The 43,285-nt window shown below is 69.9% G+C and carries 34 protein-coding genes; 12 read left to right on the top strand and 22 right to left on the bottom strand.

Annotation, left to right across the window (positions count from 1 at the left end; all coding sequences use genetic code 11):
• Positions 1–189: 189 nt before the first annotated feature.
• Positions 190–975, bottom strand: coding sequence for a c-type cytochrome (locus Q0C12_RS06565; protein ID WP_290887889.1), 786 nt, complete (start codon positions 973–975; stop codon positions 190–192).
• 183 nt (positions 976–1,158) lie between these two features.
• On the opposite strand from Q0C12_RS06565, the gene yihA reads away from it, so the two are divergent.
• On the top strand, positions 1,159–1,746 hold the full coding sequence (gene yihA, locus Q0C12_RS06560) for a ribosome biogenesis GTP-binding protein YihA/YsxC (protein ID WP_290887886.1): 588 nt from the start codon (positions 1,159–1,161) through the stop codon (positions 1,744–1,746).
• Positions 1,747–1,854: 108 nt separating this feature from the next.
• Here the strand turns inward: yihA and Q0C12_RS06555 are convergent, their stop codons facing one another.
• Positions 1,855–2,772 carry an ABC transporter permease subunit gene (locus Q0C12_RS06555; RefSeq protein WP_290887883.1) on the bottom strand — a complete coding sequence of 306 codons (918 nt, stop codon included), beginning with the start codon at positions 2,770–2,772 and terminating at the stop codon, positions 1,855–1,857.
• Positions 2,769–4,331 carry a peptide ABC transporter substrate-binding protein gene (locus tag Q0C12_RS06550; protein WP_290887880.1) on the bottom strand — a complete coding sequence of 521 codons (1,563 nt, stop codon included), beginning with the start codon at positions 4,329–4,331 and terminating at the stop codon, positions 2,769–2,771. Before Q0C12_RS06550 ends, Q0C12_RS06555 begins: the two co-directional genes overlap by 4 nt.
• A gap of 80 nt (positions 4,332–4,411) precedes the next feature.
• Here Q0C12_RS06550 and Q0C12_RS06545 point away from each other — a divergent pair, with 80 nt between their 5' ends.
• Both Q0C12_RS06545 and Q0C12_RS06540 read left to right on the top strand, forming a co-directional pair.
• Positions 4,412–5,776 carry a glutamate--cysteine ligase gene (locus tag Q0C12_RS06545; protein WP_290887877.1) on the top strand — a complete coding sequence of 455 codons (1,365 nt, stop codon included), beginning with the start codon at positions 4,412–4,414 and terminating at the stop codon, positions 5,774–5,776.
• 1 nt (position 5,777) lies between these two features.
• The gene (locus tag Q0C12_RS06540; protein ID WP_290887875.1) at positions 5,778–6,503 is read left to right on the top strand and encodes a UPF0149 family protein; all 726 of its coding nucleotides are present in this window, start codon (positions 5,778–5,780) and stop codon (positions 6,501–6,503) included.
• Between the two features lie 63 nt (positions 6,504–6,566).
• Here Q0C12_RS06540 and Q0C12_RS06535 read toward each other — a convergent pair whose 3' ends face one another.
• Positions 6,567–8,687, bottom strand: coding sequence for a TonB-dependent siderophore receptor (locus Q0C12_RS06535; protein WP_290887872.1), 2,121 nt, complete (start codon positions 8,685–8,687; stop codon positions 6,567–6,569).
• A 203-nt stretch (positions 8,688–8,890) separates the two neighbouring features.
• Between Q0C12_RS06535 and ppc the strand changes: the two genes are divergently transcribed.
• Positions 8,891–11,683, top strand: a complete 2,793-nt coding sequence (gene ppc, locus Q0C12_RS06530) for a phosphoenolpyruvate carboxylase (RefSeq protein ID WP_290887869.1) — start codon at positions 8,891–8,893, stop codon at positions 11,681–11,683.
• 3 nt (positions 11,684–11,686) lie between these two features.
• Here ppc and Q0C12_RS06525 read toward each other — a convergent pair whose 3' ends face one another.
• Together Q0C12_RS06525 and Q0C12_RS06520 are read right to left on the bottom strand one after the other, a co-directional pair.
• Positions 11,687–12,031, bottom strand: a complete 345-nt coding sequence (locus Q0C12_RS06525) for a hypothetical protein (RefSeq protein WP_290887866.1) — start codon at positions 12,029–12,031, stop codon at positions 11,687–11,689.
• Positions 12,032–12,061: 30 nt separating this feature from the next.
• Positions 12,062–15,304 (bottom strand): amidohydrolase family protein, encoded by a 3,243-nt coding sequence (locus Q0C12_RS06520; protein ID WP_290887862.1) that lies wholly within the window; start codon positions 15,302–15,304, stop codon positions 12,062–12,064.
• 162 nt (positions 15,305–15,466) lie between these two features.
• Between Q0C12_RS06520 and Q0C12_RS06515 the strand changes: the two genes are divergently transcribed.
• Positions 15,467–16,387, top strand: a complete 921-nt coding sequence (locus tag Q0C12_RS06515) for a GGDEF domain-containing protein (protein WP_290887860.1) — start codon at positions 15,467–15,469, stop codon at positions 16,385–16,387.
• Between the two features lie 53 nt (positions 16,388–16,440).
• Here the strand turns inward: Q0C12_RS06515 and Q0C12_RS06510 are convergent, their stop codons facing one another.
• From Q0C12_RS06510 to Q0C12_RS06500, 3 genes are all read right to left on the bottom strand, one after another.
• Positions 16,441–16,857 carry a DUF1761 domain-containing protein gene (locus Q0C12_RS06510; RefSeq protein ID WP_290887857.1) on the bottom strand — a complete coding sequence of 139 codons (417 nt, stop codon included), beginning with the start codon at positions 16,855–16,857 and terminating at the stop codon, positions 16,441–16,443.
• A gap of 108 nt (positions 16,858–16,965) precedes the next feature.
• Positions 16,966–18,234 carry an amidohydrolase family protein gene (locus Q0C12_RS06505; RefSeq protein ID WP_290887854.1) on the bottom strand — a complete coding sequence of 423 codons (1,269 nt, stop codon included), beginning with the start codon at positions 18,232–18,234 and terminating at the stop codon, positions 16,966–16,968.
• Positions 18,231–19,565, bottom strand: coding sequence for an amidohydrolase (locus Q0C12_RS06500; RefSeq protein ID WP_290887894.1), 1,335 nt, complete (start codon positions 19,563–19,565; stop codon positions 18,231–18,233). Before Q0C12_RS06500 ends, Q0C12_RS06505 begins: the two co-directional genes overlap by 4 nt.
• 189 nt (positions 19,566–19,754) lie before the next feature.
• On the opposite strand from Q0C12_RS06500, the gene Q0C12_RS06495 reads away from it, so the two are divergent.
• Positions 19,755–20,531: an AMP nucleosidase gene (locus Q0C12_RS06495; RefSeq protein ID WP_290887852.1), complete on the top strand. Its 777-nt coding sequence runs from the start codon at positions 19,755–19,757 to the stop codon at positions 20,529–20,531.
• Between the two features lie 3 nt (positions 20,532–20,534).
• Here Q0C12_RS06495 and Q0C12_RS06490 read toward each other — a convergent pair whose 3' ends face one another.
• The 5 genes from Q0C12_RS06490 to Q0C12_RS06470 all read right to left on the bottom strand — a co-directional run bounded on the left by Q0C12_RS06490 (position 20,535) and on the right by Q0C12_RS06470 (position 24,632).
• Positions 20,535–20,864 carry a hypothetical protein gene (locus Q0C12_RS06490; protein WP_290887849.1) on the bottom strand — a complete coding sequence of 110 codons (330 nt, stop codon included), beginning with the start codon at positions 20,862–20,864 and terminating at the stop codon, positions 20,535–20,537.
• A gap of 129 nt (positions 20,865–20,993) precedes the next feature.
• On the bottom strand, positions 20,994–21,923 hold the full coding sequence (gene grxD / locus Q0C12_RS06485; RefSeq protein ID WP_290887846.1) for a Grx4 family monothiol glutaredoxin: 930 nt from the start codon (positions 21,921–21,923) through the stop codon (positions 20,994–20,996).
• 390 nt (positions 21,924–22,313) lie between these two features.
• Complete coding sequence (locus Q0C12_RS06480; protein ID WP_290887843.1) at positions 22,314–22,928, bottom strand: SGNH/GDSL hydrolase family protein; 615 nt, start codon at positions 22,926–22,928, stop codon at positions 22,314–22,316.
• Between the two features lie 6 nt (positions 22,929–22,934).
• Positions 22,935–24,179, bottom strand: coding sequence for an aminotransferase class I/II-fold pyridoxal phosphate-dependent enzyme (locus Q0C12_RS06475; RefSeq protein WP_290887841.1), 1,245 nt, complete (start codon positions 24,177–24,179; stop codon positions 22,935–22,937).
• Positions 24,180–24,251: 72 nt separating this feature from the next.
• On the bottom strand, positions 24,252–24,632 hold the full coding sequence (locus Q0C12_RS06470; protein ID WP_290887838.1) for a DUF4345 family protein: 381 nt from the start codon (positions 24,630–24,632) through the stop codon (positions 24,252–24,254).
• Positions 24,633–24,696: 64 nt separating this feature from the next.
• Here Q0C12_RS06470 and rsgA point away from each other — a divergent pair, with 64 nt between their 5' ends.
• Together rsgA and Q0C12_RS06460 are read left to right on the top strand one after the other, a co-directional pair.
• Positions 24,697–25,773, top strand: a complete 1,077-nt coding sequence (gene rsgA / locus Q0C12_RS06465; RefSeq protein ID WP_290887835.1) for a ribosome small subunit-dependent GTPase A — start codon at positions 24,697–24,699, stop codon at positions 25,771–25,773.
• Positions 25,770–27,032 (top strand): flavohemoglobin expression-modulating QEGLA motif protein, encoded by a 1,263-nt coding sequence (locus Q0C12_RS06460; protein ID WP_290887832.1) that lies wholly within the window; start codon positions 25,770–25,772, stop codon positions 27,030–27,032. Before rsgA ends, Q0C12_RS06460 begins: the two co-directional genes overlap by 4 nt.
• 67 nt (positions 27,033–27,099) lie before the next feature.
• Here Q0C12_RS06460 and Q0C12_RS06455 read toward each other — a convergent pair whose 3' ends face one another.
• Entirely contained in the window at positions 27,100–28,434 is a 1,335-nt protein-coding gene (locus tag Q0C12_RS06455) for a hypothetical protein (RefSeq protein WP_290887829.1), read from the bottom strand.
• A gap of 154 nt (positions 28,435–28,588) precedes the next feature.
• Here Q0C12_RS06455 and Q0C12_RS06450 point away from each other — a divergent pair, with 154 nt between their 5' ends.
• From Q0C12_RS06450 to Q0C12_RS06440, 3 genes are all read left to right on the top strand, one after another.
• Positions 28,589–30,883: an NADP-dependent malic enzyme gene (locus Q0C12_RS06450; RefSeq protein WP_290887825.1), complete on the top strand. Its 2,295-nt coding sequence runs from the start codon at positions 28,589–28,591 to the stop codon at positions 30,881–30,883.
• 1 nt (position 30,884) lies between these two features.
• Positions 30,885–31,901 carry a glycosyltransferase gene (locus Q0C12_RS06445; protein WP_290887822.1) on the top strand — a complete coding sequence of 339 codons (1,017 nt, stop codon included), beginning with the start codon at positions 30,885–30,887 and terminating at the stop codon, positions 31,899–31,901.
• Positions 31,902–32,048: 147 nt separating this feature from the next.
• Positions 32,049–32,558: a hypothetical protein gene (locus Q0C12_RS06440; protein WP_290887819.1), complete on the top strand. Its 510-nt coding sequence runs from the start codon at positions 32,049–32,051 to the stop codon at positions 32,556–32,558.
• 3 nt (positions 32,559–32,561) lie between these two features.
• Here Q0C12_RS06440 and Q0C12_RS06435 read toward each other — a convergent pair whose 3' ends face one another.
• Positions 32,562–32,945 (bottom strand): STAS domain-containing protein, encoded by a 384-nt coding sequence (locus Q0C12_RS06435; protein WP_290887816.1) that lies wholly within the window; start codon positions 32,943–32,945, stop codon positions 32,562–32,564.
• A complete protein-coding gene (locus Q0C12_RS06430) occupies positions 32,942–35,374 on the bottom strand; it encodes a SpoIIE family protein phosphatase (RefSeq protein ID WP_290887813.1) in 2,433 nt (810 codons plus the stop codon). Before Q0C12_RS06430 ends, Q0C12_RS06435 begins: the two co-directional genes overlap by 4 nt.
• Positions 35,375–35,527: 153 nt before the next feature.
• On the opposite strand from Q0C12_RS06430, the gene aceE reads away from it, so the two are divergent.
• Entirely contained in the window at positions 35,528–38,212 is a 2,685-nt protein-coding gene (gene aceE, locus Q0C12_RS06425) for a pyruvate dehydrogenase (acetyl-transferring), homodimeric type (RefSeq protein WP_290887810.1), read from the top strand.
• Between the two features lie 36 nt (positions 38,213–38,248).
• On the opposite strand, the gene Q0C12_RS06420 is transcribed toward aceE, so the two are convergent.
• The 5 genes from Q0C12_RS06420 to Q0C12_RS06400 all read right to left on the bottom strand — a co-directional run bounded on the left by Q0C12_RS06420 (position 38,249) and on the right by Q0C12_RS06400 (position 43,066).
• Positions 38,249–38,437 carry a CsbD family protein gene (locus tag Q0C12_RS06420; RefSeq protein WP_290887807.1) on the bottom strand — a complete coding sequence of 63 codons (189 nt, stop codon included), beginning with the start codon at positions 38,435–38,437 and terminating at the stop codon, positions 38,249–38,251.
• 365 nt (positions 38,438–38,802) lie between these two features.
• Positions 38,803–39,201 (bottom strand): hypothetical protein, encoded by a 399-nt coding sequence (locus Q0C12_RS06415; protein WP_290887805.1) that lies wholly within the window; start codon positions 39,199–39,201, stop codon positions 38,803–38,805.
• The gene (locus tag Q0C12_RS06410) at positions 39,194–39,532 is read right to left on the bottom strand and encodes a heavy-metal-associated domain-containing protein (protein ID WP_290887802.1); all 339 of its coding nucleotides are present in this window, start codon (positions 39,530–39,532) and stop codon (positions 39,194–39,196) included. The genes Q0C12_RS06415 and Q0C12_RS06410 overlap by 8 nt, the downstream gene beginning before the upstream one ends.
• A gap of 14 nt (positions 39,533–39,546) precedes the next feature.
• On the bottom strand, positions 39,547–40,200 hold the full coding sequence (locus Q0C12_RS06405; protein WP_290887800.1) for a hypothetical protein: 654 nt from the start codon (positions 40,198–40,200) through the stop codon (positions 39,547–39,549).
• Between the two features lie 682 nt (positions 40,201–40,882).
• Positions 40,883–43,066, bottom strand: a complete 2,184-nt coding sequence (locus Q0C12_RS06400) for a prolyl oligopeptidase family serine peptidase (protein WP_290887892.1) — start codon at positions 43,064–43,066, stop codon at positions 40,883–40,885.
• Between the last annotated feature and the right edge of the window lie 219 nt (positions 43,067–43,285).

Below are 43,285 nucleotides of genomic sequence, written 5' to 3'. Positions count from 1 at the left end.
GGACGGCGCGGCGGGCTCGGCCGGGGCGGCTGGCTCGGACGGCGCCTGGCTGCAGGCGGCGAGGGCGAGGACGAGCAGGAGGGTCAGCAGGCGCTTCATCGGGTCGTGCTCCTAGAGGGGACAGCCAACCAGACCACGCCTGGCCGGCAAAGGTTCACCGGGGCGGCGACGCGCCGCCGGCCGCGGGGTTCAGCCCTGCGGCGGCGCGGCGTCGGCCAGGGCCTCGGCGTCGGGCGCGTCGGCGACGTTGTGCAGGCCTTCGATGTAGGTGGCCAGGGCCTGGATCTCTTCATCGGTGAGGTTGCCGGCCACGCCGGCCATCAGGGCGTTGGCGTTGCCGTCCTTGCCCCAGACCATGCCGTCGCGGAACGCGATGAGGGTGTTGGCGGTGTAGCCGGCGTGCTGGCCGCCCAGCTGCGGCCAGGCCGCGCCCGGGTTGCCCCGGCCGGCCGGGCCGTGGCAAGCCTGGCAGGCCGGCACGCCAAGGTCGGGGTTGCCGTAGCGGTACAGGCGCTCGCCCACTTCGAAGAACTTGCGGTCGGCATTCGGGCCCGAGGCGATCACGGTGTCGTCGGCGACGCCCGGCACCACCTTCTGGCTGGCGAAGTAGGCGCCGATGTCGCGCATGTCCTGCGCGCTGAGGGTGGCGGAGAAGCCGAGCATGATCGCGTTGTTGCGCTCGCCGCTCTTGTACAGGGCGAGCTGGCGGGCGATGTAGCGCTCGTGCTGGCCGGCCAGCTTCGGGTACTGCGGGTCGGAGGAGTTGCCGTCGAGGCCGTGGCAGGCGGCGCAGGCGGCGGCCTTGCCGGCGCCGGCCTGGGCATCGCCCCAGGTGGCCGGGGTGTTGTCGGCTTCAAGGGTGGCGACCGGGGCGGCTTCGGCCTCCGGGGCCGGCGTCACGGTGGCGGCTTCCTGGGCCAGGGTCGAGCCGGCGGCCAGGAGGGCGGCGACACCGAGGATGCGCGAGAACTTCATGGACTGCTCCGGAACGCTGGAATTCGGGTGGAGGGGGCTCGGCGCGAAGGACGCGCGGGAAGGCGCGGATTATCCCAGCCCGCGCCGTGAGGGGTCAATCAAGCCGGCGCGAACGCGCCCCGGCGCTGGTCAGGGCGGCCCGGGCAGGCCAAGCTAGTGGCCTTTCCCGCACCGGCCGACCCGATGGCAAACCCCCTGGCCCGCGCCAAATACACCTTTTCCGCCCACGCCCTGAAGCAGCTGCCCCCGGACGACTGCAAGGAAGTGGCCTTCGCCGGCCGCTCCAACGCGGGCAAGTCCACCTCGCTTAATGCGCTCACCAACCAGCACGGCCTGGCCCGCGTGTCCAAGACCCCGGGCCGCACCCAGGCCCTGAACTACTTCGAGGTCGCGCCCAACAAGCACCTGGTCGACCTGCCGGGCTACGGCTACGCCAAGGTGCCCGAGGAGATGCGCGAGCGCTGGAAGGAGTTCATCAACGTCTACTTCCAGACCCGCCAGTCCCTGGTTGGCCTGGTGGTGGTGATGGACATCCGCCACCCGCTGCGCGAGTACGACCTGCAGATGCTCGATTACGCCTTCGGACGCGGCTTGCCCGCGCACTGCCTGCTGACCAAGGCCGACAAGCTGGGCCGCGGCGAGCAGGGCAATACGCTGCTGAAAGTCCGCAAGGAACTGGGCGAGCGCGCTTCGGTGCAGGTGTTCTCGGGCGACTCGAAGATCGGCGTTGATGAAGCCCGCGCCGTTGTCGCGCGTTGGCTGGAGCTTTGAGAGCAGGAACTAGTCAAGAGGAACTAGGAACTAGTAAAAGCCGCCGCGTGGCTTCGGCATGCAGCTTTTACTAGTTCCTATTTCCTATTCACTATTTCCTGCTTCTTCCTAGTCGTCCCTCAACCGCGGATCCATCCACCCCCGCACCGCGTCAACGGCGGCGTTGATCAGGATGATGGCGGCGCCAATCACAAGCACGACGCCCAGCACCAACGTGTAGTCGCGGTTCAATGCGCCCTGCACGAAGTAGCGGCCGATGCCGGGAATGCCGAACACCTGTTCGACCACCGCCGAGCCACTCACGACATTGATCAGCGCCGGGCTCAGCCACGCCACCACCGGCAGCAGCCCCGGGCGCAGGGCGTGCGCGAACAGCAGGCGGGCTTCCGAGAGGCCGCGGGCGCGGGCGGCGCGCAGGTAGTCGGCGCCCAGCACCTCCAGCATCGCCGCGCGCGTGAGGCGGGCGCAGTAGGCCAGGTTGGGCAGCGCCAGCGCGATGATCGGCAGCACCGCGCTGCGCCAGCCGCCGTCCCAGCCGCCGGCGGGCAGCCACTGCAACGTCACCGCGAACAGCAGGATCAACAGCGGCGCCGCCACGAACTTCGGCACCGCCAGGCCCAGCCCGGCGCCGAACATCAGCACGCGGTCGGTCCACCGCCCGGCGCGCAGCGCTGCCCAGATGCCCAGCGGCAGGCCCAGGCCCAGCGCCAGCAGCAGGGCCAGCCCGCCGTTCACCAGCGAGATCGGCAGGCCGGCGGCGATCAGTTGGTTCACCGTGTAATCGGGGTACTGGAACGAGGGGCCGAGGTCGCCGCGCAGCACGTCGCCCAACCAGTGGCCGTATTGCGACAGCAGCGGCTGGTCGAGTCGGTACTGAGCGGCCAGCGCGGCTTCGACTTCCGGCGGCGCGGTCTTCTCGGCGTCGAAGGGGCCGCCCGGCGCCGCGCGCAGCAGCACGAAGCACAGCGTTGCCAGCAGCCACAGGGTGAGCGCCGCCTCCAGCGTGCGCGCGGCGAATCGCTTCATTCGCGGGGCGCCAGGGTGAGGAAGCGGGTGGGGTGGCGGTCCAGTGGATTCGCCTCGAAGCCGCCAACCTCGGGGCGCACCAGGTGCTTCGAGGTGTAGAAGTAGACCGGCAGGATCGCGTGCGCGCGCAGCAGGTGCGCTTCGGCTTCGCGCAGCCGCGCGGCGCGGGCCTCGAGCGTCGGCGCGGCGTCGGCGGCGTCGAGCAGGGCGGTGAACGCGGGATCGTCGTAGCCGGTCCAGTTGGCGTTGCTGTCGCCGCGGAAGTTGTCGAGGAAGTTGCGCGGGTCGTCCACGTCGGCGATCCAGCCGCCGCGGAACACCTGCGTGATCACCCGCTGCCGGCGGTTGCCCACGAACACCTTCCACTCCTCGTTGCGCAGGCGCACGCGCGCGCCCAGCACCTCGCGCCACATCGCGGCGACCGCCAGCGCGAGGCGGCGATGCGGCGTCGAGGTGTTGTAGCGCAGCTCCACTTCCAGCGGCTTGTCCGGTCCGTAGCCGGCCTCGGCGTAGCGGCGGCGGGCCAGCGCCTCGCGCTGCGCCTGGGTCGCGCGGCCCCAGCCCAGGCTCGCCGGCGTGTAGCCCGCGACGCCCGGAGGCACCAGTCCGTAGGCCGGGACTTCACCCAGGCCGGTGACGTGGCGGGTGAGGATGTCGCGGTCGATCGCGAGCGAGAGCGCCTCGCGCAGCGCCGGCGCGTCCTTGAACGGCGGCTGGTCGAGGTTGTAGCCCAGCCAGAAGCTGCCCAGGTAGGGACTGATGCGCAGCTGGTCGCCGAAGCGCGCGCGCAGCGCCGGCAGCGGCTGCGGCGGCACGGTCTCGGTGAGGTGCAGGCCGCCGGCCTCGAAGCGCTTGAGCTCGCTGCTGGCATCTTCGGTGACGTGGAAGCGCACGCGCGGGATCGGTGCGGGCTCCCGGAATTCCGGATTGCGCTCAAGCGTGATCATGGCCTGCGGCAGCCAGCCGGCCAGCCGGTAGGCGCCGTTGCTCACCAGCCGTCCGGGCCGCGTGTGCTGGGCGCCGTGCTCGGCCAGCGCCGGCAGGTAGACCGGGAAGGCGGTCGGCAGGGTCAGCAGGCGCGGCAGGTCGGCGCTGCGGACAAGGGTGAACACGACAGTCTGCGCATCCGGGGCCGCAATGCCGAGCCGGGTCGGCGGGAGTTCGCCGCGCTGCACCGCGCCGGCGTTCTCGATCGCCTCGAAATGGCCGGCGAACGGCGCCGCCGTGGCCGGCGCGAACGCGCGCCGGAAGCTGGCCACCACCTGCCCGGCGTCCAGCGGCTCGCCGTTGGACCAGCGCAGCCCCGGCCGGAGGTGGAAGGTCCAGGTGCGGCCGTCCGCCGACACTTCCCATCGCTCGGCCATGCCGGGCACCCGACGCCCGCCGCCGTCCTCGGCCACCAGGCCTTCGTACAGGTCGCGCAGCACGTTGGCGCAGGCCACTTCCGGGCAGCGATGCGCATCCAGCGTGGACGGCTCCGGGCCGTTGCCGCGCTCGAGCACCTGGCCCAGGGCCGGCCCGCAACACAGCAGCAGCAGGGGCAGGACGCCGGCTTTCACGGGTTGCGGGATAAGATCGCCATCCTTGCGATTGTAGGCCAGCGCCCGCACATCGCTTCCACCCCAGCAAGGCGCGCCCCGTGTCCGGACCCAGCAACGTCAAGGAAAGCCCCCTCACCGGTCGCGACCAGCTGGTCGAGTACCTGGCCACCGGTTCGCGGCCCGAGGCTGAGTGGACCATCGGCACCGAGCACGAGAAGTTCGGCTTCCGGCTCGACGACCTGCGCCCGCCCACCTGGGAGGGCCCGAACGGCATCGAGGCGATGCTGCGCGGCCTCACCCGCTTCGGCTGGGAGCCCTACGAAGAGAAGGGCAAGCTGATCGCCCTGTCGAAGGACGGCGCGTCGGTGACGCTGGAGCCGGCCGGCCAGCTCGAGCTCTCGGGCGCGATGCTGCAGGACATCCACCAGACCTGCCGCGAGACCAACCAGCACCTGCGCGAGGTCAAGGCGGTCAGCGAAGAGCTGGGCCTGGGCTTCCTCGGCATGGGTTTCCAGCCCAAGTGGCGCCGCGACGAGATGCCGTGGATGCCCAAGGGCCGCTACAAGATCATGCGCGAGTACATGCCCAAGCGCGGCAACCTGGGCCTGGACATGATGACGCGCACCTGCACGGTGCAGGTGAACCTGGACTTCTCCAGCGAAGCCGACATGGTGAAGAAGTTCCGCGTGTCGCTGGCGCTGCAGCCGATCGCGACCGCGCTGTTCGCTGATTCGCCGTTCACCGAGGGCAAGCCGAACGGTTACCTGAGCTACCGCTCCCACATCTGGACCGACACCGACCCCGACCGCACCGGCATGCTCGACTTCGTGTTCGAGGAGGGCTTCGGCTTCGAGCGCTACGTCGACTACCTGCTGCAGGTGCCGATGTACTTCAGCTACCGCGACGGCGAGTACCTCGACCTCAGCGGCCAGGACTTCCGGAAGTTCCTGCGCGGCGAGCTGCCGGCGCTGCCGGGCGTGCTGCCGACGATGAAGGACTGGGCCGACCACATGACCACCGCCTTCCCCGAAGTGCGGCTGAAGAAGTACCTGGAGATGCGCGGCGCCGACGGCGGTCCCTGGAACCGCCTGTGCGCGCTGCCGGCGTTCTGGGTCGGCCTGCTGTACGACCAGGAATCGCTGGACGCGGCCTGGGACCTGGTGAAGGATTTCTCGATGCAGGAGCGCCACGCACTGCGCGATGGCGTGCCCAAGCATGCGCTGAAGCTGCCTTTCCGCGGCGCCACCGTGCGCGAGCTGGCGCTCGAGGCGCTCAAGATCGCCGGCAACGGCCTCAAGCGCCGCAACCGCCTCAACGCCACCGGCGCCAGCGAAGCCGTGTTCCTCGAGCCGCTGCTGGAGTTCGCCCTGGCCAACGAAACCCCTGCCGAGCGCAAGCTGGCCCTGTTCCACGGGCCGTGGAAGGGTAGCGTGGACCCGGTGTTCAAGGAATTCGCGTACTGACATGGCCACCGTGAAAGCCGACTGGTTCCGCGCCAACGACCCGCGCATCGATGAACTCGACCGCCTGCTGGAGCAGCGGGCCGTGCCCTTCGGCGGCTACGGGCTCGAGCAGCTCGATGGCTACCTGAGCGCGCTGGTGGTGAGCCCGGGCGAGGTAATTCCCGTCGAGGAATGGCTGCCGCGCGTCTGGGGCAAGGCGCCGCCGCGCTGGGAGAATGCCGCCGACGAGGCCGCCGCCCGCGCGCTGCTGATGCTGGCCTGGAACACCGCCGCGCGCCGCGTGCGCTTCAACTCCGACGAGATGACCGTGGACGGCGCGCTGTTCTGGTGGCTGCCCGACGACGTCGAAGGCGAGCACGGCGACGACGTGGACATCGGCGCGGCCTGGGGCGCGGGCTTCCTGGACGGCATGGACCTGCGCTCGGAAGCCTGGGACGCCTGGATCGCCAAGGACGAGTGGATCGGCGAGGTCGAGGGCTACGTCGAAGCGCTGGCCGTCGGCAGTTATCCGGCCGAGCAGGAGGGCGGGGCGCCGACGCCGCTGCCCTACAGCGAGCGCCTGGAGATCCACGCCGGCCTGCCCGACATGCTGCACGACCTGCACGTGCACCGCATCGAGGACCTGACGCCGCGCGAGCCCGTGCGCCGCGCCGCCGCCCCCGAGCGCAACGACCCCTGCCCCTGCGGCAGCGGCAAGAAATACAAGAAGTGCTGCGGCGGCCACTGACCGCAGCCCTTTTGGCCGCTATCGAACGCGAAGCCCGGCAAGCCCCGCGCAGGGGCCGTCTCCTCAGAAGTCGAGGTTCACGCCGAACTGGATGCCGCGCGGGGAGCCGGGCATCAGGTTGTTGTCGTTGTGCGCCGAGGCGAAGTACTCGGTGTCCAAGAGGTTCTCGATGTTGACCTGCAGCTTCACGTTCTTGCTGGCGGCGTAGTAGACCGCGGCGTCCACGCGGGTATAGGCATCCAGCGTCACGTCGTTGCTGATCGTGCTGAACACTTCGCCCCGGTGAACGACGCCCAGCCCCAGTCCCCAGCGCGGCGTGACGTCGTAGCGGTTCCAGATCGCCGCACTGTGGCGCGGCAGCTGCGCCAGGCGGGTGCCGGCCGGCGTGACGGACGTGGCCGACGTGCGCAGGTCCGACAGTATCTCGCCGTCCTGATAGGCGTAGGAGGCGAGGATCTTCCAGGCATCGGTGATTTCGCCGGCCAGGCCCAGCTCCAGCCCGGTGCTGCGCTGCCCGTCCACCAGCAAGGCCTTGCTGTTGTCCAGCGGATCGACGGTGAACACGTTGGTGCGGTCGAGGCGATAGATGGCCGCCGTCAGCGCCAGGCCGGGGGAGACGTCCCACTTCGCGCCGATTTCGTAGTTGTGGAACTCCTCCGGGTCGAGCGATGCGCTGGTGCTCGACAACGAGGACAGCTGCTCGCCCGCCCGCGGCAGTGCCGCGGTGCTGTAGCTGGCGTACAGCGACAGCGGCGCCACGGGCGTCCAGATCAGGCCCAGGCGCGGCGACCACAGGCCGTCGCTCGAGGACAGCACCGCGCCGGTGCGATTGTCGCGCACGTCGACCTCGAAGCGGTCGTGGCGCAGCCCCAACACGGCCTGCCACTGCGGCGAGAATTCAATCTGGTCCTGCACGTACAGGCTGGCGACGTCGGCGTCGCTGCGGTTGTTGGCGTCCGAGGCCCGGTTGGCGAACGTGACGCCACCGGCGTAGCGTGGGTTCTCCAGCGGCACCAGGTTGGATTGTGTGAACGTGCCGCTCTGGCGCAGGTTGTCGGTCTGCTGGCGGCCGAACTCGGCGCCCACCAGCACGGTGTGGCGCACGCCGCCGTGGCTGAAGTTCCACACCAGGTCGGTCTGGTTGAACAGGTTCTCGCGCTTCATCGAGTTGTTGTAGGCGGCGATGATCGCGCTCAGGTTGCCGCCGCCATCGGCGACGACACCGTTGGGATAGACGTTCTGGTAGAAGCGGTCGTAGTCGCCGTAGCGCGTGCGGTTGCGCAGCGACACGCCGTTGTCGAACTCATGTTCGACCAGCGCGCTGAACGCCGACACCGACGCCCGGATCGGACTGAGCTCGGGCGAACCAAAGAACGTGTCGGACGGGACGTCGACCGGGCGGCCGATGCCGACGCCCAGCAGCGACGGCACGCCGCGATCGGCCACGCGATGGTCGCGGAAGTATTCGTAGCCGAGCGTCACCCGGGTGGCTTCCCCCGCGGCGAAATTGACCGTGGGGTTGATGCCGGAGCGTTCGAGCTCGAAGCCGTCACGGAAGCTTTCGGAATCCTCGTACAGGCCGGTCACGCGGACGCTGGCCTCGGCGCCCATGGGCTCGCCGATGTCGACGACGGCCCGGCGGCGGTTCCAGTCGCCGACCTGGAGCGACAGGCTGCGATGGGCATCGCCGTCGGCCTGCTTGCTGACCCGGTTGATGATGCCGCCGACCCCGCCCCGACCGAAGATCATCGCATTCGGGCCCTTGAGCACTTCGACGCGCTCGACGTTGTAGAGGTCGCGGATGTACTGGACGTCGTCGCGGATGCCGTCCACGAACATGTCCGAAGTCGAGGTGTTGCCCCGGAAGATCGGCGCGTCGCGGTGGCCTTCGCCCTGGGCGACACCCACGCCGGGCACCAGCCGCAGCACGTCGGTCAGCGAATTCATGGCCTGGTCCTGGATGGCCTCCTGGGTGACGACCGTGATGGCCTGGGGTACGTCGCGCAGCCCGGTTTCGGTCTTGGTCGCGGTCACCGTGGACTCCGCGCGGTAGCCATCGCGCTGGCCATACACGTTCAGGGTGTCGAGTTCGGTCACGTGGGGGGCGGTGACGGCCCAGGCGGGCGCGCTGAGGGCGAGGGCGAGTGCGGCGGCGAGCGGGGTGCAGCGGAGGGAGCGGGGCATGGAATCCGTCCTTGGCAGGGGAGGTGTGGTTCGAGGTGGGCGCAATGGTAATGCGAACGATTCGCATTAGCAAGCATCCGTGCAGCCGTGGCTTCCGGATTCGCCAGAGCGCACTGCGCAATGCGCAGGCAAGCCGGGCGGGGGCCGGACGCGAAGCGCACTCGCGGATGCACCGTGGCCGGCGGAGGCGTTAGGCTGGCCACATGAATGAACGCCCCGAAGACGACACCCCCATCGAGTCCCTGCGTGCCATCGACCTGCCGCCGACCGACGTGCTGCTGCGCGAGGACGTCAAGCGCCTCGGTGCGCTGGTCGGCGAGATCCTGGCCGAACAGGTGTCGTCGGACTTCCTGGCCGATGTCGAGGCCCTGCGCGTCGCCGCCATCCGTCGCCGCGAGGCCGGTGCCCCCATCGAGGCGCTGTCCGATCGCCTGCACGGCCTGCCGCTGGACCGCGCCGAGCTGCTGGTGCGCGCTTTCGCCGCGTACTTCCAGGCCGTCAACCTGGCCGAGCGCGTGCATCGCATCCGTCGCCGTCGCGACTACCAGCGGCTGGGCGAATCCCCGCAGCCCGGTGGCCTCGAGGCCTCGCTGCGCCAGCTCAAGGCCGAAGGCGTGGACGCCGCCACGCTGTCGGCACTGGTGGCCCGGATGCGCATCGAGCCGGTGTTCACCGCGCATCCCACCGAGGCCGTGCGCCGCGCGCTGCTGGAGAAGGAGAGCGAGGTCGTGCGCTGCCTGGTCGAGGACATCGACCGCAACCTCACGCCGCAGGAGCGCCGCGCCGACGTCGAACGCATGCGCCTGGCGCTGACCGCCAGCTGGCAGACCGACGAGACGCCGCCGGAGAAACCCAGCGTCGCCGACGAGTTCGAGCACGTGGCCTTCTATCTCTCGGACGTGCTGTACCGCGTTTTGCCGGTCTTCCACGAAGTATTCGAGGATGCGCTGCAGTCGGTGTACGGCGACGACGCCCCGCCGCTGCCGCCGCTGTTGGGCTTCGGCTCCTGGGTCGGCGGCGACATGGACGGCAACCCGAACGTGGGTGCCGCCACCATCGAGGCCACGCTGTCGGGCCAGCGCGCGCTGGTGCTGGCGAACTACCGGCGCGACCTGGCGCGCCTGGGCGAGGTGCTGAGCCAGTCCTCCGGCCGCGTCGGCGTGTCGGCCGGGCTGGTGCAACGCGCCGACGACTACGCGCGCCGCTTCCCCAAGGCCGCCGACAAGATCAAGGCCCGCCACGCCGACATGCCCTACCGCCGCTTCGCGGCGCTGGTGTCGGCGCGCCTGGCCGCCACGGCGCAGGACAAGCGCGAGGGCTACGAGGACGCCACCGGCTTGCTCGACGACCTCCGGCTGATGGAGGCCAGCCTGGCGGCGCATCGTGGCGAACACGCCGGCGGCTTCGCGGTGCGGCGGCTGCGGCGGCGTGCGGAGGCGTTCGGGTTCCATCTGGCCACGCTGGACCTTCGGCAGGAGTCGTCGCAGCACGACCTGGCGCTGGCGGAGCTGCTGGGCGATGGCGAGTGGCCTGAGCGCGGCTGGCAGGACAGGGCGGCACGGCTGCGCCAGCTGATCGACTCCGGACAGTCGGGCCTGAAGGCCCTCCTACAGGAGCCGCATGTAGGAGGGCCTTCAAGCCCGAACGCTCCCGAAGGGAGCGAAACCTCCGCCCGCGTGCTCGACGTCTTCCGCACCGTCGCCGAGTCGCTCCCGCGCTACGGCCCGCGCGCCTTCGGCCCCTACATCATCAGCATGAGCCGCAGCGCCGCCGATGCGCTGGCGGTGCTGGCGCTGGCGCGCATCGCCGGCTGCGTGGACGGGCAGGGGGCGGTGCCGCTCGACGTTGCGCCGCTGTTCGAAACCGTGGACGACCTGCAGGCCGCCGCCGAAACGCTGCGCTCGCTGTTCGCGGACCCCGTGTATCGCGAGCACCTGCGCGCGCGCGGCGACCGCCAGATCGTGATGCTGGGCTATTCCGACAGCGCCAAGGACGGCGGCCTGGTCGCTTCGCGCTGGGCGCTGCAGCAGACCCAGGTGCAGCTGACCGCGCTGGCGGCCGAGGCCGGCGTGCGCATCGCGTTCTTCCACGGTCGCGGCGGGTCGCTGTCGCGCGGTGGCGGCAAGACCGAACGCGCCGTCATCGCCGCGCCGCGCGGTTCGGTCGACGGCAGCCTGCGCCTGACCGAGCAAGGCGAGGTCATCCATCGCAAGTACGGCATCCGCGCCATTGCGCTGCGCAACCTCGAGCAGGTGAGCGGCGCCGTGCTGCGCGCCAGCCTGCGTCCGCGCGCGCCGGAGCCGCGCGAGGCGGCGTGGCGGGCAATGGCGGCGGGGATCGCCACGGCGGCGCGCGCGCACTACCGCGGGCTGGTTTACGAATCACCTGGCTTCGTCGATTACTTCCGCGCGGCCACGCCGATCGACGTCATCGAGCGCTTGCGCATCGGCTCGCGGCCGAGCAAGCGCGGGCAGGCGGGCGGGGTGTCGTCGCTGCGGGCGATTCCGTGGGTGTTCGCCTGGTCGCAGAACCGCTGCGGGCTGACCGCGTGGCTGGGCGTCGGCACCGGCCTGGCGAGTGCGGTGGAAACCCACGGCCGGGACGCCGTGGCCGAGATGGCGCGTGACTGGCCGTTCTTCGCCACGCTGGTGGACGATGTCGAGATGGTGCTGGCCAAGTCGGACCTCGGCATCTTCGAGCACTACTCGCGCCTGGCCGGCGACGCCCACGACGCGTTCTTCCCCGGCATCGCCGCCGAGTTCGCCCGCACCCGCGACACCATCCTCGCGCTCAAGGGCACCGACGAACTGCTGGCGAACGATTTCCGCCTGCGCGAGTCGATCCGCCTGCGCAATCCCTACGTGGATCCGATCAGCCTGCTGCAGGTGGACCTGCTGGCGCGCTGGCGCGCGGCCGGCCGCCCCGAAGACGCGCTGTTCCACGCGCTGGTGACCACCGTGAACGGCATCGCCGCCGGCGTGCAGAACACCGGTTGAAGTTCACCCGAAGCGCACGTCGGCCAGCTCCCAGTGGCTGCCCGCCAGCAGCCGCATGCGGTGCCGGAACACGCCGTGCGACAGCGCCGTGCGCGCCTCGAGCTCGATCTTGAGGTCGCGCTGCACGCCGGTGACGCGGGCCTCGGGGTCGACGGCGCCCAGCGACTGGTCGACCTCGTCGGGCTCGTCCTGCATCGCGCGCCAGCGCTCGAACAGCGCCGGCGTCCGCAGCGCCGCCTCCAGTTCCGCCGCGAGGCCCTCGGCCCCCGAGGACTGGAAAGAAAGTGTCGGCTCCTCCCCGCGCGCCAGCGCCGGATCGTTCAACCGCACGATGAATCGACTAGCCATAAATAATTGAACCAGGTTCATTTGCTGGGGTTAGTGGGGGTGTTGGGTGCCGGACTTGGGGCAGTGGCAGGGGGCGGTGGGGCCGTATTCGACGCCCACCTGGACGCCGTTGCCCTGGCGCTGCCAGAAGAAGGTCGGGGCCGGGCGCTGCTGGCCGCCGATCTCGGACATGTCGGCGGCGTTGAACAGGCGGCCGTTGACCATCACCAGCGCGGTGTCGTCGCTCCGGCGGATGTCGGCCAGCGGGTTGCCGTCCACCACCACCAGGTCGGCGCGCTTGCCGGCCTCGAGCGAGCCGATTTCCTTCGCCAGGCCCAGGTAGGCCGCGCCGTCGATGGTGGCCGCGCGCAGCGCTTCCCACGGCGAGAACCCGCCCTGGGCCAGCGACCAGATCTCCCAGTGCGGCGCCATGCCTTGCAGCTGGCCGTGGCCGCCGACCAGGATCAGCGTGCCGTTGTCGCGCAGCTGCTTGGCCGCCTTGGCCACTTCCACGTGGTAGTAGTCCCACTCCGGCGCGGTGTCGCGGCGGATGGTCTGGCCGTAGAGCGAGTTCTTCGGGAAGAAGCGCAGCAGGCGCTCGTTCTCCCAGACGTTGTCGCGGGCGTACCAGTAGCGCTCGGCGTTCAGGCCGCCGTAGTTCACCACCAGGGTCGGCGTGTTGCCGACCTGGGTGTTGCGCCACAGCTCGGTCACGTCCTTGTACAGCGGCGCGATCGGGATGTTGTGCTCCACGCCGGTGACGCCGTCCACGATCATGGTCATGTTGTGGTGGAACGTGGAGCCGCCTTCCTCCACCACCAGCATGCCCAGCTCGCGCGCGGCCTGGTTGATCTGCTGGCGCTGGTCGCGCCTGGGCTGGTTGTACGACTTGACCGAGAAGGCCCCGTTCGCCTGCATGCGGCGCAGGTGGCCGCGGGCGTCGTCGATCGAGTTCACCACCGCCTTGAAGTCGCCATCGGCGCCGTAAAGGATGGTGCCGGTCGAGAACACGCGCGGCCCGACCATGCGCCCGGCCTTCACCAGCTCGGACTGCGAGAACACGAACTCGGTGGTCGCCGACGGGTCGTGCATGGTGGTGATGCCGAAGGCGAGGTTGGCGTGGTAGGCCCAGTTCTGCTGCGGGACCACGCCCTGGCCGAAGTGCGCCGCGTGCGCGTGCGCGTCCACGATGCCCGGGAACACGGTCTTGCCCGACACGTCCACCTCGCGCGCGCCGGCCGGGATGGCCACGTCGCCGCGCTTGCCCACCGCCACGATGCGCTCGCCGCGCACCACCACCACGCCGTCCTCGATCACTTCCTCGGCGCTGTTGGCGTTGCGCATCGTCACCACGCGGCCGCCGACCAGCGCGAACGTATCGGCCGGGCGGTCGGTCGGCAGGCGCAGGCCCACCACCACGCCGCCGTCGGCCTTCGAAGCCCCCAGCGCGCGCGAGTGGTAGCGGTCGCCCACGATCCAGTGCACCGACTTCGAATCGGCGCCCCAGTGCAGGTAGCTGCCCATGTCGGTGCCCAGCGCGGTCACCGGGATGGCCTTGGTGTCCTTGTTGAGCTCGATCGAACCGCCGGTGAGCGGCAGCGGCGCCACGTAGCCGTTGAACAGCTCGGTGAAGGCGACGGACTTGCCGTCCGGGCTGATCGCCACGTGGTCCACGTACTTGAGGTTGAACACTTCGCGCGGCAGCTCGCCGTTGAGGCCGACGCTCATCAGCTTCTTCTCGAGGCCGCCGCCGGTGAGGAAGAACACGCGCTGGCCGTCGGCCGAGAACTGCGGGTCGGCGCCGTTCTTCGCGACCTGCACGGCGTCGCCGCCGGCCGCCGGCACCACGAACACGCCGCGGGTGCCGCTCCACAGGCTGCCGGTGAGGCCGCTGCCGCCCTGGCGCGAATACACGATGCGGGCGCCGTCGCGCGAGTATCGCGGGCCGTAGTAGAAGCCCGGCTGCGTCGTCAGCAGGCGCGACTGGCCGGTGGCCAGGTCGAGCTCGCGGATCGCGCCCATCTTTTCATCCGACCAGGTCGTGTACAGCAGCTTGCGTCCGTCCGGGCTGAAGGCCGGCTGGTACTCGAAGTTGGCGCCGTCCTGGGTCAGGCGCTTGGGGGCGCCGCCGGGCAGCGCCTTGGTCCACAGCTGGCCGACCGCGTGGAAGACCAGCGTGCGGCCATCGGGGCTGGTGGCCACGTCGCGAATCATGCGCGGCGAGAAGCTGTCGCCGTCGAAGGCCGCGGACTGGTCGGCGCGCAGCGCCGGCAGCACCGTCTGCGAGACCTCGGCGGTGAACGGCACGTTCTTCGCCGTGCCGCTGGCCATGTCCACGTGCCAGAACTTGCCCTGGCCCCAGACCACCACCGACTTCGAGTCCGGCAGCCAGTCGAAATTGGGGTAAGGCCCGAAGATCGCCCAGGCTTCCTGCTGGTCGTGCGAAAGGCCGTCCCAGACCGCGCGCACCTCGCCGGATTCCAGGTCGAGCAGGTGCAGCACCGACTTGTCGCGCACGCGCTTCACGAACGCCAGCGACTTGCCGTCGGGCGAGGGCTGCGGCCGCACCGCGCCGCCGGCGCTGGACACCACGTTCTCGATCTCGCCGGTCTCGCGGTCCAGGCGCCGGATCGCGTAGATCATGTCGTGCACGTTCCGGTTGTAGTCGAACGCACCGCCCGGGCTCATGTCCTCGGAGAAATACAGGTAGCGGCCGTCGGGCGAGAACGCCGGTTCGCCCTGGTCCTGCTGGTCGTTCTTGCGCTTGGTCAGCTGCAGGCCGGCGCCGCCGTCGCGGTGGTACATCCACAGTTCGCCCGCGCCCAGCGAGCGCTGCGAAGTGAAGTGCTTGCGGCCGACGATGAACTGGCCGTCCGGCGTCCAGGCCGGGTTGTTGAGCAGGCGGAAGTCTTCCTTGCTGACCGCCGTAGCGCCGCTGCCGTCGGCCTTCATGCGCCAGAGGTTGTTGCCGCCGCCGCGGTCGGAGGTGAAGGCGATCTCGCTGCCGTCGGGCGAAAAGCGCGGCTGGATGTCCCAGGCCGCGCCGCGGGTGATGCGCTGCGCCTGGCCGCCGGTGATCGGCAGGCTGTAGATGTCGCCAAGCATCGAGAACACGATGCGGCGCCCGTCCGGGCTGACGTCGAGGTCGAGCCAGGTGCCTTCGTCGGTGCTGAAGCTGACCACCTTGCCCTTGGCGTGGGCGGCGTTGACGTCCCATTTGGACTCGGCGGCGGTGGCGGGGGTGGACAGGCCGAGGCTGATCAGGACGGCAAGCGCGAGCGGACGGGACGGCATGGGCGACTCCGGGAAAGGGACCCGCCGATGCTAGGCCAAGCACCCCCGAACCCCCTAGGCCGAAGGTCATGGGCCGGTGAAAGCGTGAGCCGGTTGGCGATATCCAAATGCCAAGCGAAACAGTCGCTTGTTTCGGGGGGCGCGGTGGCCGACAGTAGCCCCATGAGGCCTTCCCACCGCCCTCGCCGCATTTCCGCCACCGCGCCGCTGTCCCTGTTGATGGCGGCGACGCCCGCGTTCGCGGCCGCTCCGTCCGGGCAGGTGACGGCGCTCTGGTTCGCGCTTGGCTTCGCCGCGGCCCTGGCCGCCGCCCTGGCCCTCGCCTCGCGCGTGCTGACGCAGCGCATGGTGCCGGGCGCAGCCTGGCTGCCTTACGCCGGTGCCAGTGTCGCCTTGCTGTTGGCGGGCGCCTGGCTGGCCGGGCGTTGGCCCCTGGTCGGGCTGGTGCTGGCCATCGCGGTGCTGGCCTGGGGCCTGCTGCTGGTGCGCGAACTGCTCGGCCGCATGCGCCGCCTGCTCGAAGAGCGCGACCACGCCCGGGCCGAAGCCTCGCGCGTGAAGCAGAGCTCCGAGCGTGACCCGCTCACCGGCGTGCTCAACCGCGGCGCCTGGCGCGGGCGGCTCGAGCAGCTCGCCTCGGATGCCCGCGAGGCGCAGCCGCCGCGCCCGCTGTCGGTGCTGTTCTTCGACATCGACCTGTTCAAGCTGATCAACGACAGCCTGGGCCACCACGTTGGCGACGAATGCCTGAAGGCCGTGGCCACGACGGTGGCGGCCGAGCTGCGCGGCGGCGACATCCTGGGCCGCATGGGGGGCGAGGAGTTCGCGGTCGCGCTGCCGGGCGCGCGCCGGGTGAACGCCATCGCGGTCGGCGAGCGCATCCGCATGGCGGTGCAGCAGCACTGCCAGGTGGTCGGCGAGGAAGTGGTCGAGCTCACGGTCAGCATCGGCGTCGCCGAATACCTGGGCGAGGCCGAACCGCTGGACGCCCTGGTCGACCGCGCCGATCGCGCGATGTACGTCGCCAAGGACTCCGGCCGCAACATGGTGGTCGCGGCCGAAGGCAGCTTCGGGCCGAACTGACCGGCGAACCGGCCCACGGCGCCGGCCTTGCCGGCGCGCCGCACGACCTTCCCCTACGTCAGGCTTGCGTCCACCGGCCAGAGCGCCAGCACCGCCCCGATCAGGGTGAACTGCAGCGTGTGGTATCCGCCGTTGATCAGGAACAACCGAAGCGACTTGCGCTCGAACAGGTAGTTGATGCCGAAGCTGGCCGTGACCCAGCACAGACCCGCCGCGAAGCCGGCGCCCACGCCGAGTTCCAGACTGGGCTTCGGCCCCAGGAACATCGCGAACACCGCGCTGGCCACCAGGCACAGCACGAAGGTGGTGCCGAAGATCAGCGCCATGTTGCCCTTGGCGAGCACCTCGTCACTCAGGCCGGTCTCGCGCTGCCAGGCCTTGCCGAACAGCACCGGCGAATACCACAGCCCGCCCAGCACGAACCCCGATAGCGCGGCCACCAGCACCGCCCAGACATTGAACTCCGGCATCGCACGTCTCCCCGTGTGGATGGATGCCGGCACGGCTCCCCGCGGCGCCGGCCCCAAAAGACTACGCCCTCCCCGGTCTCCCGGGGAGGGCGCAGGGTCACGCGGCCATCAGCGGCCGGAGTAGGCGCGGGGCAGGCTGCCCTTGGGCGCCAGGTAGCGGTCGCGCAGCTCGGTCTGGCGCGAGCGCATGCTGGCGGCGCGGCCGTCGAACCAGACCTGCTCGGCGACCGTGTTCACTTCCAGCGGATCGCCCGACCACAGCACCAGGTCGGCGACCTGGCCCGGCTCGATGCGGCCTCGCTGGGCCGACACGCCGAACACCTGCGCCGGAACCGCGGTCAGCCCGGCCAGGCCGGCTTCCCACGGCAGGCCGTTGGCGACGGCGACGCCGGCCAGCTGGCGCACCTTGCGGGCGTTGTGGGTGGCGTCGCCCGCCTGCGAGAACGCCACCGGCACGCCGGCGCGGTGCAGGCGCGCGGCGTTCTCGAGGGACGAGCCCAGCGCGTCGAAGCTCGATGGCAGGTTGACGAGCGCATCGAGCAGCACCGGTGCGTTCGCGGCCTTGAGTTCGGCCGCGACCATCCAGGCCTCGGCGCCGCCGGCGATCACCGGCTTGAGGCCGTGCTTCTTGCTGAATGCCAGGGCCTGGCGGATGTCCGCCGCGCGGTCGACCTGGAACACGACCCGGCCACCGGCCAGGTAGCGCTGCAGCGCGGCGCGGCCGGAGCGGGTCAGCAGGCCGTCATCGGCGCCGCTGCGGGCCTCGGCCACCGCCTGCTCGAGCAGCATCCACTGGCCGGCACGGCTGCCGCCGGACAGCGGCGAGGCGCCGCCGCCCAGGTTCACGAACAGGCTGCGGCTGTTGCCCAGCGCGGCGTCGAAGCGGCCGTCGAGCACCACCGCGCTGCCCTGGCCGGCGACGAAGCTGCCGCCCGCGGTGCTGCTGGGCGAGAGCACGGTGAAGGTGATGCCCTCGACCCGGTTCACGCCGATCGCGGCGGAGTTCGGGTTGAAGGCGACGTCCACGTCGAACTCGGGGCGCCAGGTGGGCTCGTGCGCATTCGGCGCCACGCCGAGCGCCAGCGTGTGGTCGACGGTGGCGGATTCGCCCGACACTTCCTCGATGCCCAGGCCCGTGAGGCCACCGAACAGGCCCGGCGTCAGCGGCCGGCCCTTGGCTTCGACCACGGTGACGCCGGCCGGCGCGGCCAGGCCGGGGCCGACCTGGCGCACCACGCCGCCCTGCACCAGCACGTCGTGGTTCTTGAGGGTGCCGCGGGCACCGGCGGTGTGCACGGTGGCGTCGCGGATCAGCAGGTCCTGGGCGGCCGCGGGCAGCGCGGCGGCGAGGACGAGGCAAACGAGCAGGCGCTTCACGGCGACACCTCCTGGCCCAGCATGAAGTCGGTGACCGGCTGCCTCGACGGGTCGGCGCGGTCGTAGAGCAGGGCGCCGTCGACGTAGACGCGCTCGGCCTTGGCATAAACGCTGAAGGGATTGCCGTTCCACACCACCACGTCGGCCATCTTGCCTTCGGCCAGCAGGCCGGTCTGGTCGGCGACGCCGATCGCACGCGCGGCGTTGGTGGTGATCCAGCGGATGGCGTGCTCGGGCGGCAGCTTCAGGCCGACGCGCTCGCCGCGCACCATCACCTTCGCGGCTTCCTGGTTCAGGCGCTGGATGCCTTCGGCGGAATCGGAGTGCACCACCGCGCAGCTGTTCTTCGGGCGATCCACCAGGGCGATGTTCTCCTGGATGCCGTCGTAGGCCTCCATCTTGAAGCCCCACCAGTCGGCCCACAGCGCGCCGCAGATGCCTTCCGCGGCGAGTTCGTCGGCCAGCTTGTAGGCCTCGACGCCGTGGTGGAAGGCGGCGATCTTGAAGTCGAACTCCTTGGCCAGGTCCATCATCAGCGCCATTTCATCGGCGCGGTAGCAGTGGATCTGCACGGTGATGTCGCCGCGCATCACCCCGGCCAGGGTTTCCAGGCGCAGGTCCTGGGCCGGCTTCTCGGCGCCGCCGTTGCCCTTGCCACGGCCGCGGCCGGACTCGGCGCTGGCGGCCTCGTACTTGTCCCAGGCGGCGCGGTACTTCTGCGCCTCGATGAAGGCGGCGCGGTAGCCGGCCATGTTGCCCATGCGGGTCATGGGCGACTGGCCGCGGCCACCGTAGTAGCGCTTGGGGTTCTCGCCGCAGGCCATCTTCACGCTGTGCGGGGCCCCGGGGAACTTCATCTGCTGCATGGTGGTGGCGGCCACGTTCTTAAGCACCACGCCGCGGCCGCCGATCAGGTTGCCCGAGCCGGGCAGGATCATCATCGAGGTCACGCCGCCGGCCAGCGCGGTGGCGAAGCCCGGGTCCTGCGGCCACACCGCGTGCTCGGCCCAGACTTGGGAGGTCACGGGCGTGGTCATCTCGTTGCCGTCGGAGTGCGCGGCCGCGCCGGGGCTGGGGTACACGCCCAGGTGCGAGTGCACGTCGATGATGCCGGGCGTGACCCACTTGCCGCTGGCGTCCACGACGGTGGCGCCGGCGGCCTCCAGGCCGGGGCCGACCGCGGCGATGCGGCCGTCGCGCATCAGCACGTCGGCGCCTTCGAGGCGCTGGCCGTCGCCGGTCAGGACAGTGGCATTGCGGATCAGCACCGGGCCCGAGGCCACGGGCTGGTAAGTGCTGGCGTAGGGCGTCTGCGCCGCGCCCGCCAGCATCGGCAGGGCGAGCAGGGCTGCGGCCAAAAGGCTGGCCTTGGTTCGGATGGACATCGTGGTCTCCCCAGTGATCGACGCACCCTAGCCGCAGGGCCGGGCGCTTGCCAAGTCCATCCGGTCACGGTTCAAGCACCGCGTGGCAGAATGGCCAGGCAAGGCGTAGAAAAACAACAACAAGGAAAACGACACGTGAAAGACAAGAACGAGATCGTCAGCAATTGGCTTCCCCGCTACACCGGCGTGCCCCTGGCCGACTTCGGCGAGCACGTGCTGCTGACCAACTTCGGCGGCTACCTCAACACCTTCTCCCGCCTCACCGGCGCCCCGATCCTGGGCACCGACCGGCCGATGCCCAGCGCCACCGCCGACGGCATCACCATGATCAACTTCGGCATGGGCAGCGCCAATGCGGCCACGGTGATGGACCTGCTCTCGGCGGTCAGCCCGAAGGCGGTGCTCTTCCTGGGCAAGTGCGGCGGCCTCAAGCGCAAGAACCAGCTGGGCGACCTGGTGCTGCCGATCGCCGCCATCCGCGGCGAGGGCACCAGCAACGACTACCTGCCGCCGGAAGTGCCGGCGCTACCGGCGTTCGCGCTGCAGCGCGCGGTGTCCACCATGATCCGCGACCTCGAGCACGACTACTGGACCGGCACGGTGTTCACCACCAACCGCCGCGTCTGGGAGCACGACGCCGCGTTCAAGGAATACCTGCGCAAGCTGCGCTGCATGGCCATCGACATGGAGACCGCCACGATCTTCTCGGCGGGCTTCGCCAACTCCATTCCGTCGGGCGCGCTCTTGCTGGTGTCGGACCAGCCGATGATCCCGGAAGGCGTGAAGACCGAGGCCTCGGACCGCGTGGTCACCGAGCACTTCGTCGAGCGCCACATCCAGATCGGCATCGAGGCGCTGCGCCTTATCCGCCGCCACGGCAAGTCCGTCAAGCACCTGCGCTTCGACGAATGACGCCTACCAGTTGAAGACGAAGCCGACGACGTCGGGCTGCGGCTTGGCGTCGCTGAAGCGTACCGTGCACTCGACGATCTGCTTCACTTCCGACGTCAGGCCGGGCTCGATGGTGATCGGCGCGGTCAGGAATTTCTCGCCGTTGGGCGCGTCGCGCATGCTGGCGGCCAGCGCGGCGGTGTCGAGTTCGTAAAGCTTGCCGCCCAGCCGCGATTCGGCGGCGTCCTTGCAGGCCTCGGCGGCCAGGCCGCCGGGCGTCCCGCCAGCGGCGCCGTCGCCACCGCCGCAGGCGGCGAGGGCCAGGGCCATCGGCACCACGATCCAATTACGCATCCATCCTCTCCTCGGTCGGGGCCGGACCCGGATGCGCGCACCTTTGGCCGGGCTGGCCTGCAGATGACCGTAAATTAGCGTAATTGCTCTACGGCCGCCACGGGCCGTACGTAAGCATTGCTAACCGGTTCAGTAGCGGGGGACGGAGGGGTCGATCTCCACCGACCAGGCGTCGATGCCGCCCTCGACGTTGTAGAGGTCATGGAAGCCCAGGCCGCGGAAGTACTCGGCCGCCTGCCGGCTGCTCTGGCCGTGGTGGCAAAGGAAGGCAATGGGCAGGTCCTTGGGCAGGGCCTCCAGGCGCTCGCGGCTGTCCTCGTCCAGCACCTCGTGCGGGTGCGGGAACGGCGCCAGGGCACGGGCGTGGGCCGGGCGCACGTCCACCACGTCGAGGGTGCCGGCGATGATGTGGTCGTGCAGCTGCTGCACCGACATCGACTTCACCGGCGGCGGCGCGTTCGGGTTGTGGATGGCCAGGCCGGCGCCGCGCGGGCCGTCGACCCAGTCGATGCGCAGGCCCTGTGCGCGCGGCGCGCTGGCCAGGTCCATGTGGAGACGCAGGCCGGCCGCTTCGGCCACGATTTCCTGGCCGCTGGCCGGCTTGAGCTCGAAGCGGGCGTTGAAGCGCGGGTCGACCGAAAGGTGCAGCACCGCGCCCTCGTCGGCGCCGTCCATCGCCCGCTGGATGGCTTCGGCGGCGGCGGGGGTGACCTCGATCCGGGGCGGAGTGCGGTCCGGCGCGGCCAGGCCCAGCGCCTCGTGCAGCTCGCCGCTGTTGAGCATCTGCTCGATGATGTCGCTGCCGCCCAGCAGCTCGCCGCCGACGTACAGCTGCGGGATGGTCGGCCACTGGCCGTAGACCTTGATGCCCTCGCGGATCTCAGGGTCGGCCAGCACGTCGACGTGGCCGAAGGACGGCAGCAGGCCGCCGAGGATGCCCACGGCCTTGGCCGAGAAGCCGCACTGCGGCGCGCGCGGCTCGCCCTTCATGAAGAGCACGACGTGGTTCGCCGCGAGGATCGATTCGATGCGCGCGCGCGTTTCAGGGGACAGGGACATGGCCGGCTCCGGTAGGTAAGGCCGCCATTTTACTCCCGGGGCATGAACCCCGGGGGTGCGGCGCTCGCGCGGGTCGGGTTCCAACGTTTGAACGCGGATCAGAGCGGATGGACGCGGATAAGAGCGGATGGAAAATGTCAGGGAAGCATCAGGCGTGCAGGTCCGGATCGGGCGCAAGCACGCGGTCTCGGCAGTCTCCCGTCGAGGGCGCGGAGGCTGTCCTGGAAGCGCCCGTCATCCGAAGCCACTGCCCGGCTACTCGCCGGTCAAAACTTAAAAAATCCGCTTTTATCCGCGTCCATCCGCTCTGATCCGCGTTCAAAAACAGACGCCCCACCGAAGCGAAAGAACCCAGGCAGGCGAGCGAGCGGTCCCTGTGCCGGGTGGAGGTCAGGCCAGGAGCACCCGGGCGACGGGAAGGGCGAGGCGGGTCCACTCGGTGTACATCGCGGCGGAGGGGTGCAGGCCGTCGTCGGCCACCATGCCGGGCTCGGCGCCGCGCTCGCGGCTGACCGGGGTGATGTCCACGAAGGCGACCTCGCGCGCCGCGCATTCGTCGGCGGCGGCGGCGTTGAAGGCGTCGAGCTGGCGGGCGATCTCGGCGGTGTCGCGGCCGCTGGCCTGGCCGAAGGGCGTCACGCCCCAATCCGGGATCGACAGCACCAGCACGCGGCCGGGGCGGTCGCCGGCCAGGGCGATGGCGCGGTCGAGCAGGTCGGCGAACTCGACCCGGTATTCGCCCAGGTTCCAGCCGCGGTACTGGTTGTTCACGCCCACCAGCAGCGACACGACGTCATGCCGTCCCAGCGGTTCGGCGGCATCCATCGCCGCCGAGAGCTCATCGGTGGTCCAGCCGGTGGTGGCGATGATGCGTGGGTCTTCCAGCGCGATGCCTTGCGCCCGCAGCGCCGCGGCCAGCTGCACGGGCCAGCGCCCGGCCTCGGGCACCGACTCGCCGATGGTGTAGGAGTCGCCGAGCGCCAGGTAGGAGAGCGGCGCGGACATCGGGTTTCAGGCCACGTGGCGCGCGCGGGCCCGCGCGGCGTGCTTGCCCAGCGCGCGGTCGATGCGCGCGAACACTTCGCGCACCAGCCCCGCCTCCGGCAGCAGCGTCACGCGGAAATGGCGCGAGCCCGGCACGTTGAAGCCGCTGCCCGGCACCACCAGCACGTCCTCGGTTTCCAGCAGCTCGAGCGCGAAGGCCTGGTCGTCGAAGTCCACCGCGGCGTCGCCGATGACCTCCGGGAAGGCATACAGCGCGCCGGCCGGCGCCACCAGCGACAGGTGCTCGCTGGCCTCGCAGCATTCCACCACCGCGCGCCGCGATTCATGCAGGCGGCCGCCGGGGCGGGTGAGTTCCAGGATGGTCTCCGGGCCCGACAGCGCCGCCGGCACCGCGAACTGCGCCGGCACGTTGGCGCACAGGCGCAGCGCGCTGAGCAGGTCCATGGCGTGGTGGTAGTCGCCCACCGTCACCGGGTCGCCGGAAAGCACCGCCCAGCCGACGCGCCAGCCGCAGGCGCGCCACACCTTCGACAGACCGCCGAAGCTCAGGCAGGGCACGTCGCCCGCCAGCGGCGCCAGCGGGGTGAACGTGGCCTCGTCGTACAGGATGCCGTCGTAGATCTCGTCGGCCATCAGCAGCAGCTTGTGCTTCGCCGCGATCGCCACGAGCCTTTGCAGCAGCTCGCGCGGGTAGCTGGCGCCGGTGGGGTTGTTCGGGTTGATCACCACCAGCACGCGGGTGCGCGGCGTCACCAGCTTCTCGATCTCGTCCGGGTCGGGCAGGAAGCCGTTCTGCGGGGCGCAGCGGTAGTACACCGGCCGGCCCTGGTTGAGGATGGTGGCGGCGCTCCACAGCGGGTAGTCGGGCGAGGGCAGCAGCACTTCCTCGCCGGGATTGAGCAGGGCGCGCAGCGAGATGTCGATCAGTTCGCTGACGCCGTTGCCAATGAACACGCGCTCGGCGCTGGCGTTGGGGGTGCCGCGCCGGCGGTGCAGTTCGGCCAGGGCCTCGCGGGCCACCGGCAGGCCCTGCTGGTGGGTGTAGGGATCCGATTCGCCGACGCAGGCGGAAAGCGCGTCCTGCAGGTGGGCGGGTGCGCGGAAGCCGAAGGCGCCGGGGTTGCCGATGTTCAGGCGGATCAGCTGGCGGCCCTGGCCCTCGAGTTCGCGGGCGCGGCGGGACAGTTCGCCGCGGATGTCATAACGGACCTCGCGCAGGCTTTCGCGGGTCGGCAGGGGCGTGTGGGGCATGTTGCAGGGGACTCGGACCAGGGTGCTGGGCCGAGGTTAACGGAATCTTGACGCGCTTTCAGCCGGTTTTGTTCAGCCGGTCCGGCCGCGCAGGGCCACCACCGCCGCCAGCGTGAAGCCGATCTCCCAGACCAGGGCCGCGGCGAAGAAGCCGGTGAACTCCCCGGTCAGGCCGATGCCCAGCAGCCGGGCCGCGGCGATGCCGCCATTGGCCAGGGCCACGGCCCAGAGGCCGGGGGCGCGCCAGGCGGGCTGGGCCGCGCAGGCGAACAGGAACGCGGCCAGGCCGAGTTCGAGCCCGCCGTAGAAGGCGCGCAGCTCGACCAGCCCGGCCGCGGTGCCGCTGATCCCGACCGGCGCCAACACCGCCTCCGGGGCGGCCACGATGGCGATGCCGAACCCCAGGAAACCCAGGGCGGCGAGGACGAGCACGACGGTACCGAAACGTTCCATGGCCACAGCCTGACCGCCGCCCGGTGAGCGGAGCGTGTTCGAAGGGGCGCTATCATCCCCGGCAATGCAGCCAACCCCCGAAGCCCTCGACCTCCTGCGCCCCATCGGCTGGCCCGATGACGACGCCCGCCGCGAGGCCCTCGCCGCCGCCCCCGGCGCCCGCCTGGCCCGCGTGGTCGGCCAGCACCGCAGCGCCTACGACGTGGCCACCCGCGCCGATGAAGTGCTGAAGGTGCAGCCGCCGTTGCCCTGGACCCGGCCGCGCTGCCCGCCCGAACAGCGCGCCGCGGTCGGCGATTGGGTCACGCTGGACGAGGCCGGCAAGAACATCCTCGCCCTGCTGCCGCGCCACGCCCTGCTCAAGCGCGGCGCCGCCGGCGAGCACCACCGCCAGCAGCTGATCGCCGCGAACGTGGACCACGTGCTGGTGGTGGTCGGCCTGGACCAGGACTTCAACCCGCGCCGCATCGAGCGCTACCTAGTCGTGATCCGCGCCAGCGGCGCCGACCCGGTGCTGGTGCTGACCAAGGCCGACGAGTGCGAGATCGTCGAGGACTGCATCGACCTGCTGATGGAGGTCGAGGAGTCCGGCGTGCCGATCCACGCCATCAACGCCAAGGACCCGGCCAGCGTCGCCGAGCTGCATCCCTACCTCGGGCCTGGCCAGACCGTGGTGCTGGTGGGCAGCTCGGGCGCCGGCAAGTCCACGCTCACCAACACGCTGCTGGGCCGCGAGAAGATGAAGACCAATGCCGTGCGCGGCAACGACTCGCGCGGCCGCCACACCACCACCTTCCGCGTGCTGACGCCGCTGCCGCAGGGCGGCTGCCTGATCGACACGCCGGGCATGCGCGAGGTCAAGCTCAGCGGCGACGAGGACATCGTCGATGCCTTCGAGGACATCGAGGCGCTGGGCGCCGGCTGCCGCTTCCGCGACTGCGTGCACGGCAACGAGCCCGGCTGCGCGGTGCGCGCGGCCATCGAGGACGGCACGCTCGACGAGGCCCGCTACCTGAACTACGTGAAGCTGCGCGACGAAGCCGAGGCCGCCGCCGTCACCCAGGCGGCCCGCCGCGCCGAGGAAGCACTGGCGCTGAAGAACAAGCACCGGCGCACCAAGGACAAGCTGGGTCGCCGGTGACCGCGGCCGCGCGCTCGCTGGAACACCACGCCGCGCTCGACGCGCGCCTGGTGGCGGCGGTGCGCGGCATCCGGCTGCTGGAGTCGGTGAGCTGGCCGGCGCGGCTGCAGGAAGAGTTCCTGGCGGCCTGGAAGATCGGCCGCATCCACATGCCCCGGCCCGAGTACCCGCGCGGCGACTACGCCGCCGTGCGCGACGAGCTGGACAAGGTGCACGCGCTGGCCGACCCCGACGATCCGCTCGGCCGCTACCTGCAGTTGACTTCGGAGAGCTGGCGCATCACCACGCGCCTGCTCGATGCCGTGGGCTCGCACCGCGTCACCGCGTACTCGACACGATTGTTCGGCCGCCCGGTGGAAATGCTGCCCGGCGACGGGCCGACCCACCTCGACGCCGCCACCCACTTCATCGGCCTGGCGGACGAAATGGACCAGGAGCTGCGCGCCGTCGAGCCCGACTACGTACTGCCGGCCGAAACCGTGCAGGCCGAACTCCAGGCCGCGGTGGATGCGTTCTTCACCGGCCACAAGGTGCGGGTCGAGCTCGACGACGGGCTGATCGCCAAGGCCGCCGCCAGCTCCACCCGCATCCGCCTGCGCACCAACACCGGCTTCAGCGAGTACGACCGCAACCAGCTGCTGGTGCACGAGGCCTTCGTGCACACCCTCACCGGCCTCAACGGCCGCGAGCAGCCGCACCTGAAGTCGCTGGCCCGCGGCTCGCCGCGCACCACCGCGACGCAGGAGGGCCTGGCCACCTTCGCCGAGCTGATCTCGGGCTCGATGGACATCGAGCGCATGAAGCGCATCAGCCTGCGCATCGTCGCGATCGACAAGGCCATCCACGGCGCCGATTTCGTCGAGGTGTTCCGCTTCTTCATCGAATCGGGGCAGTCGGCGCTCGACAGCTTCACCTCCAGCCAGCGCGTGTTCCGCGGCGTGCCGCTGGGCGGCGGCGCGGCCTTCACCAAGGACACGGTGTACCTGCGCGGGCTGCTGTCGGTGCACACGTATTTCCGCTGGTGCCTGCGCCACCACAAGCTGGGGCAGGCGCGGCAGCTGTTCGCGGGGAAGATGGCGCTCGAGGACGTGTTCGCGCTCGAAGGCGCGTTCGAGTCGGGTGCGCTGGCGGCGCCGCTGTACGTGCCGCCGTGGATGCAGCGCGCGAACGGGCTGGCGGGGATGCTGGCGTTTTCGCTGTTTGCCAACAAGATTCGCCTCGACCGCGTGGATGCCGACGACCTCGTGCTGGGGCTTTGAAAAGCTCCGGGACTGAAGTCCCTCCTACAGGACGCCACTGTAGGAGGGACTTCAGTCCCGAAGCTCTTCAAGGCGCCACCAGCGCCCCGTCTTCCGCCACCCGGTAATCCACCACCTCACCCGCGCCCACCCACCGCACCCGATCCCCGATCGGCGCGCCGCGCCAGGCCGGCACCTCGTGGCTCAGCCGCCGGTAGATCCAGTCATCGCGCTCAGGCGTGAGCAAACGCAGCTCGCCCGCGTGCGACGCCAGCGCCTGCACCAGCGCTGGCTGGAACACCGCCTGCTTCTCGCCCACGCGCTGCATCTCGCGCTGCACATTGACGCCATGCCAGGTCGTCACCAGCGCCATGAAAACGACCAGCCCGCGCCCCGCGCGCCCCAGCGCCGGCCACGCCAGCGCCACGCAGGCCACGACCCAGGCCCAGAACCCGTAGCCGTACTGGTTGGCGGGGAAGGCCAGCGGCAGCGCGGGCGCCAGCGCCAGGGTGCCGCCAAGGACCAGCGCCAGCGCCCGTCGCGGCGCCCGCCAGGCGATCCCGGCCACCAGCGCCAGCAGCAAGCCCGCCGCAATCACCAGGTGCTTGGCGGAGGCGAACCAGGTGCCGGTGGCCTCGAACGCCGCCGGCCGCAGCGGGAACAGCCAGTACGTCGCCCAGTTGCGCGGCGCCGACCCCGGCGAGAGCGCGTAGGTGCTGGCTTCGGCGGGCGCCATCAGCGTGTCGAGCCGCAGGGCGAGGTAAACCAGCGCCGCCACGCCGCTGCCGATCACCGCGGCCAGGCCCACCGGTCGTCCGCGCCGGAGCAGCCAGGCCAGTCCCAGCAATGCCGGGATCGCCAGCGCCGCTTCCTTGGCCAGCAGCCCCAGTGCGGTGAACGCGAACGCCACCGCCGCCGCCACCAACGGCGCCGCGCCGCGCGCGCGCAGCGACACCAGAGCATGCGCGAGACCCAGCGCGGCGCCGACCCACAGCAGGTCGGCCAGCGTGCCCACCCAGCCGTGCACGTAGGCCGCGTACGGCCCCAGCGCGAACAGCAGCGCCGCGCCGCGCGCCACCGCCACCGTCGTCCCGAGCCGCAGCAGCAGCACGCCCAGCGCCAGCGCGATGGCGCTGCCCATTGCCACCCAGGCCAGGTGCATGGCCTGCGGCCAGCCGAAGCTGGCGTGCGAGACCAGGAGCCAGAGGTTGAAGGTGAGCGGCCGCCACTGGAAGGTGCCGACGTCGGTCCAGGCCACCCAGGGCAGGTCGCGCCAGTTCGCCACGTCGGCGCGCGCGCCCCACTGCAGTTCGTCGTGACTGAAATAGCCCGGATTGGCCACCAGCAGCCACTGAAGCGCGACCAGGGCCAGCAGCAGGGGCAGGGCGCGCAGGCGCGGCGGGGCGTCGGGGCGGGTGGGCATCGTCGGGTCGCGCGGGAAAGCGCCATTCTGGCCGCCCGGGCGCGGCATCGCCAGCCACGCCCATACGGGCGCGTCGGCAGGGCGCCCGGCGGGCCGCTACAATCGAGGGCCCATTCGCCGGCGCCCTTGCGCACGGCCCGAGACCGCCCGACCCATGTCCGAACAAGAAGACTTCAAGCAAGCCGCCCTCGACTACCACCGGCAGGCGCCGGCGGGAAAGATCAAGGTCACGCCCACCAAGGCGATGATCACCCAGCGTGACCTGGCCCTGGCCTATTCGCCGGGCGTGGCCGCGGCCTGCGAAGCCATCGTCGCCGACCCGGGCGAGGCCAGCGCGCTCACCGCGCGCGGCAACCTGGTGGGCGTCATCACCAACGGCACCGCGGTGCTGGGCCTGGGCAACATCGGGCCGCTGGCGGGCAAGCCGGTGATGGAGGGCAAGGGCGTGCTGTTCCAGAAGTTCGCCGGCATCGACGTGTTCGACCTCGAGATTGCCGAGAACGACCCGGACAAGCTGGTCGACATCATCGCCTCGCTCGAGCCCACCTTCGGCGGCATCAACCTCGAGGACATCAAGGCGCCCGAGTGCTTCGTGGTCGAGAAGAAGCTGCGCGAGCGGCTCAAGATCCCCGTCTTCCACGACGACCAGCACGGCACCGCGATCATCGTCGGCGCGGCGGTGCTGAACGCGCTGCACGTGGTCGGCAAGGACATCGCGAACGTGAAGTTGGCGGTCAGCGGCGCCGGCGCCGCCGGCATTGCCTGCCTGGACATGCTGGTGGCGCTGGGCATGCAGCCGCAGAACATCCTGGTCAGCGACCGCGACGGCGTGCTGCACGCCGGCCGCGCCGACCTCGCCCCGGGCGGCGCCAACCACGGCATCGTCCGCTACGCGCGCGACACCGCGGCGCGCACGCTGGCCGACATCATCGTCGGTGCCGACGTCTTCATCGGCGTCTCGGCCGGCAACGTGCTCACCGAGGCCATGGTGAAGCAGATGGCCGAGCGGCCGGTGATCTTCGCGCTGGCCAACCCCACGCCCGAGATCGACCCGGCGCTGGCGCGCCAGGCGCGCCCCGACGCGATCATCGCCACCGGCCGCAGCGACCACCCGAACCAGGTCAACAACGCGCTCTGCTTCCCCTACATCTTCCGCGGTGCGCTCGACGTCGGCGCCACCACCATCAACGAAGAGATGAAGCTGGCCTGCGTGCGCGCGATCGCCGACCTGGCCCGCCGGGAAGCGACCGACCTGGGCGCGGCCTACGCCGGCGAGACGCCGCGCTTCGGCCCCGAGTACCTGATCCCGCGTCCGTTCGACCCGCGCCTGCTGGTGTCGCTGGCGCCGGCGGTGGCGAAGGCGGCCATGGACTCCGGCGTCGCCAGCCGCCCGATCGCCGACCTCGAGGCCTACCGCGACCGCCTCAGCAGCTGGGTGTTCCGCACCGGCCTGCTGATGAAGCCGGTGTTCGATCGCGCCCGCGCCGACCGCAAGCGCGTGGTCTACGCCGAGGGCGAGGAAGAAACCGTGCTGCGCGCCGTGCAGACCGTGGTGGACGAGGGCCTGGCCCGGCCGATCCTGGTCGGCCGCCCGGCGGTGATCGAGCGCCGCATCCAGCGCCTGGGCCTGCGACTGCGCGTCGGCGTGGACGTGGACGTGACCAACATCGACGACGACCCGCGCTTCAACGACTACTGGCAGCTCTACCACCAGATCATGCAGCGAAAGGGCATCACGCCCTCGGCGGCCAAGGCCATCGTGCGTTCGCGCGACGTGGTCATCGCCGCGCTGATGGTGCGCCGGGGCGAGGCCGACGCGCTGCTGTGCGGCCTGGTCGGCCGCTTCGTGCGCAAGCTCAAGTACGTGCGCGAGATCCTGGGCGTGGAAAGCGAGACCCGCGGCCTGTCCGCGCTCAGCGCCGTGCTCAACGAGAAGGGCGTGTTCTTCTTCACCGACACCCACGTCAACGTCGACCCGAGCGCGGCCGAGGTGGCCGAGTCGCTGGTGCAGGCGGCGTTCCGGCTCAAGCTCTTCGGCATCACGCCCAAGGCGGCGCTGGTGAGCCACAGCAACTTCGGCTCCAGCGAAAGCGCGTCGTCGCAGAAGATGCGCGACGCGCTGGCCATCCTGCGCGAGCGCGCGCCCAAGCTCGAGGTCGAGGGCGAGATGCACGCCGACATCGCCCTGAACGAGGAAGCGCGCCAGCGCATCTTCCCGCAGTCGCAGCTCTCGGGCCGGGCCAACCTGCTGGCCTTCTCCAACCTCGATGCCGCCAACGCCAGCTACAACCTGGTGCGCAGCGTCACCGACGGCGTCGGCATCGGCCCGATCCTGATGGGCCTGGCCAGCGCCGCGCACGTGCTCACGCCCTCGGCGACGGTGCGGCGCGTGGTGAACATGACCGCGATCGCGGCCGTGGACGCCCAGATCCGCATCGCCCGGGGCTGACATGGCGACCCGCACCGCGTCCTCGATCCAGCCGTCGCTGTTCGAGGCCGGTGTCGTGGCCGACGTGCCGCCGGTCGCCACGATCCTGCTGGTCTGCTACCGCATGCAGGACACGATCCTGGAGGCGCTGGACTCGGCGCTGGCGCAGACCGTGCCCTGCGAGATCATCGTCTCCGACGACAGCTCGGGCGATGAATCGCTGCAGCGCATCGCCGCGCGCGTGCGCGACTACCGCGGGCCGCACCGGCTGCGCGTGCGCAGCACCGAGCGCAACGTGGGCCTCTGCGCGCACCTGACCCAGCTGGCGCCGCTGGCCGGCACCGACATCCTGGTGTTCCTGGCCGGCGACGACGTGGCCTACCCGCACCGGGTCGAGCGGCTGGTGGCGCATATGCACAAGCACCCGCAGGCGATGATCGTCGGCTCCACCGTCAACGACATCAACCCGCGCGGCGAGATCATCAAGCCGCGCAACCGCGGCCAGCAGGCCGTGCTGACCCAGCGTGACCTGCGCCGCGCCGGGCACCTGATCACGGTGCTGGGCGCCTCGATGGCGGTGCGGCGCGAAGTGTTCACCACGCTGCCGCCGCTGCAGGGCCGGGTGGAGGACAACGCGCTGCAGCTGCGCGCGGTGCTGCTGGGCGAATGCCACTGCCTGCCCGAGCCGCTGCTGGGCTACCGCCGGCACGAAGGCAACCTGGGCAACTGGGTGTTCGACCGCAGCGCCGATGACGGCGCCACCTGGCGCCGCCGCCAGCAGCGCGTGGCGCAGATGTACCACGAGGTCGCCGACGACCAGGACCGCTGCATCGACGCCCGCCCCGACCTGCCCGCCGACCGCCGCGAGCAGGGCCGCGGCCTGGCCACGATGTACCGCCTGGAAGCCCGCATGCGCGAGGCCCTGCTCGAGCCCGACCGCCGCCGCTGGCTCCGCCCCCTCTGGGACGGCCTGCGCTACCCCGGCCTCCGCCGCAAAGCCTTCGAACGCAGCCTGAAACTCCTCCTCCCCCGCAAATGAACCAGGTTCATTTGCCAGGGAACGGGGTCAGGTTCCGTTCCTGACCCCGTTCGTCGCCGCTTGCACGCCCCCGATTTCCCGGCCATCGTTGGCGCCAGGGGTCAGCAAATGAACCTGCTTCATTTGCTGCGCGGGAGGGGGTGGGGGATGAAGGCCAATCGGGACATCATGGTCAACGGCAAGGTTGTCCGCCAGGGCATGCCGATGCCGATGTTGTTCATCTACCCGTTCTTCCTCCTGCACATGGGGATGTTCGGGCTGTCGGGCTTCCTGATGGCGTATGCGGCCGATGACGTCGAGCTGCTGTTCCTGTACCTGCACGGCGGCATCGCGATCTTCGTCTACCTCATGTTCTACCTGGTCATCTTCGGCCGGGACGAAGTGAAGTGGATGCTGATCAACGCCTCGCTCGGCTTGCTCGGCATCTGGATCGAGATCGAGACCATCCTGGGCTGGTTCGGCAAGGCGCTGTCGGACTTCCCGCCGTGGGTGCACGTCACGCCCTTCCTGTACTACATCCTCTACACCTTCCTGCTGCGGCAGATGCTGCTCGACCTCACCCGCTCGCGCGACAAGCCCGGGCGCAAGCGCCTGGTCGAGATCATGTACGTGCTCGGTTCGCTGGCCGTGTACGGCGCGCTCTGGCTCCGGCAGTAACCCTCACTCGTCGTCGTCGCCGCGCAATACCTTCTCCTGGATCGCATCGAGGTAGGCATCGGCCTCCTCCAGCGACGAGAAGATCTCGTCCAGCGGCACCGCCTTCACCACGTCGAACACCTTCTGGATCTGCGGCTTCGGGTTCACCACCACGACCTTGCCGCCGCGCGCCGCCAGCGCCTTGCGCGCCTTGAAGATCGAGCGCACGCCGGCCGAGCTGATGTAGTCGAGCCCGGCCAGGTCCAGCACCAGCGAGTGGATGGACGAGGCCAGCACCGGCGCCAGCTGCTGGTCGAGGTCGCAGTAGGTGTGGGTGTCCAGCCGGCCGGCCAGGGCCACGCGCTGGTTGCCGTTGCCGGCGGGGGTGATCTCGATGCTCAGGCTCATGCGGTGCGCTCCGGGGCGGGGATGTGCAGGACGATGCGAAGGATGTTGTGGCCGTCGTCGCGGGCGTAGGCCACTTCCTCGGCCAGCTCGCGGATCAGGTGCACGCCCAGGCCGCCGATCGGGCGGTCGGCGATGTCGGCGTACAGGTCGGGCGTGGGCTGCGACAGCGGGTCGAAGGGCCGCCCGTCGTCGCGGAATTCCATGGCCAGCTGGTTGCCTTCGACCGTGGCCAGCAGCTCCAGGGTCGGCTCGCGGCCGTCGTCGGCGCCGTGGTCGATGACGTTGCAGGCCACCTCCTCCACCACCAGGTGCACGTCGTGCATCAGGGTGGCGGGCAGGCCGTGGCTTTCGAGGCCGGCGTCCACCTGCGCCAGCAGCTGGCGCACGGCATCGCCCGGCAGCGGCGGCTGCAGCGAGGCCTTCACCGTGAAGCGCGCGCGCCCGCGGGCATCGCGCCGGTAGCGGATGGCCAGCACGGTGATGTCGTCGGACTGCGGCGCGCCGTTGGCGAAGGCGTGCACGGCGTCCACCAGGTGCGCGCACTGCGCGCGCGCGGACAGCGCGGGGTCGAGGGTCGCCAGCAGGCGCTCGGTGCCGAAGGGCTGGTCGTCACGATCAAACGCCTCGGTGATGCCGTCGGTATAGGTGAACAACGTGTCGCCCGGCATCAGTCGGCCACGCCAGGCGGGGTATTCGCGCGCGACGTCCACGCCCAGCGGGCCTTCGGTGGGCACGGGCACGAACTCGCGCCGGCCGTCGGCGCGCAGGATCACCGGCGCTTCGTGTCCGGCGCTGGCCAGCGCCAGCGCGCCGGTGCGCAGTTCGATCACGCCGCACAGCACGGTGGCGAACATGCAGGTCTCGTTGCCTTCAACGAGGTGCTTGGCGGCCTCGCGGAGCGCCTTGCCGGGCGAACCGCCCAGCTGCGCCGCCACTTCCAGCACCGTCATCGTGCGCGCCATGAACAGCGCCGCCGGCACGCCCTTGTCCGACACGTCGCCGATCACGAACCACAGCGAATCGCCGTCGCGCTCGAACAGGTTGTAGAAGTCGCCGCCCACCGCCTTAGCCGGCTCCAGCATGCCGTGGAATTCGAGGTGCGCCTCGCCGGCGTCGAACTCGCTGCCGGCCGGCAGCATGGCCTGCTGGATGTTGGCGGCGATGTTGAGCTCGCCCTCCAGCCGCGCCCGCGCTGCGCCCATGTCGGCGATCTCGGTCATCTGCCGCTTGATCGAACCGCGCGCCGTGTCGAAGGCCCGCGCCAGCACGCCCACCTCGTCCTCGCGGTCGGTGTGGCCCAGCGGGTAGTCGAACTCGCCCTTGGCGAAGTGCCGCGCCGTGTTGGTGATGTCCTCGATGGGCCGCGCGATCATGCCCGAGTAGCGCCGCACCGCCGCCACGCACAGCAGCACGCCCAGCAGGCCGCCCAGCACGCCCCAGAGCGTGATGCGGTTGAGTTGCGCCAGGATCACGCCTTCATCCACCGACAGGCTGAAGCTCCAGCCGGTGTCGCCCACCGGGCCGCCGAAGGTGTAGCGCATCCTTCCTTCGGCCGGACCGCTGGCGACGCGGTGCTTGACCTCGAAGTCCTGCCGGCGCCGGATGTGGTCGGCCATCGGCGCCAGGTCGCTGCGGCCGCCGGTGGTGGCCAGCTTGCCGATGTCGTACTGCATCGCGATCGCCGGGTCCGGGTGCAGCACCAGCCGGTGTTCGGGCGAATACAGCACCGGGATCAGGTTGCTGCTGTCGGGCAGCGCGCCCAGCTGCGCCCGCAGCCGCTGCAGCGGCACGTCCACGCTGACCATGCCGATCACCGCGCCCTCCGGCCCGTCGCCTGCGCGCCGCAGCGGCAGGTTGAAGGTGACGAAGTACTGCATCCCGGTGGCGGCGTTGGCATACGGCTCGCCCCACCAGGCCCGCCCCACGCCGGTGGTGCGGGTGTACCAGGGCATCACCCGGTAGTCGTAGCCCAGGTCCTGCACCGAACTTTCGGTGAAGCCGCGGCCCTCGCGGCGGATGTACCAATCGAAGCCCGGATCCTCGGGCGACAGCCGGCCCGGCTCGATGATCACCATGGCGCCGGCGATGGACGGGTCCGAACGGAGGGTGGACATCAACAGGGCGCGCTGGCGCATCGGCTCCAGTCCCACGGCGGTGGCGTTCCCGGCCAGGGCCTGGCCGCTGACCTGCACCGACTCGAGCGTGGCCGCCAGGCCGCGGGTTGTCTGGCTGGCCAGCCCGCGGATCTCGGTCTTGGCGTTCTCGATCAGCACCCCGCGCAGCGCCGCGTAGAACACGGCGGCCACGCCCAGCAGCAGCACCACGCTGGTCAGGCTGGACCAGAACATCAGCCGGGTGCGCAGGCTGCGCCGCCAGCCCAGGCGGCCGGCAGCCAGCAGTTCGGAGGCGCGGGGCAGGTTCGCTTCCATCGTTCCCCTCGGGGGCGGGCCCGGACAGCATAGCCTCCACGGATGGGCGCCGCGCGCATACGGAGGCGTCGGGCCGGGCCCCTGCGGTAAACTCCCGAGCCTTGACTCTAAAACGCAACGGCCGCGCCCGACGCCCGGCCACAGGAAGACGGAATGAACTGGCTGACCGACGTACTGGAAAACGACCTCGACCCCACCGAGACCCGCGAGTGGATCGAGTCCATGAAGGCCGTGCTGGACGCCGACGGCCCCGAGCGCGCCCACCACCTGCTCGAGCGCATGGTCGAGCTGACCCGCCGCGCCGGCGGCCAGCTGCCGTTCCAGCCCACCACCCAGTACATCAACACCATCCCGCCGCACCTGGAAGCCAAGCACGACGGCGATGCGACGCTGGAATGGCGCATCCGCAGCATCATCCGCTGGAACGCCATGGCCATGGTGGTGAAGGCCAACCGCAAGCCCGGCGACCTGGGCGGCCACATCGCTTCGTTCGCGTCCGGCGCCACGCTGTATGACGTGGGCTTCAACCACTTCTGGCGCGCGCCCTCGGCCGACCATCCGGGCGACATCCTCTACATCCAGGGCCACAGCTCGCCGGGCATCTATGCCCGCAGCTTCCTGGAAGGCCGCATCACCGAAGACCAGCTCAACCACTTCCGGATGGAAGTGGACGGCAAGGGCATCTCCAGCTACCCGCACCCGTGGCTGATGCCGGACTACTGGCAGACCCCGACCGTGAGCATGGGCCTGGGCCCGATCAGCGCCATCTACCAGGCGCGCTTCCTGAAGTACCTCGAGCACCGCGGCCTGATCGCCCCGAGCGACCGCAAGGTCTGGTGCTTCCTCGGCGACGGCGAGACGGACGAGCCCGAGAGCCTGGGCGCGATCGGCGTGGCCGGCCGCGAGGGCCTGGACAACCTCATCTTCGTCATCAACTGCAACCTGCAGCGCCTCGACGGCCCGGTGCGCGGCAACGGCAAGATCATCCAGGAGCTGGAGGGCAGCTTCCGCGGCGCCGGCTGGAACGTGCTCAAGCTGGTCTGGGGCAGCTACTGGGACCCGCTGCTGGCGCGCGACACCGACGGCTCGCTGAAGAAAGTGATGATGGACACCGTCGACGGCGAGTACCAGAACTGCAAGGCCTTCGGCGGCGCCTACACGCGCGAGAACTTCTTCGGCAAGACGCCGCAGACGCTGCAGCTGGTGAGCAACCTCAGCGACCAGGACATCACGCGCCTCAACCGCGGCGGCCACGACCCGCACAAGGTGTACGCGGCCTACCACAGCGCCGTGAAGCACAAGGGCCAGCCCACCGTGATCCTGGCCAAGACGGTCAAGGGCTACGGCATGGGCAGCTGGGGCGAGTCACTCAACCCCACGCACCAGACCAAGAAGCTCGACGACAGTGCGGTGAAGGCCTTCCGCGACCGCTTCCAGATCCCCATCAGCGACGACAAGCTGGCCGAGGTGCCGTTCTACCACCCGGGCGAGAAGTCGCCGGAAGTGGAGTACATGCGCTCGCGCCGCGAGAAGCTGGGCGGCTACCTGCCGCAGCGCCGCCGCAAGACCTCGCAGGAATTGAAGGCACCGAAGCTGGAAGTGTTCGAGCGCCTGCTCAAGAGCACCGGCGAGCGCGAGAACTCCACCACCATGAGCTTCGTGCAGGCGCTCAATATCGTGCTGCGCGACAAGCAGGTGGGCCCGCGCTGCGTGCCGATCGTGGCCGACGAGGCGCGCACCTTCGGCATGGAGGGCCTGTTCCGCCAGATCGGCATCTACGCCCCGCACGGCCAGAAGTACAAGCCGGTGGACGCCGACCAGCTGATGTACTACCGCGAGGACCAGGCCGGCCAGGTGCTGGAGGAGGGCATCACCGAAGCCGGCGCCTTCAGCAGCTGGATGGCCGCGGCGACGAGCTATTCCTCGTCCGACCAGCCGATGCTGCCGTTCTACATCTACTACTCGATGTTCGGCTTCCAGCGCATCGGCGACAGCGCCTGGCAGGCCGCCGACATGCGCGCCCGCGGCTTCCTGCTCGGCGCCACCGCCGGCCGCACCACGCTCAACGGCGAAGGCCTGCAGCACGAAGACGGCCACTCGCACCTGCTGGCCGGCGCCATCCCGAACTGCAAGGCGTATGACCCGACCTTCGGCTTCGAAGTGGCGGTGATCCTGCAGCACGGCATGCAGCGCATGCTCGAGGACCAGGTGGACGAGTACTACTACCTGACCCTGATGAACGAGAACTACCCGCACCCGGACATGCCGGAAGGCGCGGCAGAGGGCATCCTCAAGGGCATGTACCTGCTCAAGGACGCCGGCAAGCCCAAGAAGGGCGAGCTGCGCGTGCAGCTGATGGGCTCAGGCACCATCCTGCGCGAGGCCATCGCCGCCGCCGAGCTGCTCGACAAGGACTTCGGCGTCACCGCCGACATCTGGAGCTGCCCCAGCTTCACCGAGCTGCGCCGCGACGGCTTTGACGTCGAGCGCTGGAACCGCCTCAACCCCGAGGCCAAGGCACCGCGCAAGGCCTATGTCACGGAGTGCCTGGAAGGCCGCCAGGGCCCGGCCATCGCCGCCACCGACTACGTGCGCGCCTTCGCCGACCAGATCCGCGCCTTCGTGCCGATGAAGTACACCGTGCTGGGCACGGACGGCTTTGGTCGCTCCGACACCCGCGCGAACCTGCGGCGCTTCTTCGAAGTTGACCGGTACTACGTCGCGCACGCCGCGGTCGCCGCGCTGGCGGCCGAGGGCAAGATGAACGCAAAGGACGTGGCGCGGGCGATCAAGCAGTACAAGATCGACCCCGAGAAGGCCAACCCCGTCGGGATCTGATCGCCCGGCACCCCTGGCGCCCGCGGCTCGCGGGCGTCAGCTGTCCTTGCGGACGGCCTCCTTCAGTTCGGTGTTGGCCTCGCCCATCTTGCGCTGGGCCTTGCCCAGGCTCTGCTCGGCCTTGCCGGCCAGTTCCTTTGACTTGTTGCCGGTGACCTTGCCGGTCGCTTCCTTGATCGCGCCCTTGACCTGGTGCTTGATGCCGCCTTTGGTGTTCTTGTCCATGGGATCCTCCGGGCGCCGTGGTTGGCGCGCCTGGGCAGGTTCCGGCGTCGCGATGGCAGGGGTCTGTGCGCTGTCGCGCTCAACGCCCGCGGTGGCGCGGTGATACCGCCATCACCGTCGTGGTGCGCCAGGAAATGGGTGCGGCTCCATCTGCCCACATGATGAGTTTGCGCCGACGCCTCGAACGAGGACTCGCCTTCTCCAGTGATCAGCGGCCTGAACGCAATGACCCGCCCGGTGGGCTGCTTCCGGCCAGGAGCGGACCAACGCCCAATGCTTGCAACGCCCGGCCTGGCAGAGCTAGGCCGGGTCGAACTACGAATGGAACGTCAACTTGCGTTGCTTCCTCCTCCGAATCCCAAGGGTTAAGCAAACAGGCCGAGTGCCGGCAGTACAAACGCGAAAAGCGCTCCGCCGCAGGTAGCGATAACCGCTGCTACCCAGGTCCACGTACTGAAGCGCCGCAATCGCGCACAGGATGCCGCCAGTTCGGGAACCGTCGGGCAGGGCAAGGTTCTTGCCCGCCACAACATCCAGCCCGAGAACGCGAGCGCCGCGCCGGCCACGCCAAACACCAGCCCCTTGTGTGCAGACAACCAGACCAGTTGCGGCACGGCGGTGACCAGGCCTGCGAGCGCCGCGCCCCCACCTAGGGCCACCATCACCGCCGGCAGCACGCAACAGATTAGCGTGCCGCTGGCGGCGCCGAGTGCCAGCAGGCTCAGCCCCACGTTCCGCTTCAGAGGCGCCTGCAGCTCATTCATCGTCCGCCTCCCGGTTCACGCGGTCGCGGATCGCCTGCAGCGTCGCATCACTTCGGCGGATCGCCACGACGGCGTAGCCCGAATCGGTAATGGCCTTGGTCAGCTCTTCGTCCGTCAGTTCCGCGCCGTCCTTGAGGGCCACGGCGACGATTCTGTTTTCCAGGCTGACATAGACCTCTGCGGTGGCGTCGAAACTCTTGAGTGTCTTCTCGATGCCCTGGGCGCAGAACGCGCAGACCAGGCCGTTGACATCCATTTCGATGGTTTTGGCCGAGACCGCGGATGCGGCGGCCATCAGGAGGAGGAACACGGTACGGGTGAGGGTCTTCATGGAGAGTCTCCGGGTCAGAAGTTGAACATGGCCATGGCTTGCAGCTTGCCGTCGGTCGTGGCGCCTACCTCGACCCACGTGCCGCCCTTGAACAGGCGAAGCAACAACGCCGTCTCGGTGCCGTCGTATAAGCCGTTCGAGTAGCGGCGACCTTGCAGGACGATCCAGGTGGCCAGGGTGTCGTAGTCGTGTTCGTAGGGCGCGATACCTAACTGCAGCGTGTCGATGCGGTGGGAGAAATAGTCGCTTTCCTGCAGGTCGGTGCGGAACGCGCTGTAAACGCGGCGGGTTTCGTAGTCGACCTGGAACCCCACATTGCGCGCCAGGGTGCTGCCGGCGAAATCACTGCCGGTGGCACGACCCAAACCGCCCCAGACGAACACGTTCGCCTGGGCACCGGGCAGGTTCCATCGCTTGGCCAGCAGGTTGCCGCGCAGGTAGACGATATCGCGCTCGAGTGAGCCGTCTTCGCTCAAAAGTTCGGTCCAGCCCACGCCACCCGACCACCAGTATCGCGGCGCGTAGAAGGCCTGGAATTCGTTCATGGTGCCGGCACCGTACTCGGCCATCACGGTGCTGCCGCGAGCAAACGCGATGGGTTTGGCGGCCACGGGGGCCGCGAACAGGGCTAGCGCGAGCGCGCCCAGCCCAAGGGAAAGGAATTTCATTGGATTGCTCCGTCGATCGCCGCGAGGCGGCGGGTCCCGCACGGGTGCGGGCAGGGATCGGCAAAGTCAGCTGATCGGCGGCCGTAGTTGCTCTTGAACCGGAGCCGCGGCGGGCATCGAGGCCTCCGAGGGGGAGGAATGCGGGACGCGCAGGGCCATCGGAAGCACCCAAACCGAGCCGCCCACCATGGGGGCCGCCACGCGACAGTTGGCGGGCGGGCACTCTGGCTGCGGGCAGCAGCCCTCCTCGCAGGCAGGTTCAGCTGACACGGCCGGACCGGCATCGTGGCAAGGCATTGAGGCGACATCCGCGGACGGGTCAACGCCGGCGTCAACCCGCGGCATAGCCATGACAGGCGAGCCCACCAGCGTAATCGCCAGCAGGAGTCGCCATGCCCATCCGACAGCTCCAAGCCTTGTCATCGTTGCGCCAGTCTAGACCAATGCTGTGACCGTGGCGGCAAGGGAAAGTTCCGGACGCGACCGTCCGTCCGCGACACCAGACAATGCCCGCCCGGCGGGCCATCAGGTCGCTCGATGTACGTTCTCCCGGCACCCGCGGGCGCAACCGGCGATGGTGGGCTCCAGCTCCCGGGCCATACGCCGCAGACCCTTCGCTCAAGGGTCCGCTATGGGTCGTTAGCCGCCGATGCTGAAGGCTACGTGCACCCACGAGCCGGCTTCAGTGTTTCCCGTCGCTCAAGCCCAGATGCCCGGACGCAAACGTCAGCGCCCTGGCAAGCCCGTCCAGCCATGCCATGAGATCCCCCCCTCCATGACCACCGCTCTGGCGCACATGCAACAGCACCGGCTGGTCGCAGCCCTGGGCGGCCTGCAGCGCGGCGGCATACTTGTAGGCGTGCCAAGGCGGCAACCGTTGGTCGTCGCGAGCGGCGGTGATCAGCGTGGCCGGATAACATTTGCCTCCAGACACGTTGTGCACCGGCGAATAAGCACGCAGCGCCGGGAAAACCATCGGATCGTCCGGCGTCCCCCACTGCTCGACCGCTTGGGCACCGTTGCCCGACAGGTGGCGGCGCATCGCATCGGTAACCGGCACGTCGGCCAGCACGGCGCCGAACAGATCGGGTCGTTGCAGCGAAGTGGCCGTGACCAGCAGGCCACCGTTGGAACTGCCGGTGATCGCCAGTTTCCTAGGCGATGTCCACCCATTGGAAACCAGGTACTCGCCGGCTCCGATCAGATCATCGAAACTGGTCTGCTTGCGTTCGCGGATCGCCGCCTCATACCAGGCCTTGCCGAACTCACCCCCACCGCGGACGTTCGCGATGGCATAGACCCCGCCCATCTGCAGCCATGCCGCCGCCTCGGCACGAAAGGACGGTAAATGCGATGTGCTGGAAGCCCCGTAGGCCGCCATCAGCGTGGGATGGCTTCCGTCGCGGACCAGGCCACGCCGCGCGGCGATGAACATCGGCACCCGGGTGCCATCCTTCGAACGGAACCACTCCTGTCGCACTTCGAACTCCCCCAGGTCGGGAGCGTCTGGCGAGATGCTGGCGACGGTGGTCGTACCGGTGCCGAGTTCGTGGTGAAGGACGACATACGAATGGAGCAGCCCCGAGAAGAAAAGAGACATGCGCGACGACGCCCGATCGCCGAAAAGACCCTGGACGACGCCGGTGCCCGGCAGCCGGACCTTATGGATCGGCTTGCCGGATGCGTCGAACACACTCACGACGCTGTGGACGTTCTCGAGGAAGTGCGCGACCAACCGGTTGCCGAACCAGCCCACGTCCTCGAGCACGTGCGGGCCCTCGGGGATGACGTCCACAAGTGCCCCCGGCTCGGACGCCATGAGGTCCATCGAGACCACCCGCCGTCGCGGTGCGTCCTTGTCGGTGAAAACCAGCGCGCGCCCCGCTTCGACATGTAGCACGCGGTAGGCCGCGTCCGCGGCGGTCAGGTCGCGCGGTCCGGTCCCTTCGCGAAGACGGCCGTCCTCCTGGACTTCCAGCAGGATGATCTTCGCGCGCGAACCCCCGAGGTGGCTGTAGTGCCATGGCCCCTGCTCGGGGTATACGAACAGCTGCCGGCGATCGCCGGGCAGGTTGAAGAACAGGCTCCATTCCCGCAGATCGTCCGGCAGTTCGTATAGCCGGACATCGTCGTCGACCTTCGTTCCCAGACGGTGTAGGTACACCGCCTGTCCTTCAGCCGCCGCTTGCACATTCCCGTCGCGTGGCGGCGCGAACCGGCGGTACACGATGCCTCCGTCGTCCTCCGTCCACTGCATGGGTCCCTCGAAGCGCACGTTCGGAAGGGCCACCGGCAAGTCGCGGTCATTTGCAATGTCCCTGATGCGGATTTCGCCCCAGTCCGCACCGCTTTTTCCTACGATATAGGCCAGGTGGCGGCCATCCCGGGAGGGTTCGAAGGCCTTGAGTTGATTGCCTTCCCCCAGGGCGACGTCGTCCAGCAGTACCCGGGGCACGGCGCCTTCACCCTCTTTCACCATCAGTCGGATCTTGTTGTCCACCATTTCACGGTGGAACATCCGGCCGGCCACTTCCCGGCCAGGCTCCTGTTTGGGGAAGGCATCTGCCAGTTTCCCCAGCCTGTCGCGGATCGCGGCATAAGCCGGGTTGGTCTCGATTCGTGGCTCGGCCAGGCGGTTCTGCGCCTCGATCCACGTGGCCAGTTCGGGACTGTCCAGATCCTCCATCCACCGGTAGGGATCGTTCACGCGGACGCCGTGGAAGACATCCACTACGTCGGCTCTGCGCGCGGGCGGGTAATCAGATGCGATCAGCTTCTGATTTCGATCCGGGGGTGCGGATACACCTTCATCCGGGGAATCCGCCGACGCGGAGAAGGCAATGACCAAGAACGTTCCTGCCAGCATTCTCTTCACGTGTACCTCCCATTCGCACGCCCTTCTCCCTGGACGTATCTGGAAGCCCCGGAGGGCCATTTGCTTATGTTCGCTTCGGGTCGGGGGTCGCCGGGTTCTACCCCGATTCTACGGACACTTTCACTAAGATCCATACTGGGTCAAAGGAGTGTCCATGTCCAAGCGCAAGCGTTACAGCCCTGAGTACAAGCACGAGCTGGTCGAACTGGT

The organism is Arenimonas sp., from assembly GCF_022842045.1.
Lineage (GTDB): Bacteria > Pseudomonadota > Gammaproteobacteria > Xanthomonadales > Xanthomonadaceae > Arenimonas.
The sequence above is the reverse complement of the archived record's forward strand: the minus strand, read 5'-3'. Positions and strand labels throughout refer to the sequence as shown.

Coding starts and splice junctions, on each gene's coding strand:
- yihA (WP_290887886.1), top strand. CDS start 1,159: ATGGCAAACCCCCTGGCCCGCGCCAAATACACCTTTTCCGCCCACGCC.
- Q0C12_RS06470 (WP_290887838.1), bottom strand. CDS start 24,632: ATGGAACGTTTCGGTACCGTCGTGCTCGTCCTCGCCGCCCTGGGTTTC.
- Q0C12_RS06480 (WP_290887843.1), bottom strand. CDS start 22,928: ATGTCCGCGCCGCTCTCCTACCTGGCGCTCGGCGACTCCTACACCATC.
- Q0C12_RS06405 (WP_290887800.1), bottom strand. CDS start 40,200: ATGAAATTCCTTTCCCTTGGGCTGGGCGCGCTCGCGCTAGCCCTGTTC.
- Q0C12_RS06525 (WP_290887866.1), bottom strand. CDS start 12,031: ATGGCTAGTCGATTCATCGTGCGGTTGAACGATCCGGCGCTGGCGCGC.
- rsgA (WP_290887835.1), top strand. CDS start 24,697: ATGCAGCCAACCCCCGAAGCCCTCGACCTCCTGCGCCCCATCGGCTGG.
- Q0C12_RS06415 (WP_290887805.1), bottom strand. CDS start 39,201: ATGAATGAGCTGCAGGCGCCTCTGAAGCGGAACGTGGGGCTGAGCCTG.
- Q0C12_RS06475 (WP_290887841.1), bottom strand. CDS start 24,179: ATGCCCCACACGCCCCTGCCGACCCGCGAAAGCCTGCGCGAGGTCCGT.
- Q0C12_RS06515 (WP_290887860.1), top strand. CDS start 15,467: ATGAGGCCTTCCCACCGCCCTCGCCGCATTTCCGCCACCGCGCCGCTG.
- Q0C12_RS06555 (WP_290887883.1), bottom strand. CDS start 2,772: ATGAAGCGATTCGCCGCGCGCACGCTGGAGGCGGCGCTCACCCTGTGG.
- Q0C12_RS06510 (WP_290887857.1), bottom strand. CDS start 16,857: ATGCCGGAGTTCAATGTCTGGGCGGTGCTGGTGGCCGCGCTATCGGGG.
- Q0C12_RS06490 (WP_290887849.1), bottom strand. CDS start 20,864: ATGCGTAATTGGATCGTGGTGCCGATGGCCCTGGCCCTCGCCGCCTGC.
- Q0C12_RS06500 (WP_290887894.1), bottom strand. CDS start 19,565: ATGCTGGCGGGCGCGGCGCAGACGCCCTACGCCAGCACTTACCAGCCC.
- Q0C12_RS06445 (WP_290887822.1), top strand. CDS start 30,885: ATGGCGACCCGCACCGCGTCCTCGATCCAGCCGTCGCTGTTCGAGGCC.
- Q0C12_RS06430 (WP_290887813.1), bottom strand. CDS start 35,374: ATGGAAGCGAACCTGCCCCGCGCCTCCGAACTGCTGGCTGCCGGCCGC.
- Q0C12_RS06535 (WP_290887872.1), bottom strand. CDS start 8,687: ATGCCCCGCTCCCTCCGCTGCACCCCGCTCGCCGCCGCACTCGCCCTC.
- Q0C12_RS06520 (WP_290887862.1), bottom strand. CDS start 15,304: ATGCCGTCCCGTCCGCTCGCGCTTGCCGTCCTGATCAGCCTCGGCCTG.
- Q0C12_RS06565 (WP_290887889.1), bottom strand. CDS start 975: ATGAAGTTCTCGCGCATCCTCGGTGTCGCCGCCCTCCTGGCCGCCGGC.
- grxD (WP_290887846.1), bottom strand. CDS start 21,923: ATGTCCCTGTCCCCTGAAACGCGCGCGCGCATCGAATCGATCCTCGCG.
- Q0C12_RS06435 (WP_290887816.1), bottom strand. CDS start 32,945: ATGAGCCTGAGCATCGAGATCACCCCCGCCGGCAACGGCAACCAGCGC.
- Q0C12_RS06410 (WP_290887802.1), bottom strand. CDS start 39,532: ATGAAGACCCTCACCCGTACCGTGTTCCTCCTCCTGATGGCCGCCGCA.
- Q0C12_RS06400 (WP_290887892.1), bottom strand. CDS start 43,066: ATGCTGGCAGGAACGTTCTTGGTCATTGCCTTCTCCGCGTCGGCGGAT.
- Q0C12_RS06540 (WP_290887875.1), top strand. CDS start 5,778: ATGGCCACCGTGAAAGCCGACTGGTTCCGCGCCAACGACCCGCGCATC.
- Q0C12_RS06440 (WP_290887819.1), top strand. CDS start 32,049: ATGAAGGCCAATCGGGACATCATGGTCAACGGCAAGGTTGTCCGCCAG.
- aceE (WP_290887810.1), top strand. CDS start 35,528: ATGAACTGGCTGACCGACGTACTGGAAAACGACCTCGACCCCACCGAG.
- Q0C12_RS06455 (WP_290887829.1), bottom strand. CDS start 28,434: ATGCCCACCCGCCCCGACGCCCCGCCGCGCCTGCGCGCCCTGCCCCTG.
- Q0C12_RS06420 (WP_290887807.1), bottom strand. CDS start 38,437: ATGGACAAGAACACCAAAGGCGGCATCAAGCACCAGGTCAAGGGCGCG.
- Q0C12_RS06450 (WP_290887825.1), top strand. CDS start 28,589: ATGTCCGAACAAGAAGACTTCAAGCAAGCCGCCCTCGACTACCACCGG.
- ppc (WP_290887869.1), top strand. CDS start 8,891: ATGAATGAACGCCCCGAAGACGACACCCCCATCGAGTCCCTGCGTGCC.